This window comes from Aestuariibaculum suncheonense, assembly GCF_014596935.1.
GTDB classification, from domain to species: Bacteria; Bacteroidota; Bacteroidia; order Flavobacteriales; family Flavobacteriaceae; genus Aestuariibaculum; species Aestuariibaculum suncheonense.
In genome coordinates, this window is record NZ_JACVXC010000008.1 from 115344 (window position 1) to 173014 (window position 57671).

The 57671-nt window shown below is 35.9% G+C and carries 53 protein-coding genes and 1 tRNA gene (2 of these 54 cut by a window edge); 33 read left to right on the forward strand and 21 right to left on the reverse strand.

Going from position 1 to position 57671, the window contains the following annotated elements; all coding sequences use genetic code 11:
• Both ICJ84_RS16000 and ICJ84_RS16005 read left to right on the forward strand, forming a co-directional pair.
• Positions 1–1049, forward strand: the 3' portion of a protein-coding gene (locus ICJ84_RS16000) for a hypothetical protein (protein WP_188217429.1). Its footprint begins 277 nt before the window's first position; the window shows 1049 of its 1326 coding nt (coding positions 278–1326); the start codon falls outside the window, past its left edge; the stop codon is at positions 1047–1049.
• A 4-nt stretch (positions 1050–1053) separates the two neighbouring features.
• Positions 1054–2403, forward strand: a complete 1350-nt coding sequence (locus ICJ84_RS16005) for a DUF3472 domain-containing protein (protein ID WP_188217430.1) — start codon at positions 1054–1056, stop codon at positions 2401–2403.
• Positions 2404–2530: 127 nt separating this feature from the next.
• Here ICJ84_RS16005 and ICJ84_RS16010 read toward each other — a convergent pair whose 3' ends face one another.
• From ICJ84_RS16010 to ICJ84_RS16025, 4 genes are all read right to left on the reverse strand, one after another.
• Positions 2531–3259 (reverse strand): head GIN domain-containing protein, encoded by a 729-nt coding sequence (locus tag ICJ84_RS16010; protein WP_188217431.1) that lies wholly within the window; start codon positions 3257–3259, stop codon positions 2531–2533.
• A 100-nt stretch (positions 3260–3359) separates the two neighbouring features.
• Positions 3360–5174 (reverse strand): PspC domain-containing protein, encoded by a 1815-nt coding sequence (locus tag ICJ84_RS16015; protein WP_188217432.1) that lies wholly within the window; start codon positions 5172–5174, stop codon positions 3360–3362.
• Complete coding sequence (locus ICJ84_RS16020; protein WP_188217433.1) at positions 5167–5511, reverse strand: PadR family transcriptional regulator; 345 nt, start codon at positions 5509–5511, stop codon at positions 5167–5169. The genes ICJ84_RS16015 and ICJ84_RS16020 overlap by 8 nt, the downstream gene beginning before the upstream one ends.
• A 93-nt stretch (positions 5512–5604) precedes the next feature.
• The gene (locus ICJ84_RS16025; protein WP_188217434.1) at positions 5605–6051 is read right to left on the reverse strand and encodes a DUF4870 domain-containing protein; all 447 of its coding nucleotides are present in this window, start codon (positions 6049–6051) and stop codon (positions 5605–5607) included.
• 146 nt (positions 6052–6197) lie between these two features.
• On the opposite strand from ICJ84_RS16025, the gene ICJ84_RS16030 reads away from it, so the two are divergent.
• Together ICJ84_RS16030 and ICJ84_RS16035 are read left to right on the forward strand one after the other, a co-directional pair.
• Entirely contained in the window at positions 6198–6653 is a 456-nt protein-coding gene (locus ICJ84_RS16030) for a DUF4442 domain-containing protein (RefSeq protein WP_188217435.1), read from the forward strand.
• Positions 6654–6727: 74 nt separating this feature from the next.
• A complete protein-coding gene (locus tag ICJ84_RS16035; RefSeq protein ID WP_188217436.1) occupies positions 6728–7528 on the forward strand; it encodes a TIGR00266 family protein in 801 nt (266 codons plus the stop codon).
• 51 nt (positions 7529–7579) lie between these two features.
• Here the strand turns inward: ICJ84_RS16035 and ICJ84_RS16040 are convergent, their stop codons facing one another.
• Complete coding sequence (locus tag ICJ84_RS16040; RefSeq protein WP_188217437.1) at positions 7580–10567, reverse strand: T9SS type A sorting domain-containing protein; 2988 nt, start codon at positions 10565–10567, stop codon at positions 7580–7582.
• 447 nt (positions 10568–11014) lie between these two features.
• Between ICJ84_RS16040 and ICJ84_RS16045 the strand changes: the two genes are divergently transcribed.
• On the forward strand, positions 11015–11212 hold the full coding sequence (locus tag ICJ84_RS16045) for a hypothetical protein (RefSeq protein WP_188217438.1): 198 nt from the start codon (positions 11015–11017) through the stop codon (positions 11210–11212).
• A gap of 33 nt (positions 11213–11245) precedes the next feature.
• Here the strand turns inward: ICJ84_RS16045 and ICJ84_RS16050 are convergent, their stop codons facing one another.
• A complete protein-coding gene (locus ICJ84_RS16050) occupies positions 11246–12193 on the reverse strand; it encodes a hydrogen peroxide-inducible genes activator (RefSeq protein ID WP_188217439.1) in 948 nt (315 codons plus the stop codon).
• A 119-nt stretch (positions 12194–12312) separates the two neighbouring features.
• Between ICJ84_RS16050 and ICJ84_RS16055 the strand changes: the two genes are divergently transcribed.
• A complete protein-coding gene (locus tag ICJ84_RS16055) occupies positions 12313–12783 on the forward strand; it encodes a Dps family protein (RefSeq protein WP_188217440.1) in 471 nt (156 codons plus the stop codon).
• A 67-nt stretch (positions 12784–12850) separates the two neighbouring features.
• Here ICJ84_RS16055 and ICJ84_RS16060 read toward each other — a convergent pair whose 3' ends face one another.
• From ICJ84_RS16060 to ICJ84_RS16080, 5 genes are read right to left on the reverse strand one after another with little or no spacing between them, the layout of a single operon-like run.
• Positions 12851–14182 carry a DUF58 domain-containing protein gene (locus tag ICJ84_RS16060; RefSeq protein WP_188217441.1) on the reverse strand — a complete coding sequence of 444 codons (1332 nt, stop codon included), beginning with the start codon at positions 14180–14182 and terminating at the stop codon, positions 12851–12853.
• A gap of 20 nt (positions 14183–14202) precedes the next feature.
• Positions 14203–15273, reverse strand: a complete 1071-nt coding sequence (locus ICJ84_RS16065) for an AAA family ATPase (RefSeq protein ID WP_394367633.1) — start codon at positions 15271–15273, stop codon at positions 14203–14205.
• The gene (locus ICJ84_RS16070) at positions 15273–16478 is read right to left on the reverse strand and encodes a DUF4350 domain-containing protein (protein WP_188217443.1); all 1206 of its coding nucleotides are present in this window, start codon (positions 16476–16478) and stop codon (positions 15273–15275) included. The genes ICJ84_RS16065 and ICJ84_RS16070 overlap by 1 nt, the downstream gene beginning before the upstream one ends.
• Entirely contained in the window at positions 16478–17200 is a 723-nt protein-coding gene (locus ICJ84_RS16075; protein WP_188217444.1) for a hypothetical protein, read from the reverse strand. The genes ICJ84_RS16070 and ICJ84_RS16075 overlap by 1 nt, the downstream gene beginning before the upstream one ends.
• The gene (locus tag ICJ84_RS16080; RefSeq protein ID WP_188217445.1) at positions 17197–18180 is read right to left on the reverse strand and encodes a stage II sporulation protein M; all 984 of its coding nucleotides are present in this window, start codon (positions 18178–18180) and stop codon (positions 17197–17199) included. The genes ICJ84_RS16075 and ICJ84_RS16080 overlap by 4 nt, the downstream gene beginning before the upstream one ends.
• A 24-nt stretch (positions 18181–18204) precedes the next feature.
• Here ICJ84_RS16080 and ICJ84_RS16085 point away from each other — a divergent pair, with 24 nt between their 5' ends.
• The 3 genes from ICJ84_RS16085 to ICJ84_RS16095 are packed head-to-tail and all read left to right on the forward strand — an operon-like array spanning position 18205 to position 19965.
• Positions 18205–18924 carry an RDD family protein gene (locus ICJ84_RS16085; RefSeq protein WP_188217446.1) on the forward strand — a complete coding sequence of 240 codons (720 nt, stop codon included), beginning with the start codon at positions 18205–18207 and terminating at the stop codon, positions 18922–18924.
• Position 18925: 1 nt separating this feature from the next.
• Positions 18926–19360: a hypothetical protein gene (locus tag ICJ84_RS16090; protein WP_188217447.1), complete on the forward strand. Its 435-nt coding sequence runs from the start codon at positions 18926–18928 to the stop codon at positions 19358–19360.
• On the forward strand, positions 19360–19965 hold the full coding sequence (locus tag ICJ84_RS16095; protein WP_188217448.1) for a trimeric intracellular cation channel family protein: 606 nt from the start codon (positions 19360–19362) through the stop codon (positions 19963–19965). Before ICJ84_RS16090 ends, ICJ84_RS16095 begins: the two co-directional genes overlap by 1 nt.
• Positions 19966–20534: 569 nt before the next feature.
• On the opposite strand, the gene ICJ84_RS16100 is transcribed toward ICJ84_RS16095, so the two are convergent.
• The 4 genes from ICJ84_RS16100 to ICJ84_RS16115 form a co-directional block, all read right to left on the reverse strand.
• The gene (locus ICJ84_RS16100; RefSeq protein ID WP_188217449.1) at positions 20535–20834 is read right to left on the reverse strand and encodes a GIY-YIG nuclease family protein; all 300 of its coding nucleotides are present in this window, start codon (positions 20832–20834) and stop codon (positions 20535–20537) included.
• A gap of 390 nt (positions 20835–21224) precedes the next feature.
• Positions 21225–21854, reverse strand: a complete 630-nt coding sequence (locus tag ICJ84_RS16105) for a hypothetical protein (RefSeq protein ID WP_188217450.1) — start codon at positions 21852–21854, stop codon at positions 21225–21227.
• Positions 21855–21970: 116 nt separating this feature from the next.
• The gene (locus tag ICJ84_RS16110; protein ID WP_188217451.1) at positions 21971–22597 is read right to left on the reverse strand and encodes a hypothetical protein; all 627 of its coding nucleotides are present in this window, start codon (positions 22595–22597) and stop codon (positions 21971–21973) included.
• 1093 nt (positions 22598–23690) lie between these two features.
• Positions 23691–24389 carry a peptidylprolyl isomerase gene (locus tag ICJ84_RS16115; RefSeq protein WP_188217452.1) on the reverse strand — a complete coding sequence of 233 codons (699 nt, stop codon included), beginning with the start codon at positions 24387–24389 and terminating at the stop codon, positions 23691–23693.
• A gap of 5 nt (positions 24390–24394) precedes the next feature.
• Here ICJ84_RS16115 and ICJ84_RS16120 point away from each other — a divergent pair, with 5 nt between their 5' ends.
• From ICJ84_RS16120 to ICJ84_RS16170, 11 genes are all read left to right on the forward strand, one after another.
• Positions 24395–25042 (forward strand): NUDIX hydrolase, encoded by a 648-nt coding sequence (locus ICJ84_RS16120; RefSeq protein ID WP_188217453.1) that lies wholly within the window; start codon positions 24395–24397, stop codon positions 25040–25042.
• A 52-nt stretch (positions 25043–25094) separates the two neighbouring features.
• On the forward strand, positions 25095–25892 hold the full coding sequence (locus ICJ84_RS16125; protein WP_188217485.1) for a lysophospholipid acyltransferase family protein: 798 nt from the start codon (positions 25095–25097) through the stop codon (positions 25890–25892).
• 34 nt (positions 25893–25926) lie between these two features.
• Entirely contained in the window at positions 25927–28041 is a 2115-nt protein-coding gene (gene recQ / locus ICJ84_RS16130; RefSeq protein ID WP_188217454.1) for a DNA helicase RecQ, read from the forward strand.
• Between the two features lie 503 nt (positions 28042–28544).
• Positions 28545–28874, forward strand: coding sequence for a GIY-YIG nuclease family protein (locus ICJ84_RS16135; protein ID WP_394367631.1), 330 nt, complete (start codon positions 28545–28547; stop codon positions 28872–28874).
• A 215-nt stretch (positions 28875–29089) separates the two neighbouring features.
• A complete protein-coding gene (locus ICJ84_RS16140; RefSeq protein WP_188217455.1) occupies positions 29090–29656 on the forward strand; it encodes a pentapeptide repeat-containing protein in 567 nt (188 codons plus the stop codon).
• Positions 29657–29663: 7 nt separating this feature from the next.
• On the forward strand, positions 29664–30539 hold the full coding sequence (locus ICJ84_RS16145; RefSeq protein WP_188217456.1) for a helix-turn-helix transcriptional regulator: 876 nt from the start codon (positions 29664–29666) through the stop codon (positions 30537–30539).
• An 87-nt stretch (positions 30540–30626) separates the two neighbouring features.
• Positions 30627–31862, forward strand: coding sequence for a multidrug effflux MFS transporter (locus ICJ84_RS16150; protein WP_262891584.1), 1236 nt, complete (start codon positions 30627–30629; stop codon positions 31860–31862).
• 65 nt (positions 31863–31927) lie between these two features.
• Positions 31928–32536 carry a hypothetical protein gene (locus ICJ84_RS16155; RefSeq protein WP_188217458.1) on the forward strand — a complete coding sequence of 203 codons (609 nt, stop codon included), beginning with the start codon at positions 31928–31930 and terminating at the stop codon, positions 32534–32536.
• 73 nt (positions 32537–32609) lie between these two features.
• On the forward strand, positions 32610–33614 hold the full coding sequence (locus ICJ84_RS16160) for a glycoside hydrolase family 43 protein (protein ID WP_188217459.1): 1005 nt from the start codon (positions 32610–32612) through the stop codon (positions 33612–33614).
• Between the two features lie 81 nt (positions 33615–33695).
• Positions 33696–36020 (forward strand): type IA DNA topoisomerase, encoded by a 2325-nt coding sequence (locus ICJ84_RS16165; protein ID WP_188217460.1) that lies wholly within the window; start codon positions 33696–33698, stop codon positions 36018–36020.
• A 1-nt stretch (position 36021) separates the two neighbouring features.
• A complete protein-coding gene (locus ICJ84_RS16170) occupies positions 36022–36600 on the forward strand; it encodes a pseudouridine synthase (RefSeq protein WP_188217461.1) in 579 nt (192 codons plus the stop codon).
• On the opposite strand, the gene ICJ84_RS16175 is transcribed toward ICJ84_RS16170, so the two are convergent.
• Complete coding sequence (locus ICJ84_RS16175; protein WP_188217462.1) at positions 36597–37229, reverse strand: hypothetical protein; 633 nt, start codon at positions 37227–37229, stop codon at positions 36597–36599. The genes ICJ84_RS16170 and ICJ84_RS16175 overlap by 4 nt on opposite strands.
• A 3-nt stretch (positions 37230–37232) precedes the next feature.
• On the reverse strand, positions 37233–37727 hold the full coding sequence (locus ICJ84_RS16180; protein ID WP_188217463.1) for an RNA polymerase sigma factor: 495 nt from the start codon (positions 37725–37727) through the stop codon (positions 37233–37235).
• A gap of 214 nt (positions 37728–37941) precedes the next feature.
• Between ICJ84_RS16180 and ICJ84_RS16185 the strand changes: the two genes are divergently transcribed.
• Entirely contained in the window at positions 37942–38949 is a 1008-nt protein-coding gene (locus ICJ84_RS16185) for a DUF6340 family protein (RefSeq protein WP_188217464.1), read from the forward strand.
• 22 nt (positions 38950–38971) lie between these two features.
• Here the strand turns inward: ICJ84_RS16185 and lpxD are convergent, their stop codons facing one another.
• Positions 38972–39967, reverse strand: coding sequence for a UDP-3-O-(3-hydroxymyristoyl)glucosamine N-acyltransferase (gene lpxD / locus ICJ84_RS16190; protein ID WP_194408577.1), 996 nt, complete (start codon positions 39965–39967; stop codon positions 38972–38974).
• 235 nt (positions 39968–40202) lie between these two features.
• On the opposite strand from lpxD, the gene ICJ84_RS16195 reads away from it, so the two are divergent.
• Positions 40203–40949 (forward strand): energy transducer TonB, encoded by a 747-nt coding sequence (locus ICJ84_RS16195; RefSeq protein WP_188217465.1) that lies wholly within the window; start codon positions 40203–40205, stop codon positions 40947–40949.
• 122 nt (positions 40950–41071) lie between these two features.
• Here the strand turns inward: ICJ84_RS16195 and ICJ84_RS16200 are convergent, their stop codons facing one another.
• Positions 41072–42247, reverse strand: a complete 1176-nt coding sequence (locus ICJ84_RS16200) for an LETM1-related biofilm-associated protein (RefSeq protein ID WP_188217466.1) — start codon at positions 42245–42247, stop codon at positions 41072–41074.
• Between the two features lie 144 nt (positions 42248–42391).
• On the opposite strand from ICJ84_RS16200, the gene ICJ84_RS17075 reads away from it, so the two are divergent.
• The 4 genes from ICJ84_RS17075 to ICJ84_RS16220 all read left to right on the forward strand — a co-directional run bounded on the left by ICJ84_RS17075 (position 42392) and on the right by ICJ84_RS16220 (position 47285).
• Entirely contained in the window at positions 42392–43078 is a 687-nt protein-coding gene (locus ICJ84_RS17075) for a DUF4331 family protein (protein WP_188217467.1), read from the forward strand.
• Positions 43079–43107: 29 nt separating this feature from the next.
• Positions 43108–43662 carry a DUF4331 family protein gene (locus tag ICJ84_RS17080; RefSeq protein ID WP_188217468.1) on the forward strand — a complete coding sequence of 185 codons (555 nt, stop codon included), beginning with the start codon at positions 43108–43110 and terminating at the stop codon, positions 43660–43662.
• Positions 43663–43747: 85 nt separating this feature from the next.
• The gene (locus ICJ84_RS16215; protein ID WP_188217469.1) at positions 43748–45037 is read left to right on the forward strand and encodes a tetratricopeptide repeat protein; all 1290 of its coding nucleotides are present in this window, start codon (positions 43748–43750) and stop codon (positions 45035–45037) included.
• 13 nt (positions 45038–45050) lie between these two features.
• Complete coding sequence (locus ICJ84_RS16220; RefSeq protein ID WP_188217470.1) at positions 45051–47285, forward strand: TonB-dependent receptor; 2235 nt, start codon at positions 45051–45053, stop codon at positions 47283–47285.
• Between the two features lie 272 nt (positions 47286–47557).
• Here the strand turns inward: ICJ84_RS16220 and ICJ84_RS16225 are convergent, their stop codons facing one another.
• A complete protein-coding gene (locus tag ICJ84_RS16225) occupies positions 47558–48586 on the reverse strand; it encodes a LacI family DNA-binding transcriptional regulator (protein WP_188217471.1) in 1029 nt (342 codons plus the stop codon).
• A gap of 152 nt (positions 48587–48738) precedes the next feature.
• Here ICJ84_RS16225 and ICJ84_RS16230 point away from each other — a divergent pair, with 152 nt between their 5' ends.
• Together ICJ84_RS16230 and ICJ84_RS16235 are read left to right on the forward strand one after the other, a co-directional pair.
• Positions 48739–49785: a sugar kinase gene (locus ICJ84_RS16230; protein WP_188217472.1), complete on the forward strand. Its 1047-nt coding sequence runs from the start codon at positions 48739–48741 to the stop codon at positions 49783–49785.
• An 11-nt stretch (positions 49786–49796) separates the two neighbouring features.
• Positions 49797–50465 (forward strand): bifunctional 4-hydroxy-2-oxoglutarate aldolase/2-dehydro-3-deoxy-phosphogluconate aldolase, encoded by a 669-nt coding sequence (locus ICJ84_RS16235; RefSeq protein ID WP_188217473.1) that lies wholly within the window; start codon positions 49797–49799, stop codon positions 50463–50465.
• A 53-nt stretch (positions 50466–50518) separates the two neighbouring features.
• Here ICJ84_RS16235 and ICJ84_RS16240 read toward each other — a convergent pair whose 3' ends face one another.
• Positions 50519–50860 (reverse strand): hypothetical protein, encoded by a 342-nt coding sequence (locus ICJ84_RS16240; RefSeq protein ID WP_188217474.1) that lies wholly within the window; start codon positions 50858–50860, stop codon positions 50519–50521.
• Positions 50861–51148: 288 nt separating this feature from the next.
• Between ICJ84_RS16240 and trxB the strand changes: the two genes are divergently transcribed.
• From trxB to ICJ84_RS16265, 5 genes are all read left to right on the forward strand, one after another.
• On the forward strand, positions 51149–52123 hold the full coding sequence (gene trxB, locus ICJ84_RS16245; RefSeq protein ID WP_188217475.1) for a thioredoxin-disulfide reductase: 975 nt from the start codon (positions 51149–51151) through the stop codon (positions 52121–52123).
• Positions 52124–52236: 113 nt separating this feature from the next.
• Positions 52237–52311, forward strand: a tRNA-Pro gene (locus ICJ84_RS16250).
• A 530-nt stretch (positions 52312–52841) separates the two neighbouring features.
• The gene (locus ICJ84_RS16255) at positions 52842–53654 is read left to right on the forward strand and encodes a site-specific integrase (protein WP_317173671.1); all 813 of its coding nucleotides are present in this window, start codon (positions 52842–52844) and stop codon (positions 53652–53654) included.
• Between the two features lie 147 nt (positions 53655–53801).
• Positions 53802–54380 (forward strand): outer membrane beta-barrel protein, encoded by a 579-nt coding sequence (locus tag ICJ84_RS16260; protein WP_188217476.1) that lies wholly within the window; start codon positions 53802–53804, stop codon positions 54378–54380.
• Between the two features lie 80 nt (positions 54381–54460).
• Positions 54461–57671 carry the 5' portion of a T9SS type A sorting domain-containing protein gene (locus tag ICJ84_RS16265; RefSeq protein ID WP_188217477.1) on the forward strand. 269 nt of this gene lie beyond the right edge of the window, so 3211 of the gene's 3480 nt are visible here — the first part of the coding sequence; the start codon lies at positions 54461–54463; its stop codon lies off the right edge, out of view.

The window sequence follows — 57671 nt, forward strand, 5'->3', positions numbered from 1 at the left end:
ACTCGGGACTCATAATTTATGATAAAGAAGGGGTATGTATTGATGGCGTTTCTCAAAACTGTTTTAATAAAGGTATAGACCCTAAAATGTTTTTTGATACGCATAATAAGGTTTTCGGATTTGATTTATGGAATCCATGGGATGCAGAGAAAAAGAAACCGGTAAATATCGCCATTTCAAAATCAGATAATCCAACCAAAGGTTGGAACATATATCCGGTACCGGCCCCAAAAGGTGTAGATGGTGGTGGTATAGGTTTTAGCAAAAAATGGATTGGATATTCGTTTCCCGGAGGAGAGGAAAAAACCTTTGTCATGTCAATTAAAGACGCAAAAAAAGGAAAAGAAACTACAGTGTATCATTTTGAAGGCACTTTAGGTCATCCTGTTTTTGTACAGGATGATACAGAAGACTTGTTCTTTTTTACTTTAACTAGTGAAGAGTTTATTATCACAAAAGTTACAGAAGGTGAAGACGGAACCCCAGTAGCTAAATTAGTAAGTCAAACAAAGCATAATTTAGAGTATACGAATTACCCACCAAAATCACCACAAAAAGATACAGAACAGAAAACATCTTCAGGAGACCGTAATCCTAAAAATTTAGTCTTTCAAAATGGATGTATTTGGTTTTCTCATGCTGTAAATTATAAAGGAAGATCAGCAGTGCAATGGCATCAAGTTAAAACTGATGGAACGATTGTTCAAACAGGATTAATAGAGAATGAAGGCACTAACTATATACAAACTACCATAGCAGTAAATAAGAATAATGATGTTGTTATCGGATTTCAGGAAACCAATGAAAATATGTTTATCAGCCCTCGATTCGCTTATCGTCATGCAAATGATCCTCTAGGGGAAGTAACAGAAATTGTGAATTTAGGAGAAGGTAAAGGAGCTACAGACGGGACTTCTTGGGGAGACTATAGTGGTAGTGTTATAGATGGAGATAATTTAACTGATTTGTGGACCGTACAAAGTATTGCGAATAAATACGGTAAAGGAGAGACTGTAATTGTGAAGGTGCCTTTTCAAGAGAAAAAATAAAATTATGAATTTAAGTCAAACAAAATATTTAAGAACAACTCTATTTGGAGTGGTATTGGCATCTAGTCTTTTTGGCTGTCGTTCCAATAATAAAGGTGAGTTCGCTTCAGTTAGTGATGCAATTCAGGAGTCAGAAAATAAAATAGTCATACCAACAAAAGGTAATAGTTGGGTGGTAAATCAATTACATAAAAATGAAGAAGTTATTGGGGATGAAGGTATTCATAACTGGACCGATCTATCCAGTAAAATAAGAACCTATTTTAAAACCACTGTTTCAGGTAAGCTTCATGTGGCTATACGCGTTAGGTCTATTGATGGTCCATCTTTAATAAAAGTGACTTTAGGTGAGGTTAGTAAAGAGGTTAAGATAGGTAATAATGAATACGAAACTATTGAAATAGGGGATTTTAATATTAATGAAGGATATAACTTTATAGAACTTCAGGGGCTTAGCAAAACAGGAGAAAACATTGCAGGAGTAAAAGATATTATTATAAATGGAGAACCGACAAATAGCAAAGTTTATTTTATAAACGAAGATTTTTATTTTGGTCGTCGTGGCCCATCGGTTCATTTGAGATATAAAACACCAGAAAATAAGGATGTGCTTTGGTATTATAATGAAATAAATGTGCCCGTTGGAGAAGATGTTTTAGGATCGTATTACATGGCAAATGGTTTTAAACATGGGTATTTCGGAATTCAGGTAAATTCAGAAAACGAAAGAAGAGTATTGTTTTCTGTTTGGAGTCCGTTTAAAACTCAGGACCCTAAAGAAATTCCAGATGAATATAAAATTGTATTACTAGGAAAAGGACAAGGAGTAACAACCGGTGAGTTTGGAAACGAAGGTTCCGGGGGGCAAAGCTATAAGGTGTTTAATTGGAAGGCTGGTTTAACCTATAAGTTCTTATTAAAAGGGGAGCCAACTGATAATAACCAAACTATTTATACGGCTTACTTTTTTACTCCAGAAGATAATACTTGGAATTTAATTGCGAGTTTTAAAAGACCGGAAACATCAACATATTTAAAGAATTTCTATTCGTTTTTAGAGAATTTTAGAACAGATACCGGCTATATTACCAGAAAAGCTAATTATCAGAATCAGTGGGTGTACACTACCGAAGGGTACTGGGAGGAGCTTACTGAAGCGACATTTACAGCAGATGCCACGGCAAAAAAAGAATCCAGAATGGATTATGCCGGAGGTGTTGAAGGGAATGTGTATTTCATGAAAAATTGTGGGTTTTTCAATAACACCACCGAAATAGGTTCTGTATTTACGCGTGAAGCTAATGGTACTGCTCCGGATATTGATTTTTCAAAATTAGAAACTCCAAAATTATAATTTGTATTAAAAGTTACTATGCTCTGTGTAATGCATATTTTTTGGTTTAACTTTTTAGAAAGTTAATTTTAAAGCCTTTGGTGTGGTTGCCAAAGGCTTTTTTTGTATTCAAAAGCTTGGTTAGTAGTTATTGTTTTTTTATACTCCCCGAAGAACTACTATTTTTACTTATACTTTCAGGTTGTCCTAAGTATTTAATGTCGGCACCGCTACTGGCATCGGCAGTTAATTCTTTTAAGGAATTTACTGTAATATCGGCACCACTCGATGCTTTTACCTGGCTCGATTCAGCAATTAAATTAGCACCTTTAAAATCGCTTCCGCTGGTAGATTCCACAACAAGTTTTTTGGTCTTTCCAGAAACTTTTAAATCACTTCCACTGGTGGTTTTACAAATTAAACTATTGGTATTAACATCTAGCTTCATATCGCTGCCGCTGGTTGACTCTAAGTTTAAATAATCAGCGATAATGGTATTGGTAGAGAATACATCGCTACCACTGGTAGATTTAATACTCGAAATATCTTTAAAATTCACAATAACTTTTTTAGACTTGCATCGTCCAATGTTTTTTTCGCAATGAATTTTTAAAGTGCCGTCTATCACTTCAGTGATAATTAATGCCTGAAGATTTTCATCAGCTTCAACCGTAACACTTGTTTGGTTACTTTGGGTTAGATAAACGTCTAAACCTTCAGTAGCTTTAATTGCTGTGAAAGGTTCTGAAATGCTGCGTTCTTCTGTTATTACATTGCCATTGCCTTTTACTCCCGAGTTGAAGTTAACATCGAAATTGCAGGAAAACAGGCTCAAGCTAAGTATGGTAGTTACGATAATTTTGATTAGTGTTGTCATGACTGTTCGTTTTTTGATTGATGTAATGAGTTCAAATATCTGGTTTTATAGTTTTGATGAGTAACTTCAATGTTTGAACTGTTTTTTTGATGATGAATTGTTACTGGTTTTCGTTTTTCTCATCGGAAGTGATGTTGATACCGGTAGAGTCTATTTTAACTCGTACAGTTTCAACTTCACCGTTAATACCGTTCTCGTCAATTTTTAAAATTTGTTTGTCTCCGGTTTTAATCTCGATACCTTTATCGTTAATTTTTACCTGAGGCATATCCACATTGACTTCAAATGATTCTTCTTCTTTTTCAGTTTCACATGTTTTACAAATAACATTGTCGCTACCTATGGTTAAGTAATGATTAACCTGGTTAGAGGTCACGATATTATTAGAATGGGTTCTGTAATTTAAAAATGATTCCGTGTTTTTTTCGAAATAAACCACACTTTCAACTGGTAAATACAGTGTAATTAATACTTCCTGCTCACAGTATTTATTTGAAATAGCTGTAGAATAATAAGCGTCTAAAACCAAGTCTTTATTGTTAAATGCGTAGCTATATTCAATGTTTTTAGCACGATCTAATGCTTTTTCATAGTTTCGGCCATCGGCACTTTTCTCAATTTTTATTGAAGCCACACTATCTGTGGTTGATTTCACCTGAATTCTTAAATCTTTGCTGAAAATTGTTTTTTTACCTTCAGGGTTGCTGGCTACTTTAAAAGCATCATGTCTGTAAAACGGATTTTTGAAATAATCGTTTTCTGCAAAACTTACAATCAAGGTGTCTTTAGCTCTAGTTTCTAAAGGCATTTTTTCAATATAATGCTCATTATAGGCATGCTCACTAGCTTCTCTAATGGAAACAATAGCAATACCAATTAGCGAGAATAACCATAACCCTAGTAACGATAACTTAGCTACTTTTCCAATAGATTTCAGATTGGTAATAAGTATTCGTAATCCTAAATAAAAGAGAAAGAAAAACGGAATACCAACCGCTAAAAACGCGAGAAGTGAAGCGAACCACACAGGAGTTTCGCCTGCATTAACGATACCAACAAGGTCTGTTCCTGGTATAATATCTATGGCGCCTAACGAGAATAATCCAACGATTAAAGCGATTAAAGTGGATGCACCTATTAAGATTAAAATCAGCCCGATAAATTTGGCGATAATCTTAAAGAAGAACATAATTACATCGGCAAGCGTGTCAAAGAAAGTTCTGGAACTTGATTTTATTTTATTGCCTTGTTTTTTTATATCTACTTTCTTAGCGGCACCCGATACCGAATCCGATACGTTTTTGGCAACTCCTGAAACCGTTTCACTTACGGAGTCGAAACCATCCTTAATTTTTTTTTCGATGTTACTAATGTTTACCGGTTCGCCAGTCATCATTAGTTTTTCGGCAGTGGTTTTTGCTTCTGGAACTAAAATCCAGAGTAAAATGTATAGTAAAATACCGGTCCCAAATCCACCAACAACCAAAAGAATCCAGATTAATCGAATCCATATGGCATCGATACCAAAATAATGAGCTAAACCTGCCGAAACACCACCAATATAAGAGTTGTCTGTATCTCTAAAGAGTTTTTTGTTCGATTTTTCTTTTTGTGATGATGATGATTGTGGTTCGTCTTCAAAAATTTCGTCGTCTACCAAATAGTCTTCCGGTTGTCCCATAATCGAGATAACCTCGTCCACTTCTTTGTTACCAATAACCTGTCTTTCGTTAATAAGGCGTTCGCTAAATAATTCGGCAATGCGAGCTTCAATATCAGCGATAATTTCGGCGCGCCCTTGAGAATCAGTAAATGAACGTTTTATAGCCTCAAGATAGCGCTGTAATTTTAAGTATGCATCTTCATCAATATGGAAGAATATACCTGCTAAATTTATATTGACTGTTTTATTCATTTTTGTTCGTTTTTTGATTGGTTACTATGTTAACAGCGTTTTGTAATTCGCTCCAAGTGGTGTTTAATTCGTTTAAAAATAATTTACCTGTTTCGGTTAAACCGTAGTATTTTCTTGGTGGGCCCGAAGTGCTTTCTTCCCAACGGTAGTTAAGAAGTCCGGCGTTTTTTAGTCTTGTTAGTAGCGGATAAATAGTGCCTTCTACCACAAGCAGTTTTGCGTCTTTTAAGGTGTCCAGAATTTCTGCTACATAGGCATCGTCATCTTTTAAGACCGATAGTATGCAGAATTCTAAAACGCCTTTACGCATCTGTGCTTTTGTGTTCTCTATCTTCATGTTCTAAAGCATTTTAATGTTGTGAAACTGTTCATTTTTTGATTGATGATTGATTGATGAAAACTGAAAATATTCAGTATATAATTGATGAAATTATTTTAAAAAATTTATGGTTAACGGATAGTTGTAATATTCACCATCTCTGGCTTTCAAACTGGCTAGAATAATTAAAACCAGCTCTATTATAAATCCAATTACGGCAATGACTCCTAAAAATCCACCCACGTACAATAATGGTGAAGGTTTCCCTAGACTAATATGAAAACTTTCAAAACCATTAAAATCTATAAAATCGATACCACTAAATAATTTAAAAACAAAAAACGGAATGGTTAGCGTCCCCAATATGATGGCATACAATAAGATGCTGATTTGAAAATTAATGGCTTGTTTACCATGAGCGTCTATAAACTCCGATTTATCTTTATTCGTTATCCAAAGGATGATTGGTCCAAGGAAATTTCCAAACGGAATTATAAACCTACTGAAGGTTGATAGGTGAATAAAAGTAGCGATGTTTTTTTGATGGTTGTCTAGCATGATTTAAAACATATAATAGTTTCTTATGCAAATATATGTCTTAAAACAGGTATTATGTTTCGCATAGTACTTAAAATTAACAAAATTTTAACAAAATGTTTTGTGGTATAATTTCATACCTTAGTAAAAACTAAGACTAAATAATTATGAGTATAACTCCCAGAAAGCTAAATGTTTTCACCTTGTTTAAGCTGCCTTCGGCTTATTTTTGCGGTGTTCGCACGAAGTATATCGATAATGAAAAATGTGTGGTAAGTGTAAAGCATAGGTGGATAAACCAAAATCCGTTTCGATCGATGTTTTGGGCAGTACAAGGTATGGCTGCTGAACTTTCAACCGGAGCTCTAATGATTGATAAAACAGAAAATTCAGGGAAACGAATTTCTATGTTAGTCACTTCCAATACCGCTGTTTTTACTAAAAAGGCGACTGGAAGAATCACTTTTACTTGCTATGATGGTACTTTAATTGATGATTGTTTACAAAAAGCTATTGAAACCGGAGAGGGGCAAACCGTAAAATTAAGATCAGTAGGTTTGAATAATGAAGGCATTGAGGTTTCGTCGTTTATTTTTGAATGGAGTGTAAAGGTTAAAACATAATTTTTAATAAAATGTTGTAACAATTACGGTTATTAATAAACCAATAAGAAAATCAACAAAAAACAAAATATAAAATGACAGCACACGAAATTGATTATCATATATACGGTGAAGAAATGCAGTATGTAGAAATAGAACTAGATCCGCAGGAAGGCGTTGTAGCCGAAGCCGGAAGTTTTATGATGATGGACGACGGTATTAAAATGGAAACTATTTTTGGAGATGGTTCTCAAAACGATTCAGGTTTTCTTGGAAAAATACTAGGTGCCGGTAAACGTATATTAACCGGAGAGAGTTTGTTTATGACAGCGTTTTATAATGTATTATCAGGAAAACGTAAGGTCTCGTTTGCGTCTCCTTATCCTGGGAAAATTATTCCGATTGATTTAACCGAATATCGCGGCAAGTTTATTTGTCAGAAGGATGCGTTTTTATGTGCTGCTAAAGGAGTGAGCGTAGGGATAGAATTTTCAAAACGTTTAGGTCGCGGATTTTTTGGAGGAGAGGGGTTTATCATGCAAAAACTGGAAGGTGATGGCATGGCTTTTGTTCATGCTGGAGGGACTATGGCTAGAAAGGTGTTGCAACCGGGAGAAGTTTTACGAGTAGATACTGGATGTATTATTGGTTTCACTCAGGATGTCGATTACGATATAGAATTTATTGGTGGAATAAAAAACACCGTTTTTGGAGGTGAAGGCTTATTTTATGCCAAACTTCAAGGCCCTGGAGTTGTATATGTTCAGTCGTTGCCATTTAGCCGATTAGCCAGTCGCGTTTGGGCATCGGCTCCGCAAGCTGGAGGTAAGGGTAGAGGAGAAGGAAGTATTCTAGGTGGTTTAGGTAATTTGCTGGATGGGGATAACAGATTTTAATAAAAATAAAAAAGGCTTGAATAATTTCAAGCCTTTTTTATGAAGTTACATTTAGTATTTAATAAACTTAATTGTTTTTAGGTTTTGTGTTTTCGACAGAGCATTTAAAAAATAAACGCCGTCATTTATTTCAGAAAGGGAAATAATATTCGAACTATCCCTACGCGCTGTGGTTATTAATTGGCCTACGGCATTGTAAATATTCAAAGCGGAAGCATCAGCGGGAAGATTGTGAAGTTTTAACGATTCGGTGTTCTTATCGTAAGTGGCATATATTTTTTTCTCTGAAAACTGATAAGTTGATAATGTTGTATCTTCTTTAAAGGCGATAGAAAATCGATCTGCCGGTGTGCCTGAATTCAGAATTAAATCCACATCATTTTCGCGAAGATTGTAATAAGTGTTTTCAACATGGTCAACTAAAAAGATATTTAAATCATCCGGAATATGTTCCATTTTATAAATCGAAAATGTATAAGCCCCGTTAGTTTTAATTTTAATACTTAAAGGGAGCACATCATCTTTATTTAATTCTGGTAAGGCTTGAATTGATAAGGTTTTATCTTCAGTTTGCCACAGCAGGTTGTCTTGAGAAATACTGGTTTCAGTATCAAAGCCTTTATCGTAACCGTAGGTTGCTCTAATATCATAACCAAGACCAATAAATTTTGTGTATCCTTGAGGTAAACCGAATGAAAACCAAATTTTGGGTCTTTCATCTGTTATTACAGCAGCTTTAGATTTTGAAGAGGTTTTGTAAAATACAGTTTCATTAAGTGTTTCTTTTGCAAAAGCACGTTGACCATTATTGAAATTTAAGACTCCGGAATTATTAACATTAACAAAAAAAGCTTGTCCTACATCTATGTAATTTGTCGGTAGAGGTTTAGAAGTTGTGCCTTTACTACTAATTAACCCTGATAAAGCTGTGGCGGGTATTGCCATCATCAGATTGTATTTAGCGTAGCCTGCTTGATATTGAGCTAAAATATGACTACTATTAGTTTCAAATTGATCCCAAAAGGATAGTGTTCCATCTATTACAGATAAGTTTTCAAGAATAAATTGGTCGGCATCTAAAGCAGATGGATACGGATTTCCTAAAAGGATACCATTGCCAGAAGAAACATTAAAATTATATTCGCCGTCGTTTGGTATACCTTTAAAAACATATTCTTGTTCATTAGTTACGGATCCTGAACCTTTCATGGTGTAACCCAATCCTGGAGAAATGTTGGTGTTAGGATATACTTTTTTCCATGAATAATAATTCCCTGAAGTTCCATTAAAAGTATATAGCCAATATTTACTCAGACTGATAGGTGAGGTTGTCGGGTCGGCATCATATCCTCCTTTAAAGGTTATTACACCGCTATTATCTTCTAAATAGGCTATTTTCCAAAAACCATTCCGGTTTACCGGAGCACTCCAATAGTTATAATTATATAGATTCGAGGTGCCTTGTTGTTTAATGCTTAAGTAGCCTGTTCCAGAATTTGAGCTGATGTTTCTATGGTTCTGAATAAGTTGGGCTTCACCTAAAAGGTTAAATGTTCCGTTAATAGTTACATTATCTTCGGTTTCTATTAAAATACCACTTATAACATTTAAGATCGCTTCGGATTCAATTTCAATGGCTCTAACATGAGCGTTAAAATACAAATCGGCAGAATTTGCACCGGATTTAACCGTGAATTTATAACAGGAATCTCTAGTGTCAGGAGCATTAGAAGGACCTGAACCATTGTGGAAAACCGTTCCATCCCAAACGATTTGATCCACGTAGCGAAGCGTGAAGTAATCATCGTTTTTAAAATCAACTTTAGTTGCTGTAGCAGTATGTCCAGAAATGGTTAAATCGTAAATCTTTTCAGGAGAAGAAAAATCACCATTATTATCAATAACAAGCTGTAATGCACTACAGTTTTGAAGCCCGGATAAATCTATAGATGAGATGTCAAACGAGATCGTTACACTACCAATATTTTTAGATCGGTTAACACGCCATTTGGAGTTTAACTGTTCGGTGTAGTTAATCGTATTGGTTATAAAGTTATAGGAAGGGCTTTCAAAGTCTTCACCCCAAAATAAAAAGTCTCCTTTCGATATTTTTGAAGGATTATGCATGCGAACAATACCGGTACCTTGAGAATCTGTATGATTATCAAAATTTCCAAATTGTCCAATTCCAGCGACATGATAGTCAAAGTTTCCATTGGCAGGATCATCTTGAGTATAAAGATCATAACTGTCCAGAGCTAAGTTGTATTTAGCAGCCAGATAGTTATCTATAATAATACGCTGTGAATCGTTTATTTTAGATTTAAATATGATAATTTCAGCCATATTACCTGAAAAACCATTGGTGTTGGTTGTATTTCCGCCAAGGTTAAAACGTTGCGAGGCTTGAGATGTATAGTTTGTGGTGTTGTTTTCGTCACCTATTAAAGTTGCATTTCTATACAATTGTTTTCCAGAGGAGGGATGTGCATTGTAAGCCCATATAGAATAATTGGTAAATCTGTAGAGACCAGCAATTTCTATTCTGGCATCTGTACTGCAACAGGCGCCCAGATCGTAAATGACATTGCCGTTCCAAGGTATTTGTGCTGAAAATCTGCTGCTGTTTTCTAGAGGGTCGGTGGTGTAAACGGATGATTGTTGGGTTATGTTATCGGCTTTAGCAACAACAAACGTCGAGGCTTCATTGATAATAAAATTAGAACTACTAAGCGTTAATCCCGTTCGTAATCTGTTATTACCATTAAAATGAACTTCATTTAAACCGTTTAATGTTCCGGAAAGTAAAGTCGGTCTTTGCGTTCCTGATTCTAATAAATCGAAGTCGCTTATACCGGCTGCATTTGTCCAGCTGTCGATTGATGAACTAGTCGTCGAAATGCCACTATCAGGGCGATACCACATAATTAAATTTGAGTTACCGTCGTTGGAGCCAACACCACCGGGACCAGTTTGTGCATGTGTGAAATTAAAAAAAGTAATGCCGCATAGCAGCGTGAATCGTTTAATAACATCCATAGATTTGAGAGAGTTTTGAGAGTTTTTTGTTGAATAAATAGCAATGTTATCCTGTAGTTAACATGTAACTACACGGTTAGACACACTTCATTTTAAAGTGGTCACAAGTCTTGTATTTTAATAAAACTATTTACCCTGTGGATGTCTGTTTTTTGATAATAGCAATTGTTGTTTTCATATTTTATTGAGAGATTGAGAGAATAATACTGTAAAGCTAATATTATTTTTAATAAAATAAAATATTAACAATAAACTTTGAAAAATGAAGTATACTGTGGGGTTTGGTTTTCTTACATTGTTAATAAACTAATAAACCGTTAAATTTTACACTTAATCGAATGATGTATTCTTTTTTTTATTATTTTTAAGTGTTTTAAATAAAGTTTAATTTGATGCCTATAATAGACAACTACTCATATAAAATAAACTTAAAATCCCTAATAAATCATGGCAAGAGCAATGCTAGAGTATACTAAAACTATACTGAATAAAGTTAGTTTTGATGCTAATTTGTTTTGCAAAGAAGTACAAAAGGCTGTCGAGCGATTACTCCCTTACGAGTTGGAAGAGCTCAAGATTTTTATTCAGTCTTTAATACAGCAAAACCCAGAATTAAATCAGTGTTTGGTATATTTAAAACCATAAAGAAAAGGCGACCATAATTGGTCGCCTCTTTTTTTATTTTTTACCGGAAGCTAACGGACTTATAATTTGTACGTCCTGAAAGGCTATAGCACCGCGAACCACACCAAGAATAACATCTTGTAAGGCCTCTATTATCTGCATTTTTAGTTCACTTTTATGATATATAAGGCTCACTTCACGAGCAGGATTTGGTTCTTGAAAGAAATGTAAGTTCTCTTTTTCCTTGTCCGTAATATCTAAAGTATGTAGATAAGGGAGTAGTGTCATGCCTAAACCCTCATCCGATAGTTTGATTAAGGTTTCAATACTGCCACTTTCCAGTTGAAATTGATCGTCTTGCTGCGTTTTAAAGGCTTTACATAGATTTAATACACCTTCCCTAAAGCAATGCCCGTCTTCTAGCAAAAGCATATCCGTAACGTCTAGCTCTGCAATATCAATTTTTTTATTGGTATGAAGTTTATGGTTTTTTGGAATATAAGCCACGAATGGTTCAAAATATAACACACGTTCTTTAATGGCATCATCTTCCAGAGGTGTTGCGGCAATAGCGGCATCTAAATGACCGTCTTTAATACGAGTAATAATTTCTTCAGTAGTTAACTCTTCAATTTTAAGTTTTACTTTCGGATGTTTTTTTATGAAGTTCTTTAAGAACATAGGCAATAGGGTAGGCATTACTGTAGGAATGATACCTAATTTAAATTCCCCACCAATGAATCCTTTTTGTTGGTCGACAATGTCCTGTATTCTGTAAGATTCGTTAACAATGTTACGGGCCTGGGTAACTATTTTTCGGCCTACATCGGTTAACTCAATAGGCTTTTTACTGCGGTCAAAAATCTGGATAGATAATTCGTCTTCCAGCTTCTGAATTTGCATACTTAAAGTAGGTTGTGTCACAAAGCATTTTTCGGCTGCCTTGGTAAAGTTCTGGTTTTCGGCAACTGCCAAAACATAGTATAATTGTGTTATGGTCATTGGTATCAATTTAGGCTATAAAGATATAAAAACTATCAATAAAATTTATAGAATGCTCCTGTATTTATAGATTAAATTTGTAGTAAATAAAATGAGAAACATAATTAAATTGTAAAAATATGACATTAAATAGTATTGGTTTAGATACCGTAAAAGCAAAAGAATTAGCAAGCGATTTAAACCACTTATTAGCTAATTTTCAAATTTATTATCAGAATTTAAGAGGCATTCACTGGAATATTAAAGGAAAGCGTTTTTTCGATTTACACGTTAAGTTTGAGGAATTATATACCGATGCGAATACCAAGGTTGATGAAATAGCTGAACGTATTTTAACTCTGGGTGAAACGCCTTTTCATACCTTCGAAGAGTATTCAGCGCATGCACAAGTACCAGTTGGTAAAAACATTTCACAAGATGAAAAGGCAGTGACATTAATTGTAGATTCGTTATCTGAATTATTGAAAATAGAGCGTAATATTTTGGATAAGGCCGGAGATGCCAATGATGAAGGAACGAACTCGATGATGAGTGACTTTATTACCGAACAGGAAAAAACAGTTTGGATGATGAAAGCATGGTTAAGCTAAACCATCCGATTTTAGATTGATTATTATATTGTACAGCCTTCAAGAGATTGAGGGCTTTTTTTATAGTTTACAACAAGCCTCGCGATTTTATTTCCAGATATTTATTAATGGTGTCGATGGTTAAGTTTTCTGGCGTGGTTAAAATGGAATAGATACCGTATTTTTTAAGTTCGTTTACAATCAGGCGTTTTTCAAAATCGAACTTTTCAGCTATCACTTTATCGTAAACCTGTTGTACGGTTTCAGCTTTGTTTTTAATAATGGTATCCAGTTCGGTGTTTTTAAAGAAAATAACCACCAGCACATGGCTCTTGGCAATGGCTTTTAGGTATGGTAATTGTCGGTTTAAGCCATCCATAGTTTCAAAGTTGGTGTACATTAACAATAAACTACGGTTGGTAATATGGCGTTTGATGTTCGCATACAATCTGCTGAAATCACTTTCAAAGAAATCGGTATTTACATTATAAAGCGCTTCAAGAATCAGTTGCATTTGTGAACTACGACGTTCGGCAACCACAATATTATCTATGCGTTTCGAGAAGGACAGCATACCGGCTTTATCATGTTTTTTCAACACCACATTGCTAATTACCAGACTTGCATTAATAGCGTAATCTAAGAGACTTAATCGATTAAAAGGCATTTTCATAATACGCCCTTTATCAATAATGGAATAAACCGGTTGCGATTTTTCATCCTGAAACTGATTTACCATGAGCTGGTTACGCTTAGCGGTGGCTTTCCAGTTAATCGTGCGTAAATCATCACCTAAAACGTATTCTTTAATTTGCTCGAATTCCATGGTGTGCCCCAGTCGGCGGACTTTTTTTAAGCCGTATTCCAAGGAGTTTTGATTGATGTTTAATAACTCAAACTTTTTAAGTTGCTTGAAGCTCGGGTAGGTGGGTACCATTGCATCACTGCTAAAGGTAAAACGCTTAGCCACCAGATTCAACACTGATGTCGCATAAACATTTAAGCTCCCAAAATGATATTCGCCACGTTCGGTTGGTCGTAATTGGTAACTGATGTTCTTTGAACGTCGTGGTGCAATACGATGTTTAATTTTAAAATCACGCTTTTGAAACTGCTCCGGGATTTCATCAATAATTTCCAGATGAACCGAAATCGGGTAGTTGTTTTTAATCTGAAGATTCACGGTGTTGTTGTCACCATTCGAGAACTTATCCGGAAGGATCCGCTCCGCTTCAATTTTATGCGTTCCAATGAAAATAGTAAGGAAGTCAATAACAAAGAACAGTACTAATACTAAAATGGATAGCTGGGCTATATTGAACAATACCGGAATGAAATAACTTAAACCAAATAGCACGACTATGCCAATGCCGGCATAGAAAAAACGAGGTTGTATGTAAAAGGGTTTAAAGAATTTCAATGTATTCTGGATTTATATATTTATCTTGGTATTTCTACCGTTTCAATAATTTGTTTGATGATTTGTTTGCTGGTCACACCTTCCATTTCACGCTCCGGCGTTACAATAACACGGTGATGTAATACAGGCACCGACGCACGCTTAATGTCTTCCGGTGTTACAAAATCGCGACCAGACATCGCCGCAAAGGCTTTACTCGCTTTAAGTATGGCAATGGAAGCTCTTGGTGAAGCCCCTAAATATAAAAACGGATTATTACGCGTGGCAACAATCAGTTCGGCAATGTATTTTAATAAGTGCTGTTCTACAATCACCTGACTCACCAAGTTCTGATATCTTACAATCTGTTCAGTAGTTAAGAACGACGTAATCGTAGCTGTTTTTTCCTTTTCCTTTAAGTCATGCTCACGTACCAGAATTTCAATTTCCTCTTCCAGATTCGGGTAATCCACATCTATTTTAAACAGGAAGCGGTCTAACTGGGCTTCCGGTAAGCGGTAGGTGCCTTCTTGTTCTACCGGGTTTTGTGTTGCTAATACCATAAACGGCGCATCAAGTAGATATTTATGGCCGTCAATGGTAATTTGTTGTTCTTCCATGACCTCAAACAGCGCCGCCTGTGTTTTGGCAGGCGCACGGTTAATCTCGTCAATTAAAATCATATTCGAGAAAATAGGGCCTTTCTTAAACTCAAACTCCGAAACTTTTAAGTTAAATACCGACGTTCCTAATATATCACTTGGCATTAAATCGGGCGTAAACTGTATACGGCTAAACCCTACGCTCAACGATTTGGCTAATAGCTTTGCCGTTACTGTTTTGGCAACCCCCGGAACCCCTTCAATTAAGGCGTGTCCTTTGGCTAGTAGTGAGGCGATTAGCATATCGACCATATCTTTTTGCCCAACAATCACTTTACCAACTTCGGCTTTAATGTTCTGTACGCTGTTTTGCAGTTCAGACAGGTCTAAACGGTTTTGAAACTCTAAGCCGTTAGTTTCTCCATTACTGGATATTTCTGTTGGGATATTTGCGTCTTGTTTTGGTAAAAAGGCACTGTGGTCCTGGGGTTGTGTATGTTCTTCCATAATTAGTTGTTGTAAAAGGCTTCGATATGCCTGTTTAACTGGATTAGGTTTTCTTCAAAAAATTCGCTTTTCGTTCGCAGCCAATTAATGTATTTAATCAGCGCTTTAATATCTTCCTTTTTCTTGCCTGATTTTGATGCTAGCTTCGTAACAAATTCATCATCAAGGCTATCGGTGTTGATATTGTAATCGCCTCTTACTTTTTCTAAAAAGTAGGTTATTTTTTTGTCAATCAGGTTTTTATGATCCTGTGTTTCAAAATATAAATTAGAAACCGTTTTCACAAAAGCTACCGTCGTATTTTGTAATGGCTTGATGATTTTAATCACGCGCTGGCGGCGCTTTGCATTAAAAATCATAAAGAGTAGCGTAAAGATTAGTGCTGTATACCACGCCCACCTAAATGCCATTTGCTCTAAAAACCAGCTGAGGTTAGACTTTTGCTCCACCTCGCCGTAATAGTTTTTCTGAATTTTGGTGTAGGAGTCGAAGTAAATATCAGCCTCGGGTAAATAGGAGAGGACACCCTCAACATACTGGTAGCGGTCTTCCTTTAGCAGGTTGTAATTGGTGAATATCTTGGGTTCGGTATGCAGAAAAACGGTACCGTTTCCGAAAGGGACTTCAATAAAATTCACATGTTTATAGTCAATTTTCGAGTAGCCTAAAATGGTGTAGTTTATAGAATCGAAACGGGAGAAATAGTTATCACCTTCGTTTCTGTCTATTTTTGTCGATTTTAATGTTCTGTTTTCAAAAGATAAATACGAGATGCTGTCTTTCTCGTTAGCAATATAATCAATACTGATTTGCAGTGTATCGTGTATTTTTTGCGAATACACATAGTCAGAGATAAACAAGGTATTTCCATCGCTCACGAAACGCATCAGCTCATCAATAGAGTCGTCCTGAAGGTAATCAGAATTCCCGATAATTATAAACGTACCTTTAGCAACGTGTTTCCCATTTCCATCTTCACTATTTACACTAAGGTAGCTCGCTGGCTGATGATATACCGTGCGTATCTTTTGATCTTTAAATAGGTTTGGTAATTCTTTGTACAGAATGCTTACACCGTAGGGTTTGTTGCTCTTTTCGTTAAACGACTCTTCCCAGTCGACCACTTTAGCAGTACGTACCGAAAACACTACCGATGCTGTAATAATCAGTATGACAATGATGAGTATGAAGGGCAGGACTTTCTTCATTATTTCACCAGGTTTAACAGGGTTGTAAAATTGCCTTTGGCTTTGTTGTACTGCACATCGTTTACCGGAAACTTACCATACCAGATGTAGTTGTATAGATACGACGTATAAGCAAACTTATCGCTGAACGGTGTATTGCTGATTTCATTCAGGTACTCGCTATTGGTCTTGTCGTCTTCAAACTTGATGTATTTTTTTAGACTCAGGTTTTTTAATACTAACAGATAGAAATACCGAATCGCCAGTCGGTAGTCGCCAAGATCTTCGGCCTGTTTAATTAACAGATTAATATCGGTATGTTCAATGTTTTCAGAGGTAATCTCCTGATGATGTGTAATGTTTCGATTTTGTTTCGACTGAAACCAGCCATTTCCCCCTTCCTTAAACAGCACGTAAACCAAACCAATCACTGCCAAAGCAATTGCGATGTAGAATATAAAGCGTAGCGGCTTCAGATTCATATTCAGGAGTTTGTCGTTATTCTGTTCTTTAACCTTAACCTTTTGTTCCTTATAATCGACATATTCTCCTGAACCTTCCGGTGTATGCCCTATCATATCAATGCCTTCATAGTTAAAGGTATCACTGTAGTAACGGTCTTTGAAGTTTTCATCAAACTGACGTTCTTGTTGCGGCTCCTGTAGGGGTAAACATTTAGCGGTTTGAGAGCTGTAAAGCATCAAAGAGAGTAGAAGGTAAATATGTAAAGCTGTTAATTTCAAGGATGGTGCAATAAGGGGCTTTGGGTGATTTGCTTTTGAATTTTAAACGGATATATCAGGTAATAGTAGGTGATGATACTAAGGGTAGTAAGGATAATGCCTACCGACAGCCAATACGGCATGATGTTGCTGTAGCGCGTAATAAAGCCTTCCAGAAAGCCTGCCGAAAACGTGAATGGAAACGTACTGATGAGGATCTTCACACCGGTTTTAGCGCCTTGTTTAAACGATACCGTACGGCTATAGGTATTGGGGAACAGAATACTTGCCCCAAGAATGAGTCCGGCGGCGGCTTCAATAACAATGGCGAAAATTTCCATAGCGCCGTGTATCCAGATGCCGCGAACACTCTCCCAAAAGACGTCTTTTTCATAAAAGAAATACTGAAACGAACCCAGCATAATGCAGTTTTTAAATAAAATATATACCGTTCCAATACCACCAAATACCCCCAGAATAAACGAGATGATGCCCACCTTCAGGTTGTTTATGGTAATCCCGATAAAACTACCCCAGTTACTACCGCTTTTATACACGGCAACCGGGTCACCGGCTTCAATATTTTCGATAGACATGTTAACGTAATCGTCGCCCAGAATAGAACGCACAAACTCGCCGTCGTTAGCGGCCGATATGGCTCCAATAAATGTAAAGGCAAAAAAGATAATGAAGGCCACATAAATAAACCTGCGGTACTGGTAACAAATTAAGGGCACTTCGGTTTTCCAGAAACTCACCAGGCGATTACTGTCTTCGCGTTTGGTTTTATAAATTTTCTGAAAAGCTTTTGCAGCCAGCTGGTTTAAATAAACAATTACCTTACTTTTGGGGTAGTAGGTTTGTGCGTAAGCCAGATCGTTAATTACATGAATGTATTGAGAAGCCAGTTCGTCTGCATCTTTAAAGTCATTATTAAAGATGGCTTTTTCGAAAGCTAACCATTTTTCTTTATTTTGCTTGATGAATGAAACTTCTCTCATATAGAAGATAAATTAAAATATAAAATGTCAGAGTTACAAATTAACACGACCCAAAATGTGAAAATAAATTTCAATGCCGCCGGAGCCGGAGAGCGCCTGCTGGCTTTTTTTATTGACTGGGCGATTAAAATAGGGTACATGCTTATTTTAAGTCAGGCCTTTGGGGTGTTCGAAGGTATGGATCAATGGTCGCAGATAGCCATTAATACCGTGTTAAGCTTTCCGGTGATGTTTTATACGTTGGTTTTAGAGTCTACCTTACAGGGGCAAACCCTTGGTAAGAAAGCCTTGAAGATTAAAGTGGTGAAGATTGATGGCTATCAGGCTTCGCTGTCCGATTATGTGGTACGCTGGTTTTTTAGAATTGTTGATGTTTTTATTTTTGGTCTGGGCTTTTTTGTGATGATTCTCAATAAAAAAACACAACGTCTGGGCGATATGGCGGCAGGGACGGCAGTGATTAGCCTTAAGGAAAACATAAATATTAACCACACCATTCTTGAAGAGCTGAAAGACGATTATGTACCAACTTACCCGAACGTGATTAAACTCAGCGATAACGATGCCCGCATTATTAAAGAAACCTTTACACAGGCCAAAGCAGCACGCGATTACCAGACCTTAATTCGCCTGCGTAAAAAACTGGTTGAAGTCGTTGGCATTAAAGAGGTGAAGCAAAAAACCGATATGGAGTTTATTGATGTGATTTTAAAAGATTATAATTTTTATACCCAAAACATGTAAGGTGAAGTATTTTAGTGTTATCATAATATTAGGGTTTACAATATTAATAGGGTGTAGACAAAAGAAAATAAATATTTATCATCCAATTGAAAAAGTGACTTTTGAAAACAAGGCATCTTATTATTATGAAGGAATTAATAAGTTGGTTATTGACAATCCAGAGGATATAAATTTTATAGTCAATTATTTAAAAAGTCTCAGATTTAATGATAGATATAATAATATAACTACCAATATAAACTACGGATATGTTACAGTTTTTTGTTTAGGAAAGGGAAAAGAGGAAAGGGAGTCTTTATTTACTTTAATTTTTTCGGAGTCTTATGGACAAGTTATTAGGTATAATGGTAAAAAATATCCTGATAAAGATCAAATACTAAGCAACTTTGTAAAAACAAAATTAGGTATGCGAGAAACTAAAAAACATTATAGATAATGCTGTACATAATTGACATTTTAGGAACTATTGCCTTTGCCATTTCCGGAGCCTTAGTAGCGTTCGATAAACGTATGGATGTGTTTGGTATTTTTATCATTGCCTTTGTCACTTCGGTGGGAGGTGGTACCCTTCGCGATTTACTCATTGGGCATACACCAGTAGGCTGGATGAACGACCTTACGTATACCTACGTCATTATCGCCTCGACTATTTTTGCTATTAGCTTTAGAAGTAAATTAAACTATTTACGCACCTCGTTATTATTGTTCGATGCCATTGGTATCGGGCTGTACACCTTAATTGGTTTAGAAAAAGGCGTGGAGTTGCACTTGCACCCCATACTTTGTATTGCCTTAGGCACGATGACCGCCTGCTTTGGTGGGGTGATTCGTGATATTTTGTGTAATGAAATCCCTGTCGTGTTTAGGCGTGAAACCATTTATGCGACCTGTTGTATTATGGGGGGTATGGCTTATTTTGCTTTAGGGGCTCTACCAATAGATCAAAACATTGTGTTTTTAGCCTCCGGAGCGATTATTATTGCGACGCGATTACTCGCCGTGCGTTTTAAAATTGCTTTGCCTAATATTTATAGGGATTGATGTTGTTGAAAAGAACCGTCATTGCGAACGGCGCGATAGCAGAGTGAAGCAATCTTTTCAAGGGTAACTTAATTGGGCAGATTACTTCGGTCGTACCTTCCTCGTAATGACGTAAAGTTTTTTATTATACATGTCATTGCGAGGAACGAAGCAATCTTTCTAAAGGAAACGTCATTGTGAATGTAACAAAGTGAAGTGAAGTAATCTTTTCAAGGGTAACTTAATTGGGCAGATTACTTCAGTCGTACCTTCCTCGTAATGACGTAAGGTTTTTTATTATACATGTCATTGCGAGGAACGAAGCAATCTTTCTAAAGGAAACGTCATTGTGAATGTAACAAAGTGAAGTGAAGCAATCTTTTCAAGGGTAACTTAATTGGGCAGATTACTTCGGTCGTGCCTTCCTTGTAATGACGTAAAGTTTTTTATTATACATGTCATTGCGAGGAACGAAGCAATCTTTCTAAAGGAAACGTAATTGTGAATGTAACAAAGTGAAGTGAAGTAATTTCTTGAGAGGTAACACCAATTTAACGTATTACTTCAGTCGTATATCTTTTGTTATGATGTTAATTGAAATAAAACAGCCAACCATCAGATAAATCGTTCCATTCAGGATTTATAGAGTTTATCAAATCCTCTTTTCGTTTTCTATTACCTGCTTTTAGTTGTTTTTCTCTGGAGATGGCAAGATTAATGTCTGTGAATTCTTCAAAGTAAACAAGCTTATCACAATTGTATTTTGCACTAAATCCTTTATGAAATTTAGTTTTGTGTTGATAAACTCTTTTTAATAAATCACTCGTTACACCAATATAAATTACCGTATTGTTTTTGTTGGCCATAAAATAAACGTAAGATCTATTCATGTTTCAATATAGTTATTCTTTTTAATACAATCGTCGTTTCGAGGCACGAAGCAATCTATCTTACGGAATCGTCATTGCGAATGTAACAAAGTGAAGTGAAGCAATCTTTTGAAAAGTATCACAAATTAAACAGATTACTTCAGTCGTGCCTCCTTCGTAATGACGAGTGTTTTTAGCCTCCGGAGCGATTATTATTGACACGCGTTTACTGGCTGTGCGTTTTAAAATTGCTTTGCCGAATATTTATAGGGATTGATTTTCAAAAAGAAACGCACTGGTTTAGGAGTTTGAATTTAAGTTGTGAATCAACGATTTGGTGGTGTTTGTAAATGGCATTGAATTTTCGTTAACTATCGAAAGTCCTATTTGCTTTATATCGTGTCTTCATTTTTATTCATCATTAGGTTTTAGGTCATTATTAATTTCGTGAATTGGCATTACTCCATATGTCCTCAAGTCTGAAGCAGTTTGAAAATCTCCCGTTATCTCCGCTATTTCACCAACAGCTAAGGCAGTTCCCGTTATTACAACATCCGCTGTTAATGTGCCATATTTAGACCAATAGCCTTCAGGTCTGTATTTAATTTGAGTTATGTTATTCTTTATCAATTCATTTTTTATCTCAAATATCTGATTCCAGTTGCTAATATGGAGCCTGCCTATTAATCGACTTTTTAAAATTCTTTTCTGTCTGATTTCAATTTCTGTTTTGTCTTTTTCAAATTTCTTTTCACGAATTGAGAATAGGCATTTGTTATATGGAATTGAATCTATTTTATCAGTAGCTAGTAGACAATTAATTCCTTTAGGTGTTATTTCAATTTCTTTGATATACTTCTTTTGTCTGTTGGCACATCGTATATTAGACCATGTATCAATTAGAAAGATAGGAGTTGCTAAAATGAGTATAGCCCAATGTACGCCAAAGTAATAAAGACTGATTAGCAAGGTTAATTCGATTAACACGAATAGCTGATAATAAAGTTTTTTGTTTTTATGGTTATCTCTCTTAAATGTCATTTTAAGTAATTGTAGAGAATTGTTTATTTAAGAATAATACGGTTTTGTGTCTGAGGGTTTTCAATAAGAAAATCCGACGCAATAAAATTATACATTTTTGTTGGGTACGAACTTTTTTATTTAACTAAAGGATCGGTATTGTTTTTAGTCCAAATCCAACCCTCTATAAAATGAATAAGAACTTTTGTTATTTCAATCATTCCGTTAGTTGCGTTTATTCTAGATTCATCTGTAACATAATTATCTTTTCTACTTATTCTAAATTCAATAGTATTTTTTTCATTGTCCTTGATTTTGGATGACGTAAAAATGTGTTTTTTGCTAAGATGTATAAATCCTGATGTTTCTTTATAAACACTTTGAACCCAAGGAAACTCTTCACTTAATTTATTTCTTAAATACCAATCTTTTAAATTATTTCCATTTCGGTCTTTTATTTCATCAACTTTTTTTCCATTCATAATATCAGATGCAAATTGATGAGGGTCATTTACTAGCCAAGCACCTGAAATTCTCAGAACGTTATCTAAATGACATCTAACTAAATGACAAGCTGCGATATAGTTTTCATTTCTGATTAGATTTGTAAAGGCAAAAATCAAATGTAAAGACCTGTCCATGACTGCATTTGCTAGAACATCTAATGAGTAAGTGTATCCAGGATGCATTCGTTTTCCTAGGTCGTAAATTTTATCTTCGAACTCTTCTAGTTCCTTTAATTTACTTTCAACGGATTCCGTCATTGGTTTAAAGGGTTGTTGAAATTTTAAATAACTGTGGGGTATTATGCCTAATAATTGGATAAACGCAATTATATTTATTTCGATAAATATAAAAGCTATTCCTACAAATAAAAAATGAAGTTACTCACATTTGTAAATAGTTTTTAACAATTCTACGTAGTGTTGTTATTCTCGTTTCAAACCACTTTAATAGCACCCTTGTTCAGCTAAAGGGGTATTTAAAACATATAACCCTGAACGAGAGCTGAACAATCCTCGAACAAAACTGCAACAAAACCCCTGTTTTTTTGGCTTCAGTCCCAAATCGTCTCAAACTGTGTCAAATTGTCTCATTCTGTCTCATATTGTGTCAAATGGTTTCATGTTTGTTCTTTGTCTGTTCATTTTGCCTTGATGCAAAACGAACCAAAAAATCAAGTCAAAAACTAGGAAATTGCTAACGCACCATTCGTTCCCAGCATTACATGCTTGAAGCTGTGCTTCGCAGTTCCATGCCTTCATTCATTATTTCTGATTTTTGACGGGGTTAACGTTTTATGCGATGTTTTTAGCTTTAAAGAAGAATTAAAGCGTTGTCTTTTTTGTTTCGACCTATGATTAGTTTCGTAGTAATATCAGCTTTAAGGCGCAGCTAGGGGCAGAGGAGCATGGCCAAGCGTAGCGTTTGCCATGCGCATGCAAAGCCTTAAAATCAGATATTCAAGAAATGAATCAGAAGTCTAGCGGCCTGTCCTGAGCGGAGTCGAAGGGTTTGTTACTTTTTTTGGCAATGCAAATCGACGAAGGAGATTCATGAACTCCTAAATTTATAATATAAAATAGTGAACTAAAAAAGTAAAGGTATTAGGGGGATAATTTCATTTTGAATAAAAATAAACTATGTCACTCTGAACTAGTTTAGCTACGCTGAATATTCGATTTCAGGGACTAAACAAGATGTAGTAGAGATGCTGAAATGAATTCAGCATGACAGTTGTGAGAGTTCAGGAGTTTATTATTGACTACGTCGAATCTTCGATTTCCTGCGGAGGCAGGAATCTATCAAGGAGTGCGTATTATGGATGCCTGCCTGCGCAGGCATGACAAGAGAAGTTTACTCTATAACTTCAACATTACGAATGTAAATGTTCTTCAATGGCCAGTCGGCATCATCGGTGTCTACAGCAGCAATTTTATCAATCACATCCATACCTTTGGTTACACGACCAAAAATAGAAAAATCACCATCTAAAAAGTGCGAGCCACCGTGCTGCTGTACAATAAAAAACTCGTACGGCGAAGCCAGTTTATGCGGATTGTCAATCTCACTACTTGGCATCGAAATCACCCCGCGATCGTGTTTAAAACCACGTTTGGTATCGGCAGGCAATAAGTAACGTCCAATGTTCGCACGTTTACGTCCTACCTCAATGTCGTCGCTACTTCCGGCCTGTACCATAAAATTGTTAATTACACGGTAAAACTGGGTGCCGTTAAAGTATTTCTGTTTGGTTAAAAAGATAAAGTTGGCGCGGTGGTATTTGGTTTCTTCAAACAGTAAAATCTCGATATCCCCAAAGTCGGTGCTAATACGTACTTTATTCTCTTTGTTTTCTTCACCGTACTTTAAAAAGAACTCCATAGCATTTTTATCGGTAAGCTTCGGGTAGGTGCGTTTTTTAGGTTCTACCAGTTTGGGTTTGCTATCTACAGTTTCAGTCTTGGTATCTTCGGTCTTATTTTTTTGTTTAGATTGTTTATCTTCACAATTCAGAAATAAACAAGAAAGACATAAAAACAAGATAAAGCGCATAGTATATGAATTTTGATGAATTTTTAAAAGTTGCTTCAAAAATAAAAAATATACCACTACCAGCCGAATCTTCGCAGTTTAAAATGGTGCCAACCTTTCGTCGTGAAGAGTTGCGCCAGGAACGCGATGCAGTAAAACAGGCAAGGCAGGCAGGTGTGATGGCCTTGTTTTATCCGGATGTTACCCACATTACTCACATTATTTTAATCTTACGGAAAACCTATAAAGGCGTGCACTCGGCACAGGTGGGGTTTCCCGGAGGTAAGCTGGAAGACGACGATGCCTCGATTGAAGCCGCTGCCGTACGTGAAACGTTTGAAGAGGTAGGCGTTCCGGAAGACTATATTAAAGTGCTGCGCCGGTTAACCGAAGTGTATATACCGCCCAGTAATTTTTATGTGCATCCGTTTATAGGTTTGTGCCATTGTACGCCACAGTTTATAAAGCAGGATGAAGAAGTTGAGGCGCTGATAGAAGTGGCTTTAAGCGATTTTTTAGATGATACCAATGTGATTACCAAAACGGTACGTACTTCGTATAGCCCCGAAGTTGAGGTGCCGGCCTTTAAATTAAACGATCATGTGGTGTGGGGTGCTACCGCCATGATGCTCAGCGAAATAAAAGACTTATTAAAATCGGCCATGCTAGTCTAATAGATTTATTACATTTGTAGCTGCTAACTAAATATATTTGAGGCACGATTGTATGGGGTTGTTTAAGAAAAATCCGTTTGGGCATATACTTATTGTAAAGAAGTGGTTAATCCGTATTTTAGGTGCTATGACGCACCAGCGCTTTCGCGGATTCAACGAATTACAAATTGAAGGTTCTGAAATTATAAAGAACCTGCCGGACAAGAACGTGCTGTTCATTTCGAATCACCAGACGTATTTTGCCGATGTGGTGGCTATGTTTCACGTGTTTAACGCGAGTTTAAGTGGCCGTGTTGATTCTATTAAAAATGTAGGCTACCTGTGGCATCCTAAACTAAATATCTATTATGTAGCAGCCAAAGAAACCATGAAAGCCGGCTTACTGCCAAAAATATTAGCTTACGTGGGGTCGATTAGTATCGAGCGTACCTGGCGAGCTGAAGGTAAAGATGTTAACCGTCAGGTAAAAATGAGCGATATCTCGAATATAGGGAAAGCGCTGGATGATGGTTGGGTGATTACCTTTCCGCAGGGCACAACCACACCGTTTAAACCGATTCGTAAAGGAACGGCTCATATTATAAAACGCTACAAACCAGTGGTGGTGCCTATCGTAATTGATGGCTTCCGCCGTTCGTTCGATAAAAAAGGCTTACGCATCAAGAAGAAAAACATTCTTCAAAGTATGGAGATTAAAGCGCCGTTAGAGATTGATTACGATAATGATACAACCGAAGATATCGTAAAAAAGATAGAATACGCGATCGAGCAACATCCTTCATTTTTAAAAGTGATTCCTCAAAAAGAGCTGGAAGCTCAGGAAGCCTTAAACAAACTTAGAGAATGGTAAACTAAGCTATTCCTGCGTTTTCTAGAAATAGCACATGGAAATTACAAACCTTCAGGACGCCGTATATTCTAATCTGAAAACCTATTTTGGTTACGATAGTTTTAGGGCGCAGCAGAAAGATATTGTCGAAACCGTACTAAACAACAACGATTGTTTAGTGATTATGCCTACCGGAGGAGGGAAATCAATATGTTTTCAGTTACCGGCCTTATTGTTTCCGGGGGTTACTCTGGTCATTTCACCGTTAATTGCCCTGATGAAAGATCAGGTAGATGGTTTAAATGCGAATGGTATTAAAGCCTCGTTTTTTAACAGCAGTCAGGGAGCCGAAGAGCAGGAAGCCATTATAGAGCAGGTGGTGAACAAACAGTTAAAGCTGTTGTATGTCGCCCCGGAAAGTTTACCCGCATTACAGAATATTTTAAAGGAAACTTACATTAGTTGTGTGGCCATTGATGAGGCACACTGTATCTCGTCGTGGGGTCATGATTTTCGTCCCAGCTATCAGCAACTAGGGTTTTTAAAGGCCACTTTACCTAAAACGCCTTTTATAGCCTTAACCGCAACGGCCGATAAAGCCACACGTGACGATATTTTAAAGCAGCTCCAGATAGAGCATGCCCGACAGTTTATCTCGTCGTTCGACAGGGAAAATATTTCCTTAGAGGTACGTCCGGCAGATAATCGGGTATCGCAGATTGTAAAGTTTATTAGGAAACGCCCGAACCAATCGGGGATTGTGTACTGTTTAAGTCGGAAGGCGACCGAGCAGCTGGCGAGTAAACTGGCCAATAACGGTATTAAAGCTAAAGCCTACCATGCCGGATTAAATTTTGATGAGCGCAGTAAGGTTCAGGAAGAATTTATATTCGATAAAACGCAGATAGTGTGTGCTACCGTGGCCTTCGGGATGGGTATTGATAAATCGAACGTGCGCTGGGTTGTGCATTATAATATGCCTAAAAATATTGAAGGGTATTATCAGGAAATTGGTCGTGCCGGACGTGACGGTTTAAAATCGCATGCGGTGTTGTTTCGCAGTTATGCCGATGTGATTCAGTTGCGAAACTTTGCATCAGGAACGTCTAATGAAGAGGTGCAGGTAGCCAAAATAGAGCGCATGAAGCAGTTTGCTGAAGCGACCAGTTGCCGAAGAAAAATTCTGCTGAGTTATTTCGGGGAATTACTGGCAGAGAATTGTGGTAACTGCGATGTGTGTAAAAATCCTCCACAGTTTTTCGATGGGACGATTATTGCGCAAAAGGCACTGTCGGCAATCTACAGACTGAAAGAAACTGAAGCCATAGGTATGGTGATTGATGTGTTACGTGGGTCGCACAATGCAGCGGTACTGGAGAAGGGTTATACTCAGTTAAAAACTTTTGGTATTGGTAAAGATATTGCCTGGAAAGACTGGCAGCATTTCATCATTCAGCTCATCAATCAGGGATTCTGTGAGATTGCCTTTCATAAGAATAACGCTTTACATCTAACGGAATTCTCGAAGAAAGTCTTGTTTGAAGGCGCAAAAGTGTCTTTAACAAAACCGGTTACCGTGGCTGAAGTGAAACCAGTAGAACGGGAACGTAAAGTCGCCAAACCGAAAGGCGGTTCTGGTCTGTTTGAGCGTTTACGTCAGTTGCGTTATAAGATTGCTCTGGAAGAAAACATTCCGGCGTATCTGGTATTCAGTGATGCGACATTAAAAGAGATTGAACGTGAGCGCCCAATGAGTGAAGACGACTTTTTACGCATTAGTGGGGTGGGGCAACGCAAGCTGGAAGTGTACGGTGATGAATTTATTGCCGAGATTCTGGATTTTATGGGATCGAAACCTAAGAAACCCAAAAAGACCGATACGCACATGGTGACTTATGAACTGTATAAGCAAGGGTTGTCTATTGAAGAAATATCCGTAAAGCGAAAGCTGAAATCGCCAACTATCTATTCGCATATCGCTAAATTATACAAAGACGGGAAGGCTATAAATATCTACGATTTTGTCACTAAAAGTGAGGTTGCTGCCGTTAAAAAAGCTTATAAAGACTTAGGAGCACCAGATGCATTAAAATCGTATTTCGATTACTTTAACGAGCAGATGGATTATTTTAAAATCCGATTGGCCTTGAGCGTGATTGAGAAGGGGTAGAAAGTTAAGAGTCTATTTCAATAAACTTTCGTTTATAAGGTATGTTGTTAGGGTTTTGTGGATTCCTGCCTGCGCAGGAATGACAACAGTGTTTTGTTTGAAACTATAATTTACTTTTGTTTGGAGTTACGTATCGTGCATGCATAGGGGGATAAAATGCTATCTTTTTGGAGTTTTTTTGAGGTTCCTGCCTGCGCAGAATGACAATGGTGTTTTGTTTGAAACTATAATTTACTTTTGTTTGGAGTTACGTATCGTGCATGCATAGGGAGGATAAAATGCTATCTTTTTGGAGTTTTTTTGAGGTTCCTGCCTGCACAGGAATGACAAAATTAGTGGATAGTTTAAGGCTAATTAATTAGATTTTATTTTGAAGTTTTCTGTCATACCTGCGGATGCAGGTATCCACTTCTGATTTAGACTACTTCAATGAACCTTTTTTGTGGTTTTTAACTATTGTGTTATCTTCGAAGTATAGGTTTATGTCATACCTGAGAAGGTAGGTGCCCACTTCTATTTTTGCTGATTTAATGTATAAGACCATTCATCAATATTATCTTTATATTATAACCAATAAAAATAACGGTACCTTGTATATTGGAGTAACAAATAATCTTGAACGAAGGATGTTTGAGCATAAAAGAGGAGTTATTGAAGGTTTTTTAAAGCGATACGGTTTGAGTCGGTTAGTTTATTTTGAAACCTTTCAATACATTAACGATGCTATCAAGCGTGAAAAGAACATGAAAAAATGGAAGCGTTCCTGGAAAATAACATTAATTGAAACGGATAATCCTGATTGGAATGATTTAGCTAAAGATTGGTTGTTTTAATCAAGGGGTCATGTGGATTCCTGCCTGCGCAGGAATGACAAAAGGCATTTTGGTTAATTGTTTATATTTGGGCAAGTCGTTTTGAAGTTAGTTGTTATGTCTTTGAGTCTAATAGAAAAGTCTATTATTAGAGTCGTTAGTCTGATTTTATGGTTTACAGTTAACTGTCATACCTGCGCAGGCAGGTATTAATATTATCAATAAAAAAATGAACTATGCACCTCGTTGAAGACCAGGTTTTCGAAAAACAGGATTTTACAGTAAACCGATTGCCTAAAGGCGATTACGATTACTGTACGTTTATCAACTGTAATTTTTCAGAGAGCCTTTTGTCTGAAATTAAGTTTCAGGAATGTGAGTTTATCGATTGTAATTTAAGTTCAGCAAATATCACCTATACCAGTTTTCAGGACGTTCAATTTAAACGTTGTAAAATGCTCGGGTTGCATTTTGAGAACTGTAATACCTTTGGACTGGCACTCACAATAGACGATTGCATGCTAGACCACAGCTCGTTTTATCAAGTGGGATTAAAAACCAGTCGAATCACCAATACTAAATGTGTACATGTCGATTTCACCGAAGCGGATTTAAGTGGGGTAAATCTGGAAGACTGCGATTTTACAAATGCCACTTTTCAAAATACAGTGTTGGAACGCACCGATTTTAGAAAAGCGAAATATTACCGAATACACCCGGAACACAATAAATTGAAAGGTGCTAAATTTGCCTTAGAAGGTATTTCAGGACTTTTAGAAACATATCAAATAACTATAGAATAATTCGTCTATGAAGGTATTCGATACCATAGAAGATTTGCTTTCTGAGCTTCATATTACTAAAAAAAGTGTGTCGCCTGATTTCTTTATTCTAAAGTTTGATGATTTGGATTATGCTCGTCGCGTCGAGACTTTCCCGCATTACAAGCGTTTTTTTGAGATAACCTTTTACGAGGAAAATAAAAATGAGGTACAGGTAGGTCATACCACTATGAAGGATTTAAGTGACTCCATTATGTTTACTTCGCCTATGCAATCCCTGTCGGTGATTCGTAAGGAAAAGCCTGTGGGGATGATTGTTTTCTTTAAAGCTAAATTTTTTACACCCAAAAGACATCAGTACGATATTCAGCATGAATTTCCGTTTTTTAAATTAAATACTAAACCGTCGTTTAAAATCAGTAAAGACGAAAAAGGGTATATAAAGCAGCTATTGGAAACCATGCATGATGAGTTTGAAAAGCAGGAACCACAGTGTGTAGAGATTATTCAGTCGTATTTAAATATTCTGCTAAACTACATAAAACGTATTTTAAAAGGAGAGTCGGGTAATGTGAAATTGAAACGTTATGAAGAGTTAACCAATGCTTTTGAAGAGCTGGTGCTTGAAGAAACCGGTAAGTACAAAACCATAGCCGAATACGCCAGTTTGTTGAATATCACACCCATTTATTTATCAGAATGTACCAAGCGTGCCAACGGACGTTCTGCCAAACAGATTTTAACCAATTACCAGATGCTTCGTGCTAAATCTTTACTGGTACAAACGACTCAAACTATTGAGGAGATTACAAGAGTTATGGGGTTTGAGGAGGCTACTAACTTTATAAAATTCTTTAAAAACAACGAAGGGGTAACGCCTTCTGTTTTTAGAAAACTACCTTAAAAAGTATCATTTTTCACCTGACTTTGAATTGCTCTTAACCCTACAGGTCGGTCTACCTTTGCAGTATCCAATGGGAGAAGATTGCATATGAAAAAGTTTAGAGTTAATAAGAGTAATAGCAAAATTATCATTTTGCTCTTGGCGGCATTGATAGCATTGTCGCCATTTGCAATTGATTCTTATCTGTCGGCGATGCCATCGATGGCAACCTTTTTTGGGGTAGATATTAATGTGGTAGAGTTAACCATTACCTTGTATTTTTTAGGGTTCTCGGTTGGTAATTTTTTTGGAGGCCCTTTATCCGATGCGTTTGGTAGAAAGCCTATTGCTTTAACGGGTGTTGTGTTTTACGGGCTATCGGCACTCGCAATTCCATTTTGCACCTCAATAGAGCCGGTATTGGGTTTGCGCGTACTTCAGGCCTTTGGTGGTGGTTTTGCATCGGTTACGGTAAACCTGTTTATTCGCGACTGGTATAAAAGTGAAAAGGTAGCTAAGTTTATTACGGTAACTACCATGATTATGATGCTGGCTCCGTTGTTTGCTCCTGTTTTTGGTTCGGCGTTAATTCATTTTAAAGGTTGGCAAGGAGTGTTTTTCTTCTTGTTTATCTGGGCAGTTATTTTGTTTACATTGTTTTATGTGCTTATTCCGGAATCGAGAGCAGAACATTTAAAAACGAAAACTATTGATGTAAAACAGATTGTAAATAAATATAAAGTATTTCTTTCTGATAGAAAATCGGTGGTTATGTTGATGGCGATTAGTTTTCCGGTGTCCGGACTGTATATTTTTATCACCAGTTCGTCGTTTATCTATCTTGAATATTTTAATGTGAGTCAGGCACAGTTCCCGTTAATATTCGGGGCGAATATTCTTTTAAATATCCTGTTGTCGTTATTAAATACCTATTTACTGAAATTTTACAAACCTAAGCGTTTACTGCAAATTGGCTTGTATATGCAGTTATTAGCCGGGTTTTTATTGTTCTTAACGCTGCAGTTTGGTTATGTGTCATTTTGGAGTGTGTTCGCGTTAATTGTATTTTATATTGGAAGTTTAGGATTGATTTTTGGTAACGGAACGGCCATGATTTTAAACATCAATCCGGAAGTAAGTGGTTCGGCAAATGCTACTTTGGGTATTTTCAGGTTTTTATTAGGCTTTGCATCAGGGACCTTGTTAGCGATATTTCATTCAGAAGATTTAGTACCAATTGGTTTGGCCATGTTTAGTTGTAGTTTAATAGGTAATCTGTTCTTCATCATGTCTAGAAAAGCTAATAAACGAAAAGCTCTTTGGGTTGTAGATACTTGTAAATAATTGTTTGTGAGTTTTTGTGGATGAATTTGATTAATTTTAGGTCAGATATCTAAAATTGGTTATTCATGAAAAAAGTATTTTTATTATTTGCAGTTGTAAGTGTTTGGTGTGCCTGTAAAGAGAAGGTTCAAGATCAAAATACAGAACCTACAGAACAAAAAGTAGAACAGGTCAAGGTTGAAGATAACACTCCAGAAGAAATTTATGCTCCACAAAGTGTAAATGATGCTTTAGCGGAACAAATAAAGATTTTTATAACGAAGCAGTATTTGTCTGAAGACGATTTGAGAATCATTCCCGAGGAACAACGAAAGTTTCAACTTTACCAGATCGATTTGAATAATGATGGAAATAATGAGGTCTTTGTGAATTTTATGACATCCTATTTTTGTGGTACAGGAGGTTGTACCATACTTCTTTTAAATCAGGATTTAAAACCCATTACTAAGTTTACAGTTACCCAAACACCGCTATGGGTAGAACAGGCTATGAAAAATGGCTGGAAGGTTGTTTTAACGCGATCTCAAGGGGAATTAAAAGAGCTTGTTTTTGCCAACGGTACTTATCCTTCTAACCCATCTGTGGCAGATAGAGCGCCCTATGATGCTGCTAGTGGACATGCAGAAATACTGTTTGATTCTAATTTTAGTTCGCCAAAAACTTACAGTTTTTAACCGGGAATTAGAAAGTTTCAATAAAAAGTGTAAATTAGCCACTTATTACTTTTTTGATTAAAACTAAACTGAAATGAAACTTTTATCACCATTATTCTTACTAGCTTTTCTAGTTGTATTACCATTGCAATCTTTCGCGCAGAACGAACAGTTTAATAATCCTATAGCAGAAAAGCGTGCCGACCCTTGGGTGTTTAAAACCGATGAAGGAACCTATTATTTAATTGCTACAGTGCCGGAGTACGATAAAATTGTAATAAGAAAGTCTAATACCATCAATGGTTTAAAAGATGCAGAAGAAAAAGTAGTCTGGACCAAGCATAAAACCGGTGTTATGGGGCATCATATCTGGGCACCGGAATTACATAAAATAGACGGGGTTTGGTACATTTATTTTGCTGCAGGTGAAGCAGAAAATATCTGGAACATCAGAATGTGGGCGCTTTCTAATACTTCAAATGACCCCATGAAAGGAACGTGGAAAGAAGAGGGACAGGTAAAAGCAAAACAGGAATCGTTTTCTTTAGATGCAACAACTTTTGAGCATAAGGGTAAGCGTTATATGATCTGGGCACAAAATGTGCGCGGAGGTAATCATGGTACAGGATTAGTATTATCTGAAATGGAAAACCCAACCACTTTGGTAGGTCCTGAAGTGGTGATTACCGAACCGGAATTCAGCTGGGAACGCATGAAATATAATGTGAATGAAGGACCTGCAGTAATAAAACACGGCGGTAGAATATTTGTGACCTACTCGGCGAGTGCTACCAACCACAATTACTGTATAGGCTTGTTATGGATTGATGAAGATAAAGATCTTCTGGACCTTAAAAATTGGAATAAATCACCAGGCCCTGTATTTTACACCAACGAAGATGTGAAGCGTTACGGACCGGGACATAATTCATTTACCACTTCAGAAGATGGTAAAGATTTAATCATGATTTACCACGCTCGCGATTATAAAGAAATCCAAGGGCATGAATTATCTGATCAAAATCGAGCTACCAGAGCCAGAGTAGTAAAATGGACGCCAAGTGGTTTTCCTGACTTTATGCAGTACATTGGGGATTAATTTCGTTAATAACTCCTGATAAGTCTTCTTTAAAAACTACATCAAAATTGCTAATTTGCGGGCTCTTAATTTGTATAATAAATGAAAGTCTGTATAGCTGAGAAACCTAGTGTGGCAAGAGAAATAGCCACTGTTTTAGGAGCGAATACCAAGCGTGATGGGTATTTCGAAGGCAATGGTTATGCAGTAACCTATACCTTCGGACATTTATGTACTTTAAAAGAGCCTAACGATTATAAACCGTACTGGAAAAGCTGGGATTTGAATAATCTGCCCATGCTGCCTGAAAAGTTTGAAACGAAAGTGGTCGCTAATTCAGGAATACAGAAACAGTTTAAAATTGTAAAAAGTCTGTTTGAAAAAGCCGATGTGGTGATAAACTGCGGGGATGCCGGGCAGGAAGGAGAACTTATTCAGCGTTGGGTAATGAATGAAGCCAATTATAAGGGCGAAGTAAAACGCCTTTGGATTTCATCGTTAACGACTGAAGCCATCAAGGAAGGATTTGAAAATTTAAAGCCTTCTGAAAAATACGATAATTTATATTATGCCGGGTTTTCCAGAGCGATAGGCGACTGGTTATTAGGAATGAACGCCACGCGTTTGTACACCTTAAAACACGGTGGTTACAAGCAAGTTTTGTCGATAGGGCGTGTGCAAACTCCAACTTTAGCGATGGTGGTGAACCGTTTTAAAGAAATTGAAAACTTTAAACCGCAGCCGTATTGGGAATTGCAAACGATGTATCGTGATACGTTGTTTAGTTGTGAAGAAGGGCGCTTTTTAAAGAAGGAAGATGGAGAAGTTTTAGCCAATCGCGTGAAGGAAAGCGATTTCGAAATTGTTTCCATAGAAAAGAAAGACGGTAATGAATACGCTCCAAAACTGTTTGATTTAACAGGTTTGCAGGTGTATTGCAATAATAAATTTGGTTTTTCGGCTGAAGACACCTTAAAGATTGTTCAGAGTTTATACGAACAAAAAGTGGTGACCTATCCAAGGGTTGATACGACGTTTTTACCAAACGATGTGTATCCTAAAGTAGAAGGTATTCTTAGAAATCTAACTGAATACACCACTTTAACACAACCTTTATTAGGTAAGAAAATCAGGAAATCCAGTAAAGTATTTAACGATAAGAAAGTTACCGATCACCATGCGATCATTCCAACCGGGATGCAGTCGCAATTACCATACAATCAAAAGCAGGTTTACGATATTATTGTTAAGCGATTTATTGCGGTGTTTTACGATGATTGTTTGGTAGCTAATACTTCGGTAATTGGTGAAGCCGATAAAGTATCGTTTAAAACCACAGGAAAAGAAATACTTAAGAAAGGCTGGCGTGTGGTGTTTGAAAGTCCGGATAAAAAGGAAAAGGAATCCGGGATTTTACCAAGCTTTGAAAAGGGCGAAAAAGGTCCTCACGAGCCTTCATTTTTGGAAAAGGAAACCAAGCCGCCAAATCAATATACAGAGGCTTCATTATTACGAGCTATGGAAACTGCCGGAAAACAGGTAGATGATGATGATTTACGCGAGTTGATGAAGGAAAATGGTATTGGTCGCCCTTCGACGCGCGCGAATATTATTGAAACCTTGTTCAAACGTAAATACATTAAACGTAATAAAAAACAAGTACTACCAACGGTTACAGGTATTCAGTTGATAGATACGATTCAGAACGACTTATTGAAGTCTGCCGAGTTAACCGGAAGCTGGGAGAAACAATTAAAGGATATTGAAAAAGGCGAGTACAGTGCTGCAGCGTTTATAAAGAATATGAAGCGTATGGTGGATGCATTAGTTTACGAGGTACGCAGTGAAGCGACTCGGGCCAATATCTCACATGCGGTTACAGTTAAAAAGCGTGAAGCCAAGGTGGAGCAGAAAAGGAAAGCGGGTATTATGGCTGAAGTCTGTCCGAAATGTAAAGAAGGCACGATAATAAAAGGGAAATCGGCTTACGGCTGTAGTGCGTATAAATCAGGTTGTAATTTTGTGATGCCTTTTGAGTTTAGCGGAAAGAAGATTTCTGAAAAGCAGTTTGTACGATTACTTCAAAAAGGTTCGACCGTCAATTTGAAAGGTTTTAAGACTGATGCTGGTACAGTTGAAGGTTTAGTTCGTTTAGATGATGAGTTTAAATTAAAATTAGAACCTAAGAAAGGAAATACCAAAACAACCGAATCTAAAGTAGTTACGTCAAACGATACCAATGCGGATGAATTAAAATGCCCGAAATGCAAACAGGGTACAATTATAAAAGGGAAGACGGCTTATGGTTGTAGCGCTTATAAATCAGGCTGTGATTTCGTTATGACTTTTGAAGATGTAAAAGATAAAATCAACGGTCAGACGCCAACCAAAGCATTAGTGTATCGTATTTTAAGTGCTAATGTGTAATATGGAGCACAAGCATTTCATGATCTACAAACCCTACGGGTTTTTAAGTCAGTTTAGCAGTAACGATAACAAACAGCAAAAGAAGAACTTTTTAGGAAGTTTGCACGACTTTCCTGAGGGTATTATGGCGATTGGTCGACTGGATGAAAAATCGGAAGGCTTGTTGTTGTTGACTACTGATGGTAAAACCAGTGACTTTATAAACAGTAAAAAAGTAGAAAAGGAATACTACGCACTGGTAAACGGAGCTATAACTGATGAAGCTATTCAGCAAATGGCCACTGGGGTTGAAATTGGCTTTAACGGAAAAAAGTACCAAACCAAACCCTGTAAAGTTTTTAAACTGGATGACGAGCCGGATTTACCAACACGATCGAAAAAAATACGTGATGATCGTCATGGGCCAACCACATGGATATCGGTCACTCTTAATGAAGGAAAGTTTAGGCAGGTTAGAAAAATGACCTCGGCTGTGGGGTTTCCAACATTGCGTCTGGTACGTGTGCGTGTGGGACACATACACTTAAGTAATATGCAGGTTGGTGAGGTTATACCAATTGACCTTTTAAAAGAATTTTAAACTTCTAATTTCTTTAATTCCTGATAATTTTTATTTAATCGCTTAAGTAGTAAGCCATAAATAAGGCGGTAGAATAACCATAAAATCAAAATAAATACCACCGTAAATACCACAATAATCATAGAGGTTATAACCACTTCTTTGGTTGTGAAATGTGCAAATTTATCGGTGAGTTCAGGGTCGTGTGTAAAGGCATAATAGAATCCAATAAGTAGTGAAACACCTGCGACAACCAAATTATAAAGTACATAGTATTTAATGATCTTACGGGTTTTTATGATGCTTTTCATCAGGTTTTTAATGCTGTCGGTTACCGAAATGGCTTTGTAGGCCTTGTATAACAGATAAATAAACAGCAGAATGATACCGTAACTAAAGGTTGTGATTGCCCCAAAAACATACTCGTTGGTGTATACCGAATCGAGTTTGGCTTTATAGCTGTCGGAAGCAAAATAGGGGATAAAATTTATGATAATCCAAAAGGCTAGCTCGGCAATACTAATGTAAAACAAGGTCTTGACAATAGAAGACGATTTTTTAAGCAGCATCGGGTAGATATCTTTTGCAGATAGTTTATTGTGATCAGACGGTTTGTTCCAGTCCTTTTTTAGTAAATCTAATTCATCCATAGTTTACGGATTTAATATGGTTTTTAGTTTGGTTTTAATTCGGTTCATTTTCACACGTGCATTCACCTCGCTAATTCCTAAAGTTTCACTTATTTCTCGGTAGTCCTTGTCTTCTAAATACAAAAACACCAGAGCTTTTTCAATGTCGTTAAGTTGATGTATGGCTTTGTATAGAATTTTTAATTGTTCTTCTTCGGTATCGTCATAAGCATCCGATTTTATTTTAAACGCTACGTCTTCAAAGTCTTGTGTATTGATGGTGCGTTTCGATTTCCGGTACAGTGTAATGGCCGTATTCAGGCTTACACGATACATCCAGGTACTAAACTTGGCATCACCTCGAAATTTAGGGTAGGCTTTCCAGAGTTGTATGGTTATTTCCTGAAATAAATCGTTATGCGCATCGTAATTATTGGTGTAGAGTCGGCAGACTTTATGTACAATATTCTGATGCTTTTCTAGCAATTCAACAAAACTATGTTCTAGTTCTTTTTTCAAATTGATGGTTTAGTTATACTGTAAGTATCTGAAATAATTGAAATGTTACAGGTTTATAAAAATAAAATTTTCATTTGGTATGACAGGAATTATAAGTACTTGAATTTACTGTGGTTTAACAGAAATAAATGCTAATATAGCAAACTGAAAATACCTTTGTTAAAGCGAAATGGCATGTTTCTTGTTTTAACAGAGAAACTTAAACCCAATACTTATGAAAAATATCTACGTTTTATATTTAGGATTTATAACACTGAGCCTGGTGTCCTGCGGAACTTCGGGCTATGTATATTTAAATTATCCTCAGGCACCTGCAGTGATACTTCCGGATAATGTATCGAATGTGGTTTTAGTGAATCGTTCATTAACCAAAGTAGAAGATAAGCAAGCTGAAACCATGGAAGCCATAACCACAGGAGAGGTCATGGGGTCCGATAGAATCGCTTCAGATGAAGCTATGAAAGGTGTATTTGATGGTATTCATAATAAAAGTCATATTCAAATCATCATGCCTGATACCTTACGATTGTATGGTACAGGTACACGAACCACGCCTGATTTATTACCGTGGGACAAAGTATCTAACATATGTGAAAGCAGTAATGCCGATGTGTTACTGGTTTTAGAAAACTTCGATTCTAATTCCGACTTAATTCGTACAGCAGTGGTCGATCAGGTGAATGCTGTAATTACCACTGGAAAGCCTAGTGCCAGAATTCCCACTGGGGCTCGAGTGAATGTACGTAGCTACTGGAGGTTGTACGACCCGTATACCAAATCGATTATCGACCAATTTCAACAAACCCATTATATGAATTTCGATTTAGTAAATGGGATGCCACCCATGAATGCTTTGAGTGAAACGGCCTATGCGGCTGGCTTTGATTATATCAACCGGTTTTTGCCAAGTTATTACCGCGTGAAACGCGATATGTATAAAAAAGGTAAAGGAAGAGATAAAGATCTATTTGCTGCAGGATGGCGTTCTGCTGAGGTAGCCAAATGGAATGATGCCATGGTGGTTTGGAAACGTATTGTGGAGGAAAATCCAAGAAGTAAATCGGCAGGAAGAGCTGCTTTAAATATTGCGGTATCCTATGAAGTTTTGGGAGACACCGATTCAGCCTTACAATGGGCACAGCGAGCTTACCGTGATTATGGAGATAAAGAAAGCCGGGACTATGCTAAAATATTATTGAGAAGACAAAAAATGGAGTTGTAATCAACTCCATTTTTTTTATAATTTATTTTTTCGTCAGACGTTTTAAGGCGACCCATTGTTTAAGGGTATCTCGGGCGTCCTGTGCCGGATAGCCTAAAACGGTTTTGCCAGCTTCAACATCATTCATCACACCAGAACCGGCACCTACGGTAGCTCCGGAATGTATGGTTGTGTGGTCTTTAATAGAAGCGCTTCCTCCAATAATAACACCATCACCAAGAGTAACCGATCCCGCTAATCCACTATGTCCTGCCATAATACAAGAACGCCCCATAACGCTATTATGCGCGATTTGCACCAGATTATCTATTTTACACCCATCACCAATAATTGTAGAACTAAACTTGGCACGGTCGACACACGAATTGGCACCTATTTCAACATAATGACCGATAATTACATTACCTATTTGCGGTATTTTGGTTAGTCCGCGACCATCGTCACTGGGTCTGTAACCAAAACCATCGGCTCCGATACTTACATTGGTATGAAAAATGCAGTGGCTACCAATAATACAACGTTCGCGAATTACGGTTCCAGACCAGATTACGGTATGATTTCCAATGATGGTTTCGTCAAAAACACAAACGTTAGGGTATAAGGTAACATGGTCTTCCAAGATAACATCTTTACCAACATAACAATTGGCTCCAATTTTACAGCCATTACCAATTTTAGCGCTCTCATGGACTACCGCCGTTGGGTGGATGTCGTGTTCCATAACCGGTGGCGCTGGATTGAACATCTCAAGTAATTTAGCCATGGCTAAATCGGCGTTTTTCACTTTAATTAAAGCTCGGTTGTCCCCTGCTTCAATAGTTAAATTGTCGTTTACAATGGCCGCGCAGGCTTTTGAATCGGACCAGAATTTAAGGTATTTGACACTACCAATAAAGGTGATTTGATTGCTTTTAGCATGTTGCAGTTGTTCAGGACTATCTATTTTATGAGTGGTATGTCCTACAAGTTCACCTTTTAAAAGGTCGTTGATTTCTTCAATCGTATAAGAGATTTTCAAACGCGAGCGTGTTTATTAGTTTATAAATATTTGTAAATCTAACGGAAATATAGTGTAAATCGTTTATTTCTTCATAAAACTATTTTTTTAATTGAAAAATCGGAAGAGAAAATTCCATGGAGAAACATCGGTTTTTAGTCCTATTTGCTCTAAGGGTTTCCTACTTGAAAACATGATAAATATCATAGTAGAAATTGGAGTTATGTAATAATTTTAATACTATAAACAAACAACTATGTTACCTAAAAAAAATTCCGATGTAGAAATTGGCAGAAACAGCAGTTTATATTTTGCTATCGGTCTAAATATCATGCTATTTTTGTCTTGGCAAGCCCTTGAATATAAAACTTATGAAACAGAAGATGTTGATATAGGTTATGTGAGTATGCAATCCCGATTAGAGGAAGAAATTCCTATTGTGAAAATGTCTCAGACATTACCACCGCCGCCGCCACCTCCTGCTATTATTCAGGAAAACGTTGAAATTGTGGAGGATGAGGAAATTATTGAAGAAACCATTTTTGAAAGTACTGAAGTTACTCAAAGTGATGCTATTGTGGAATATGGCGATACAGACTTGGGTGTTTCTGATGTGCAGGTTGCTGAGGTTGCTGAAGATGTAGAAGTCCCTTTTTCAGTGATAGAAAATGTTCCTGTATTTCCGGGTTGTGAAGGGAAATCTAAAGCAGCAACCGTAAAATGTTTTAATGATAAAATGCTAGAACATGTTCGGAATAATTTTCATTATCCTGAAGCAGCTCTTGATTTAGCTATTGGAGGACGTGTAACCGTGGTCTTTATTATAGATACCAAAGGATATGTAACAGGGATACGTTCTCGAGGACCTGATAAAATTTTAGAAAAAGAGGCAGAACGCATTGTGAGTTTACTACCTAAAATGAAACCAGGTACACAACGTGGCAGACCCGTAAAAGTAAATTATGCCGTGCCTATTGTTTTTAAATATAGTGCTACACAATAATTATAAGGGTAATGTAGTGTAATTACCGTATCATTTAAACGGTAACAAAAGAGTCAATGAATATTGCAGCATCAGTATTCATTGACTTTTTTTGTTTTATGGTTTGGTTGGAATCTTAGATTTTAATCCTCCTCAATGCGGTTTTCATCAAAAGCCGAAGGGAGTAGTTTCGGAATAAATTTCACTACTAAAGGCAGTAGTATAGCGCCTCCGGGAAGTAAAAAAATAGCCAGACTAGGTATCGATTTAAAAATGTCTAAAAGTTGATCCTGAACTTTTTTCTGTTCTTCAGCAGTTAAATCTCTAACAGTCGACTGGGTTAAAAGGACCATAAGTTCTTTACTGTCTTTTAATTCTTTATACAGGCGCTTACTGTTTCTGGTAATTAGTTTTTTTACCATTTTGCTAGAGTTGCTGTAAAAGCTCTGAACAATATTTTTTGAACCCAAAATGGCAATATCTTCTTTGTGTTTAGTGTAAAAGGTGTTAACTGTTTCTAAAGATTGCTTAATGAGTTGGGTTTCAATATTAAAATCCTGACCTAGCTGAATTAAGAACCGTTTTTCATTGCTGTCAATGGTTTTATCAGTCCAGGCTGCCATGCAGGCCAAATCAAGAATATACTGCTTTTCTAAAGGCGTATTTATATTTGATATGGCATCTTCGTAACTAATATGGGTATGATTCTGAAAACGTAACGACGATTCAATAAGTCGAATTAAACTTTCGTCGTACTTATTTTTTTCTTCCTTGGAATTTAAAACATCCAGCGAGACACTTTCAATAGTGGCTTCTATATTTTTAATGTAAGCTGTAGTAATGGTTTTGGTGTTTAAATAGTAGCTATAGGTTAACACATCAATATACAACAAGGCATTAATAATAAAGTAATTGAAGTTTTTAGTAATGATGTTGGAATCTATTTGAATGCGCTTATGAATTAACTTCTCCAGTTGTTCGTTCGACTTTTTTCCACCTAATAGCTCCTCGAAAAACGATGCTTTTTTTTCACTTATTTCTGTATAAAAATCAATAACACTTTCAACAAAGGGAATTTCGGTAGTTGCATTATTGTGGGTGTGAAGTAGTGCCAGACAAAGATTAATTTTACAAAGTTCTTCTTCGGTTAAATCTTCTTTGGTAAAGAGTTTTAAAACTACATCTAAATTACTGCCATATATAAACCCACAATCTCTTAAAGCCTCATAGAAGGTCGCATCATCAAGGTTAAGAAACAATGGGTTAGCCTTAACTTCTTTTAGTAATTTTTTTATCCAACCGTTAGCAGAGGGATTCATGGCTTGTGATTTTTAATCGTGTAAATGTAATGTTTTCACTGTATACATTGCAAATAATTTCTTTAACAAAATTTTAACAAAACCGTGTTTTTCTTTTTTGCGTAGGTATGCATGAGAACCAAATTAATAACTAATTAAAAACGTATGAAAAAGTTCAAAACAGTTTTAGGAATTGGAGTTGTAGCAGCTGCTAGTTACTTCATAATTGCTGCCGACCATATTGATGCACCAGCAGTGCAGGGCGGTACAAGCGATATTACAGATTTTTATGTCTTTCAAGGGGAAGATACCAATAACATGGTGTTTGTAGCCAATTTGCAAGGCTTGTTAAGTCCGTCAAACACAGCATCGGCGAGTTTCGACGAAAGTGTCATGATTGAATTTAATATTGATAGCGATAATGATTATATCGAAGATTATGTAATTCAAGCCATTCCTGAGGATGGTAAAATGTATGTTATCGGACCAAAAATGCCGACGCAAACAGGGTTAAACAGTATGGTTGGTACAAACGATGTTTATAATGCCACGGTAGCCAATATTACACCTTATGGAGCTGATGCCATGATGGGGATGAAAAACGGTGTTAAAGTATTTGCCGGACCGAGAGATGATCCGTTCTTCATGGATTTTGCAAGATTTGTTCAAATTGTAACGCCGGGTGATGATGACGGTGATGGTATGGAGGAAGGCGCATTTTTACCTGATGGTATGGCTTCCGATACGTTTGCAGGAACTAACGTGATGTCGATTGTGGTTGAAGTACCAAAATCATCCATCGGTGGAAGCGGAACCATTAACACATGGGTAGAATCAAAAAGAAAGCAATAAAAGACTTAAAAAACGAAATACAGACCATTATGAAAAATATAAAATTAATCCTAGCACTTTTAGTAATGCCTTTAGTTGCATTCAATTGTAGTGACGACGACGATATGAAAAATGAAAACGGACTTCCCAACTTAGCAGGAACTTACATGCAGGAAGATCAAATGGGAAGACCGGCAGTGAATACTGTTTTTGTGTCACCTTCAAGTAAAGACATGTTTAATGTTACTGTACCATCGATGCAAAATGCTTCATTTCAAAGCATGTTTCAAACCAATTTACAAGGCTTGAGTCCAGCTTTTGCAAACGCAGGAGATACCAATGCTTTAGGTTTAGATGCAGCAACATTCTCAGGAGTATTAGCAACCGATGTTTTGAACGTTTCTTTAGATGGAACTACAACATTTTACGACGGGACCAATGTGTTAACCGGAAGAAACTTAAGCGATGATGTTATTACAGTCGAACTCTTATTAATTTTTGGAGGAGAAGACTTCTCTGAAAATCCAGGATTATCAGACGATAATGTCGATGCTAACGATAAACCTTTTTTAGCCTCATTTCCTTATCTGGCTTCACCGTGGTAGAAGCTTAAACTTAATTCAGAAGCAAAGAGTTCGCTCTTTGTTTCTGGGTTTCTCTAACAAAGGTTAAACCTAAAAAACAAAGACCATGAAATACCAATATATTACCATATTTTGTTTGCTTGCTTTACTAACAAGCTGCACAATATCTTCGAAAAAAGTAACAGATACCAACGAGTATAACGTATACTTGGAAATTACTAATGATGCAGTTAAAGAGGAGGTTTTAGAAGATTTAACCTTTTGGAAGGAGAAATTTAACCAAACCCCAAATCAATTCCCTTATCTATCAAAAATAGCTTCAGCATATAGCCAATTATTCAGCATAACCGGCGAAATAGAACATCTTAAAAAAGCCCAGGATGTCTACCAAAATCTAAATAAGAAAACAAAGTATTCAAATTCTTCTTATCTCAGAGGACTTGCAGCAAATTACATCTCGCAGCATAAGTTTAAGGAAGCTTTGGTTTTACTTACAAAGGCCGAAAAAAATGGAGATAATTTGGAAGGCACCCAAAAGATGCTGTTCGATGTGCATTTAGAATTGGGTAATTACCAGCAAGCTAAAAATTACTTAGACAAATTTAGTAACGATGCCGATTTTGATTATTTAATTCGAGTAGCCAAATGGTCCGACCATCGTGGTGATCTAGATTCAGCCATTAAATATTTGGAACAGGCTAAAGAAAAAGCAGAAGCGTCGAATATCGCAAGTTCTAAACAGTGGATTTATACTAATCTGGCCGATTTTTACGGACATAGTGGAAATATTGAAGCTTCTTACAATCATTTTTTAAAAGCTTTGGAATTGAGTCCGAATGATGCTTATGCCAAAAGAGGTATTGCCTGGATTGTGTACTCTCATGAAAAAAATCCGGACGAAGCCCTTCGAATTTTAAATACCGTTTCTCAAACTTATCATGCACCAGATTATTATCTGTTAAAAGCTGAGATAGCCAAGTTTAAAGGCGATTTAGATTTACATCAAAAGGCATTAGAATCTTACAAGTTTGCAGTTAATAATCCGCTATATGGCGATATGTATAACACCTATAATGTCCTGTTATATGCAGAAAATTCAGAGAAATTAGAGGAGGCCCTGAAACTAGCTGAAATCGAAGTCAATAACAGGCCAACTCCCCAATCTTACAGTTTATTGGCTTGGACTTATTTTAAACAAGGGTTTAAGAGAAAGGCGTTGAAAATTATGAAGGATCATGTCGCAAACCAAACCTACGAGCCACAAACTTTATTGCATTTAGCAGAAGTTTATAAAGCTAATAATAAGTTAAAAGAGGCAAAAATTTTGAAGAAAGAATTGTTGGAAAGTATTTTTGAATTGGGTCCGTTGACCGAACAAGAAATCAAAAATATTTAACCTAAAATCAACCATGAAATTATTAAAATTTATCATGCTGTTTTCAGCGATAGTGTTTGTTAATCCTATGTTTTCACAGCAAATAAAGGGTGTTGTAACCAATCAGGCAATGCAGCCACTAGAAGCTGCTTATATATATAATTTACACTCTAAAAGTCATGCCCATTCTTCTGAAAATGGTGTGTTTATAATCGACGATTGTGTTATAGGAGATTCTTTGAAAATAGGATTGTTAGGCTACAAGAACGCATATATGGTTGTTAAAGACTTTAGTTTTAATTTAAAACAGACCATTGTTTTAGAAGAAAAATCATTTCAGTTAAGTGAATTAGTCATTAATGAAACTGTAAATCCGGTAAGTACCATTTCCCGATTAGATTTAAAAACAAATCCGGTAAACTCGTCTCAGGAAATTTTGAGAAAAGTTCCGGGTTTAATCATCGGGCAGCATGCTGGTGGCGGAAAAGCAGAACAAATATTTTTACGTGGTTTCGATATCGATCATGGAACTGATGTTTCACTTTCTGTTGATGGTATGCCGGTAAATATGGTGTCGCATGCGCACGGTCAGGGGTATAGTGATTTGCATTTTATCATTCCGGAAACGGTAAATAAAATTGATTTTGGAAAAGGATCGTATTATGCCGAGCGTGGTGATTTCGCAACCGCTGGATACGTCAATTTTTCAACCAAAGATTACTTAAAAGAAAGTTCAATAGGATTAACCGTAGGCGATTTTAACACCTTACGAACACTTGGAATGTTCAATTTATTAGAACATGATGCCGATAAAAACGCTTATATCGCAACTGAATATATAGCTACCGATGGGCCTTACGAATCCCCACAAAATTTCAACAGATTAAATCTATTTGGAAAATTTACCAGCTATTCACCAAATAATGATAAGGTGTCGGTGACGTTATCGCATTTTACAAGCCGTTGGGATGCTTCAGGACAAATTCCACAGCGTGCTGTTGATGATGGTAGTATTACGCGATTCGGTGCTATTGATGATACTGAAGGCGGAAATACACAACGAACAAATTTTAATGTAGAATTTAATAAGCATGTTTCCGATCATTCCATGTTGAAGAGTAATGCCTTTTACTCACATTACGGATTTGAGTTGTATTCGAATTTTACCTTTTTCTTAGAAGATCCGATTAATGGCGATCAAATAAAACAGCAGGAAGACCGACATATTTTTGGGTTTAATACAGCTTTAAGTCACGAATTCCTTTTAGATGATGTGGAATTAACCATGACATCAGGAGTTAGTTTGCGCCACGATATTGTAAATGATATAGAGTTATCACATACTCTGAACAGAAAAACCACTTTAGAGCAAATACAATTGGGAGACCTAAATCAAACGAATATGAGTGCGTTTACCAATGCTCAGTTCGATTTTGGAAAGCTTAAAATAGCACCTGCATTGCGTCTGGATTATTTTAAGTTTATGTATAATGATGAGCTACAAGATACTTATAGCACAAAGGCCGAAAACAAAACTATCGTAAGTCCTAAACTAAATTTCTATTACGATGCTTTAACTAATTTACAAGTGTATTTAAAATCGGGATTAGGATTTCACTCGAACGACACGCGCGTGGTGATAAGCCAGATGGGGAAAGATATTTTGCCACGTTCTTATGGCGTCGATTTAGGAAGTGTTTGGAAACCATTTCCTAAGTTAATTTTGAATTCTGCATTATGGTATTTGTTTTTGGAGCAGGAGTTTGTTTATGTGGGCGATGCCGGAATTGTAGAACCTAGCGGAAAAACAGAACGCTATGGTGCCGACTTAGGATTGCGTTATCAGTTAACCGATTGGTTGTATTTTGATACCGATGCCACAATAACTCACGCCAGAAGTACTGAAGACACTGATGGTGAAAATTATATTCCGTTAGCACCAGATTTTACATGGGCAGGAGGAATAGCCGTAGATAATTTAGATGGTTTTTCAGGAGGGATGAGATATAGATATGTAGATGACAGACCTGCGAATGAAGATAATAGCATTGTAGCAAAAGGTTATTTTGTAACCGATATGAATGTGAATTACAGTTTTAACAAAGTCACCTTAGGGGTGATTATTGAAAATGTATTCGATACCGAATGGAATGAAACACAGTTCGCTACAGAATCGAGATTGTTTAATGAAACGGCACCGGTGGAGGAAATTCATTTTACACCGGGGACGCCATTTTTTATAAAAGGAACAATTTCTTATAAATTTTAAAATATAGGGTAGGGTAAAATTAGGTAAGGATGTCTTACATATGAATTCAAAGGAAGGATGTGAATGATAATAAGAAAGAGAAACCTTCCAGAGTTGATTAATAGCAGGCTAACAAAAGAGACAAAGAGTTAATAATATGAAAAAGAAAAATTGATTTTCAAGGAACCGGTAGGATTGGTTGTCCTATTTGGTTTTTTGGGTTTTTTGTTAGGGAAAGCGGCTCGTGGTTGGGCCGCTTTTATTTTTTTTATATATTAATAAGAATTTTTATGCTATCTTTTTTTATTTGAAGATTCTCTAACAATCAGTTCAGCTTCCAGAATAAATTTATTTAAGGTTTGCTTTTTGTTAGGTGATTTTACGCGCTCTAAAAAGGTTAAGGCCGCTTGTTTTCCTATTTCATCGCTATGCTGATTTACGGTCGTTATAGAAGGGGTTACCAAAGCGGTAAAAGGTTCGTTTCCAAATCCTACAAGAGCGATGTCTGCAGGGACTTTAATGTTTTCTTCTTCAAGTACTTGTAAGGCGCCCAAAGCAGCGTAGTCGGCAGCGACATAAACTGCGTCTGGTGGTTTTTTTAAGGCAAGAAGTTGTTTCATTTTTTCTCTCCCATCTTCAATTGTCAGACTACTTTCAACTAGTAAATCCTCTTCAAGAGGAAGATTATGTTTTTTAATAGCATCAATATAACCACGAATTCTATTGTTGAAAATTCGGGTGTGTCGGTAACCACCAATATGGGCAATACGCTTGCAACCTTGTTTCACCAAATGTTCAACAATCATATGGCTACTATCGTAGTCATTAATACCTATATAATCAACGTTTAAATTATTTTCTCCACGATCGAAAAGAATTAGAGGAATACCTTTCGATTTGATTTTTTCAAAGTATTCTAGATTAATCGTTTCATTCGCCATCGAAGCGATAATACCATCTACTTGAGTGAATAGTAAAGTATCTATATTACTGCATTCTTTTTTAAAAGATTCGTTCGATTGGGTAATGATAATGTTATAGCCTTTCTTGTTTAAAACTTCTTCGATATTCTGAATAACAGACGAAAAAAAGTTGCTATTGGTTCTAGGTACAATCAATCCCACCAGATTACTTTTCCCGCGGCGTAAGGCACTGGCAAGGTGATTGGGCTGGTAGTTTAATTCTTTCGCGACTTCTCTAACGGCTTCTTTGGTTTTATCACTAATTCGTGAATCGTCGTGTAAGGCTTTAGAAACTGCTGCCGGCGAAATGTTTAAAACATTAGCAATGTCTTTTATGGTAGTTTTTTTTTTGTTGGTCAATTTTTTATATATTTGCTTAATCGTTTAAGCAAAATTACTGTAATACTTTGTATAATCAAAATAAGTATTATTACAATAGTAATTTTTTTTTATAAGCACTGCTTAAACGTTTAACTAAATTTAGAACAATTAATTAATAACTATTAAGTAAAATGAGTAAAGTAGTAACTTTTGGTGAGATCATGCTACGTTTAGCACCTCAAGGATTTAAAAGATTTTCGCAAGCAGATAACTTTGATGTTGTGTATGGTGGAGGTGAATCTAATGTTGCCGTTTCATTAGCTAATTATGGTGTTTCAGTTGATTTTGTAACACGTTTACCAAAAAATGATATTGGAGAATGTGCGATGATGGAGATGCGTAAGCGTGGTGTTAATGTTGATAAAATTATCTGGGGTGGTGACCGTTTAGGAATTTATTTCTTAGAAACTGGAGCTGTTTCAAGAGGTAGTAAGGTTGTTTACGATAGAGCGCACTCTGCTATGGCTGAGATTGAAGCTGGAATGATTGACTGGGATACTGTTTTTGAAGGTGTAGAGTGGTTTCACTGGACAGGTATTACACCTGCGATTTCTCAAGGTGCTGCCGATGCTTGTTTAGAAGCGGTTAAAGTTGCTAGCGCAAAAGGTATTACTATTTCAACAGACTTAAACTACCGTGCTAAATTATGGAAATACTGTGATGCGGCACATAGAGAAGCTGTAATGACTGAGTTAACATCTTACTGTGATATTGTATTAGGCAATGAAGAAGATGCTGAAATGCATTTTGGTATCAAGCCAGATGGTTTAACAGTACAAACTCAAGGTCACGATGTAAAAGCTGAAGCGTTCTTATCAGTTTGTAAACAAATGATGGAGAAATTCCCAAGAGCTAAAAAGGTAATTACGACGTTACGTGGTTCTATTTCTGCTTCTCATAATACATGGGCTGGTGTTTTATACGATGGAAACAAAATGTTTGAAACTCGTCAGTACCAAATTACCGATATCGTTGATAGAGTAGGGGGTGGAGATTCATTCATGGGAGGTTTAATCTACGGATTATTAAAATACCCTGAAGATGATCAAAACGCTTTAGATTTCGCTGTTGCTGCATCTTGTTTAAAACACACAATTAAAGGGGATGCGAACTTAGTTACTGTTTCAGAAGTTGAAAAATTAATGGGTGGTGACGCTTCAGGTAGAGTAGCTCGATAAAATATTTAAAAATGGCACAATATACAAGATTAGAAGTAGCTCAGGCTATGAAAGAAACAGGAATGATTCCTTTATTCTTCAATAGTGATATCGAGTTAAGTAAAAAAGTATTAAAAGCGTGTTACGATGGTGGCGCTAGATTATTAGAGTTTACTGCACGCGGAGATTTTGCTCACGAAGTCTTTGGTGAATTAACAAAATACGCCATTAAGGAACTTCCAGGAATGATTATGGGAGTTGGTTCGGTAACCGATGCAGCTGCGGCTTCATTATATATGGCTTTAGGTGCAAACTTTATCGTGACTCCAGTTTTAAGAGAAGATATCGCTATTGCTTGTAACCGTAAAAAGGTATTATGGTCACCTGGTTGTGGAAGTCTAACTGAAATCGCAAGAGCCGAAGAATTAGGTTGTGAAATTGTTAAGTTATTCCCTGGGGATTTATACGGACCTAAATTCGTAAAAGGTATTAAAGGGCCTCAACCATGGACAAGCATTATGCCAACAGGTGGCGTAGCTCCCACTGAAGAGAATCTTAAAGGGTGGTTCGATGCAGGAGTAACTTGTGTTGGTATGGGATCTCAATTAATTTCAAAAGAGATTCTTGTAAATAAAGATTACGCAAAGTTAGAGCAGGATGTTAAAGCTGCTTTAGAGATAATTAAATCTGTTAGAAAATAATTGTAAAATTTTCTAAAAGAAAAAGGTTGAACTCATGTTCAACCTTTTTTGTTTTATTTTATTCTATGATAGATTTCTCCATAAATCGGATTTCCTAAGCTGTCTTTTTCTGTTTGCATATAGGAGTCTTTGTTAATAAAGACAATATCCAATCTGTGTATACTATCTTTTTCCAAAATAGTAAGTAAGGCTTCAGAACCATATTCGGTATGTTCAACTAAGGTGTCATTTTTAAAGACATAATCTCCGCTTCCAAACCATTCGGATGAATCGTATGAAGTAAATCTATTCCACATAAATTTCTTCTCGGAAAACATTTTCATTTGAATGAAGTTTTCAGAAGTTTTAATAGTGTCCACAGAGCCATCTCCACTATAATTCAAATAACTAATCATTTTCCATGTGCCTTTTAGGTCAAGTTTATTAGAGGACTCTGCTTTTTGGAGTTCCTCCTTGGGGTTTTGATTGCAGGATAGTAAAATTGTAGTACAGAGAAGTAAGAGTATTGATTTCATAATTGTCTTATTTGGTTATTAGTCAGATTACTACAATTTACGAAAAAAATGTGATGAAAGCGAATGAAGATAATAACTAATTATGGCTTGATAATATCTTTTGATAACTTTCGTATTAGTTTTCTATTAAAAATTCTAATTTTGTTTTAATTAAAATTAGTAGCAATTATGTCAGATACAATAGAAAGAGTAAAGTGCTTAATAATCGGTTCGGGACCTGCAGGATATACTGCAGCGATCTATGCAGCACGAGCTAATATGAGTCCAGTATTATACCAGGGAACACAACCAGGTGGACAGTTAACAACCACGAATGAAGTTGAGAATTTTCCAGGTTATCCTCAAGGGATTACAGGACCTGAAATGATGATGGAATTACAGGCTCAGGCGCAACGTTTTGAAGCTGATATTCGTGACGGATGGATTACTAAAGTTGATTTCTCCGGCGATGTTCATAAAGTATGGGTGAATGATGAAAAGGAAATTCACTGTGATACGGTAATCATATCAACCGGAGCTTCAGCAAAATATTTAGGTTTGGAATCTGAACAAAAATATTTAAAGTTAGGAGGCGGTGTGTCGGCATGTGCGGTATGTGATGGCTTTTTCTATAGAAATCAGGAAGTGGTGATTGTAGGAGCAGGAGATTCAGCTTGTGAAGAAGCGCATTACTTGTCAAAATTGTGTAAAAAGGTAACCATGTTAGTAAGACGTGATGAGTTTAGAGCGTCTAAAATCATGGCCGAGCGTGTGGCTAACACACCAAACATCGATATTCTTTTTAATACAGAAACCGATGAAGTTATAGGTGACGGACAAGTGGTAACAGCAGTGCGTGTGGTAAATAATAAAACCAACGAAAAGCAAGAGATTCCAGCCACCGGATTTTTCGTAGCTATCGGGCATAAACCAAATACCGATATCTTTAAAGATTATATTAAGTTAGACGAAACAGGTTACATTATTAATACGCCGGGAACAACAAAAACGAATGTACCGGGTGTATTTGTAAGTGGTGATGCGGCCGACCATGTATACCGTCAGGCGATTACAGCAGCTGGAACAGGTTGTATGGCAGCTTTAGATGCAGAGCGTTATTTAGCAGCTAAAGAGGCTACTGTTGAGGCTTCTGCTATAGCATAATATAAAAATGACAATGTAAAAGCTGAAGTTATGACTTCGGCTTTTTTGTGTTTTTACTTTAAAGTGTTTTGAAATTTATTAAAAAGTATTTTCTTTGGCAGAAAATTTCAAATCGGGATGTGGCGCAGTCCGGTTAGCGTACACGGCTGGGGGCCGTGTGGTCGCAGGTTCGAATCCTGTCATCCCGACTTTTTAGATAATTATAGCACTTTTTTAGAGGTGCTTTTTTTATGCTATAGCCCCTAAATACAATAGGAGTATATACTTTCCTCAATTTCCTATAAATTCTAAGTTTTAATCCTTTTATACATAAAAAGGCATATAATAAGGTTGCAACTTTTAAAGTAGGGGTTGCAAGTTTAAAACTCAATATTATTAATTTTAAATCAACAGATATGTCAGTTAATATACTTAAGATATTATTTGTTATTTCTGCATCAAGGATAAACAAAAAAGGATTAGCTCCATTGACTTGCAGAATAACATATTTAAATAAGAGAAAAGCTATTTCTACAGGATTTTTATTAACCCAGAATACTGGAATAGTAAAAAACAGAAAGCTTTTCCAGATACCAAGGAAAACGAATTTATCAATTCACAATTAAGCCTTATTAGTCAAAAGATTAATAAGGCTTTTTTATTACTTCAAGTTCAAGAAGAACAATTTGATGTAAATGACATTTACTCAATCTACAAAGGAGAAAAGATTAAGAAGGATATGGCATTTCTAGAAGTTATGGAGTTGCATAATAACAGAATGGAAAAACTTGTAGGCATAGAGTATGCATCAAGATATTATCAAAAGTGGAGAGGTATGCACACTTTAATAAAAGGCTTCATAAAAAAGACCTATAAGCGTAATGATATTTTGTTAAGCAAGCTAACTTTAAAGTTTTTAGATGACTTGGATTTCTTCTGTAAATCAGAGTTGAAACATAAGCAAGTTACCATTAACAAGTGTATCCAGAGGGTAAGGCAAATTATCAGATTAGCCATTTCAGAAGGGTATTTGGCTAAAGACCCATTTATTCTATATAAGGCTAAGAGGTATAAGAAAGAGATAGTTTATTTAAATAGTGAGGAACTAATGAAGGTAGAGGAACATAACTTTGCTCAAACCAGATTAGAGCAAGTTAGGGATATGTTTATTTTTTGTTGTTATACAGGTTTAGCTTATGCGGAAATGAGTAGTTTAAAACAAGAACATCTTATAAAAGGATTTGATGGTAATACGTGGATTAGCATGTACAGGAAAAAGACAGGCAAGGACTTTTCAGTGCCATTATTGGAAAAGCCAAAACAAATTATAGACAAGTATAAAAGTAATACTCGTGAAACTTTACTGCCTAAAATTTCAAACCAAAAGTTTAACTCCTATATCAAGGAAATATGTGAAATAGTAGGTATTGAAAAGATTATATCACATCATATTGCTAGAAAAACTTTTGCTACTACAGTGCTTCTATACAATGATGTGCCTATTGAAATAGTATCAGAGTTATTAGGACACTCAAAAATTACGATTACGTAAGAACATTATGCGAAGGTTGTAAAGAGTAAAGTAAGTGAACAAATAGAAAGGTTAAGTAAAAAATTAGAGGAGGATGGTTAGGATATCACTTTACACTTTTTATTTTTGCAAACTTTACCTACGTAATTAACCTATTTATTTTTTATTGTGAAGCTAAAAATATGCTTTGTCTTTTTTCTCTTATCTATAGTTATTAAATCAGTTGCACAAGATTCAAAATTTTCTGTAGGAATAAATTCTCCAATTCCATTTGATCATAATTTTATTAATAAGTATTATAATGGTGTTGTAGATTTAGGTATTGATTATAAGTTGTTTTCAACTAAAACATTAGGTTTAGGGTTAGCCTTTAATGCAGGTCTTTTAAAGAGTGATGAATCAGTTATAGACTTAAAGATTAAATCATATGTTATTCAACCTAAATTATTTATAGAGTTTAATATAGTAAAATTTCATCCTTTTTTAAGAGGGGGATACTCATCAATGATTTTTAGAACTAAAGAAAGAAGTGAAGAAATAGGAGGGTACTATGGAGTAGCTTTGAGTTTAAATAATACTCAAAGTGGATTAAACATTAATCCGGGGTTGAAATATAATATCAATGATGACTTTTTTGTCCAGGCTCAGTATGACCACATTTATTTAGGTTCTGAAGAACCAATTAGGAGAACTAGATATAATAATGCAGTCCATATTATTAAAATAGGTTTGGGAGTATGCTTGTAATTCCTTTGTGGTGGGAACAAATTAAATTTATTGTTGTAAATAAATTCTGTTATATTTATAGGGATTTTATTCTGTTTTAAATGAAGAACATTTTTTTTCTCTTTTATTTAGTTGTTTATACTGTATCTGCGCAAGATTATATTCTTCCCAATCTAAAAGAGTCATTTGCATTAAAAAAACATACAAATAGAGATGTTTCTTATTTTCTTCATTCAAATAGTCAGGGTGAAATTTTTAGCATTGGTACAACGGAAAGAGATAGCTCTTTTACAGATATAATTACTTCTAAATTAGATATTAATCAAAATTTAATTTGGCAGAAAAAATTTTCTTTGGCAACTAATTTATCTTATGATTTACCTCTTAAAAGCTATTTGGATAGTTCTGGTAGTTTAATAATTATAGGGAGAAGTAGCTATAATCAATCTAACAGTAATGGGAAATTGTTTGTTGTTAAATACGATTCAGACGGAAATGAAATTTGGAGTAAAACAATAGGTAATATTGATGGTTCAGATTATTATGATTACGCGTATTTTAATTCTTTTTTTGAAAATGAAAATTTGAAGATTGTATATATTCCAGTCGTCAGAGTTGATGAATCAACAAATAGTTCTACTAATGTAATATTCATTAATGTAAATAGTGATGGTTTAATAACAGAGGAGCATAACATTAATAGGTTAAACAATGGTATTCATTGCCAGTTTAATAATGGAGTATATTATCTTTTAATTAGAGAAGATCAAGGTTCTGGTTATCCCAATTATTATTTGAGAAAAATTGGTGTAGGGTATGATGAAGAATATTTATTAAATAGTCAGCTAAATTTTATTCCCGAAAATTTTACTGAAGTAGTTGGTTTTTTAGAGCTAGATGTTGATGCTGAAGAAAATCTTTATGTTACAAAACCCAAATTACAAGGTGATACAAATGAATTTTCATATACAAAAGTTAACAAATTAGGGCAAGTTGAATATTCTAAAAATGTTCTCGGTAATATTGCATACATAGGAAGTTATATAAATCAGGATAATAAATTTTGTTTTGTATATGAAGATACTGATGTAAATAAAATAGTCCTTAGAAAAATAGATGATTTAGGTAGTTATTTTGAAACAAAAACTATTGACTCTAATGGAATTCAAGGAAGTCTTTTAAATTCAGATAATTCAATTTTTATCACTGATGAAAACAATAATATTTCTTTGTTAAGTGATCAGTTAGTACATATTAGTGATTTTACTCCAACTTTATTTTATCAGATAACGGATTTGAATAAAATTAGTGATGACGAAATAGTAATTGCAGGAACTACTTATGATAAGATGTATTCAAATTCAGATTTTTATGCACAAAGAAATATTGTGGTTGAAAAGTTGAGTCAAACTCAAACCTATAATGCTTTTATGTATTCTGGAGAAGGAACATCGAAAGCCTTTGGACAAAAATTATTAATAGATAATAATGATAATTATATTGTCTTGTCAGAAGAAAAATTAGGTCCAGATAATTGGCAAATAGGGGGTTCTAGGGCTCCTTTAAAAAAGCTGGTTTACAAATATGACAAAAATTTAAATTTAATTTGGAAAATTGAATTACCAAATTTCCTTATTGAAGAAAAATCTAGCGTTATTGATTCTGAAAATAATTTATACATTAACTCTTCTGTCAAAAACTTAAATAATTCTCCCAACCAATTTGAATTAATAAAAATATCTCCTGAAGGTAATGTTCTTTTTAAAGTTCCAAGTTTTAGAGGACGAGAAGTGTTATTAGATGAAAATAACAATGTGCAGATAGCCTCATTACCTTTAAGGAATGATGCAACATATGATGATGATACAGAGATTTATACTTTTGATTCTTCTACAGGAGAGTTGTTGAAGACTAGTGTCTTAGAGGGACTTGAATTGTTAAATAGTTTTAAATCTTCAGAAGGCTATTCTTATTTGTATATGTATACAGGAAGCAATACGTATGGAGATACTTCTCCGAGGATTGATATTTATAAAAACTCTGAACTGTATTATAGTGTTAATTTAGCTATTTATGGTACCTATGGAGCCATTGGTGCTTATGATATAGGCGAAAAGGGTGAATTATATTTTGGGTCTTCTTGGGGACAAATAAATGGAAAATTTCACAAAATTACTTTAGATAAGCAATACAAGTATATTAATGTTGACGACCGATATAACACTCTCAAGGTTTTGAACAATGGTAAAATTTTCGCAATGATTGATTTGGGGTCAAATAATGAAGGACAACCAAGTATATTCAATGAAGATTTATCCTTGTTTTCAAGAAGTAATGAGATATATTATAATTACTCTAAGGTTGTTGAAATGTCAGAGGTAATTTTATTAAATTCTTACTATGATAACTTAGTGAAAGTAATTAATAAAAATTGTGATTTAGTCGATCAATTTAAAATGGAAAGTTCATTAGGTTATGCTCGTTTAGATTCAGAAAATAATCTAATACTAACAGGTCAACAGGGTAATCAGGTTTATCTTAATCATGAATACAGTTGGGCGAGAGGAATTTTGCATAAATATAGTTATTTAGGACCAAAAGATGATGATGAGGATGGTATTGCAAATACAATTGACTTATGTGAGAACACTTCTATAGGAGAAACTGTAGATAATTTTGGTTGTTCTGAAAGTCAAAAGGATGATGATGAAGATGGAGTGATGAATAATTTAGATTTATGTCCAGAAACACCTTTTGGAGAAGTTGTTAATTCGTCTGGTTGTTCAAGTAGTCAAATAGACGATGATAATGATGGGGTTTTTAATGATAAAGATAAATGCCCTAATAGTTATTACATTGATATGGTTGGGAATTATGGATGTTTTAAGTTACCAGTCGATAACTTTAAAATTGAAGGTATTGGAGAGACTTGTATTGGTAAGAATAATGCTATTGTTAATATATCTGCGAATACTAATATTGATTATGTTTTAAGTTTTAATGGAAAAAATTACCCTTTTACATCGAATTTAACAATAGAAAATATTGAGCCAGGAACATATGATTTATGTATATCTGTTCCAATGGAATCATATGAGCAATGTTACTCTATAACTCTAGATCCTGGAGTCAGTATTTCTGGTAAAACAATGATTGATCAAAATGGTAAATTATCGGTTAAAGTAGATAAAGGTACTGCTCCATATAAGGTTATAAAGAATAAAGAAGCTATTTTAGAAACCTTTTCCAATTCATTTTATGTTGATGTTCTTAATGGTGATTTAATCGAAATACAGACAAGTAAAATATGTG

What these genes read in the sequence shown, in the direction of transcription:
- ICJ84_RS16195 (WP_188217465.1), top strand. Translation starts at nt 40,203, where the DNA reads ATGTTACCTAAAAAAAATTCCGATGTAGAAATTGGCAGAAACAGCAGT.
- ICJ84_RS16050 (WP_188217439.1), bottom strand. Translation starts at nt 12,193, where the DNA reads ATGACCATAACACAATTATACTATGTTTTGGCAGTTGCCGAAAACCAG.
- trxB (WP_188217475.1), top strand. Translation starts at nt 51,149, where the DNA reads ATGTCAGATACAATAGAAAGAGTAAAGTGCTTAATAATCGGTTCGGGA.
- ICJ84_RS16175 (WP_188217462.1), bottom strand. Translation starts at nt 37,229, where the DNA reads ATGGATGAATTAGATTTACTAAAAAAGGACTGGAACAAACCGTCTGAT.
- ICJ84_RS16220 (WP_188217470.1), top strand. Translation starts at nt 45,051, where the DNA reads ATGAAATTATTAAAATTTATCATGCTGTTTTCAGCGATAGTGTTTGTT.
- ICJ84_RS16080 (WP_188217445.1), bottom strand. Translation starts at nt 18,180, where the DNA reads ATGAGAGAAGTTTCATTCATCAAGCAAAATAAAGAAAAATGGTTAGCT.
- ICJ84_RS17075 (WP_188217467.1), top strand. Translation starts at nt 42,392, where the DNA reads ATGAAAAAGTTCAAAACAGTTTTAGGAATTGGAGTTGTAGCAGCTGCT.
- ICJ84_RS16005 (WP_188217430.1), top strand. Translation starts at nt 1,054, where the DNA reads ATGAATTTAAGTCAAACAAAATATTTAAGAACAACTCTATTTGGAGTG.
- ICJ84_RS16115 (WP_188217452.1), bottom strand. Translation starts at nt 24,389, where the DNA reads ATGCGCTTTATCTTGTTTTTATGTCTTTCTTGTTTATTTCTGAATTGT.
- ICJ84_RS16120 (WP_188217453.1), top strand. Translation starts at nt 24,395, where the DNA reads ATGAATTTTGATGAATTTTTAAAAGTTGCTTCAAAAATAAAAAATATA.
- ICJ84_RS16160 (WP_188217459.1), top strand. Translation starts at nt 32,610, where the DNA reads ATGAAACTTTTATCACCATTATTCTTACTAGCTTTTCTAGTTGTATTA.
- ICJ84_RS16105 (WP_188217450.1), bottom strand. Translation starts at nt 21,854, where the DNA reads ATGACATTTAAGAGAGATAACCATAAAAACAAAAAACTTTATTATCAG.
- ICJ84_RS16140 (WP_188217455.1), top strand. Translation starts at nt 29,090, where the DNA reads ATGCACCTCGTTGAAGACCAGGTTTTCGAAAAACAGGATTTTACAGTA.
- ICJ84_RS16235 (WP_188217473.1), top strand. Translation starts at nt 49,797, where the DNA reads ATGGCACAATATACAAGATTAGAAGTAGCTCAGGCTATGAAAGAAACA.
- ICJ84_RS16100 (WP_188217449.1), bottom strand. Translation starts at nt 20,834, where the DNA reads ATGAATAGATCTTACGTTTATTTTATGGCCAACAAAAACAATACGGTA.
- ICJ84_RS16085 (WP_188217446.1), top strand. Translation starts at nt 18,205, where the DNA reads ATGTCAGAGTTACAAATTAACACGACCCAAAATGTGAAAATAAATTTC.
- ICJ84_RS16045 (WP_188217438.1), top strand. Translation starts at nt 11,015, where the DNA reads ATGGCAAGAGCAATGCTAGAGTATACTAAAACTATACTGAATAAAGTT.
- ICJ84_RS16145 (WP_188217456.1), top strand. Translation starts at nt 29,664, where the DNA reads ATGAAGGTATTCGATACCATAGAAGATTTGCTTTCTGAGCTTCATATT.
- ICJ84_RS16165 (WP_188217460.1), top strand. Translation starts at nt 33,696, where the DNA reads ATGAAAGTCTGTATAGCTGAGAAACCTAGTGTGGCAAGAGAAATAGCC.
- ICJ84_RS16110 (WP_188217451.1), bottom strand. Translation starts at nt 22,597, where the DNA reads ATGACGGAATCCGTTGAAAGTAAATTAAAGGAACTAGAAGAGTTCGAA.
- ICJ84_RS16230 (WP_188217472.1), top strand. Translation starts at nt 48,739, where the DNA reads ATGAGTAAAGTAGTAACTTTTGGTGAGATCATGCTACGTTTAGCACCT.
- ICJ84_RS16035 (WP_188217436.1), top strand. Translation starts at nt 6,728, where the DNA reads ATGACAGCACACGAAATTGATTATCATATATACGGTGAAGAAATGCAG.
- ICJ84_RS16200 (WP_188217466.1), bottom strand. Translation starts at nt 42,247, where the DNA reads ATGAATCCCTCTGCTAACGGTTGGATAAAAAAATTACTAAAAGAAGTT.
- ICJ84_RS16240 (WP_188217474.1), bottom strand. Translation starts at nt 50,860, where the DNA reads ATGATTAGTTATTTGAATTATAGTGGAGATGGCTCTGTGGACACTATT.
- ICJ84_RS16215 (WP_188217469.1), top strand. Translation starts at nt 43,748, where the DNA reads ATGAAATACCAATATATTACCATATTTTGTTTGCTTGCTTTACTAACA.
- ICJ84_RS16020 (WP_188217433.1), bottom strand. Translation starts at nt 5,511, where the DNA reads ATGAAGATAGAGAACACAAAAGCACAGATGCGTAAAGGCGTTTTAGAA.
- recQ (WP_188217454.1), top strand. Translation starts at nt 25,927, where the DNA reads ATGGAAATTACAAACCTTCAGGACGCCGTATATTCTAATCTGAAAACC.
- ICJ84_RS16055 (WP_188217440.1), top strand. Translation starts at nt 12,313, where the DNA reads ATGACATTAAATAGTATTGGTTTAGATACCGTAAAAGCAAAAGAATTA.
- ICJ84_RS16040 (WP_188217437.1), bottom strand. Translation starts at nt 10,567, where the DNA reads ATGGATGTTATTAAACGATTCACGCTGCTATGCGGCATTACTTTTTTT.
- ICJ84_RS16155 (WP_188217458.1), top strand. Translation starts at nt 31,928, where the DNA reads ATGAAAAAAGTATTTTTATTATTTGCAGTTGTAAGTGTTTGGTGTGCC.
- ICJ84_RS16255 (WP_317173671.1), top strand. Translation starts at nt 52,842, where the DNA reads ATGGCATTTCTAGAAGTTATGGAGTTGCATAATAACAGAATGGAAAAA.
- ICJ84_RS16015 (WP_188217432.1), bottom strand. Translation starts at nt 5,174, where the DNA reads ATGAATAAAACAGTCAATATAAATTTAGCAGGTATATTCTTCCATATT.
- ICJ84_RS16070 (WP_188217443.1), bottom strand. Translation starts at nt 16,478, where the DNA reads ATGAAGAAAGTCCTGCCCTTCATACTCATCATTGTCATACTGATTATT.
- ICJ84_RS16170 (WP_188217461.1), top strand. Translation starts at nt 36,022, where the DNA reads ATGGAGCACAAGCATTTCATGATCTACAAACCCTACGGGTTTTTAAGT.
- ICJ84_RS16095 (WP_188217448.1), top strand. Translation starts at nt 19,360, where the DNA reads ATGCTGTACATAATTGACATTTTAGGAACTATTGCCTTTGCCATTTCC.
- ICJ84_RS17080 (WP_188217468.1), top strand. Translation starts at nt 43,108, where the DNA reads ATGAAAAATATAAAATTAATCCTAGCACTTTTAGTAATGCCTTTAGTT.
- ICJ84_RS16150 (WP_262891584.1), top strand. Translation starts at nt 30,627, where the DNA reads ATGAAAAAGTTTAGAGTTAATAAGAGTAATAGCAAAATTATCATTTTG.
- ICJ84_RS16025 (WP_188217434.1), bottom strand. Translation starts at nt 6,051, where the DNA reads ATGCTAGACAACCATCAAAAAAACATCGCTACTTTTATTCACCTATCA.
- ICJ84_RS16010 (WP_188217431.1), bottom strand. Translation starts at nt 3,259, where the DNA reads ATGACAACACTAATCAAAATTATCGTAACTACCATACTTAGCTTGAGC.
- ICJ84_RS16125 (WP_188217485.1), top strand. Translation starts at nt 25,095, where the DNA reads ATGGGGTTGTTTAAGAAAAATCCGTTTGGGCATATACTTATTGTAAAG.
- ICJ84_RS16185 (WP_188217464.1), top strand. Translation starts at nt 37,942, where the DNA reads ATGAAAAATATCTACGTTTTATATTTAGGATTTATAACACTGAGCCTG.
- ICJ84_RS16030 (WP_188217435.1), top strand. Translation starts at nt 6,198, where the DNA reads ATGAGTATAACTCCCAGAAAGCTAAATGTTTTCACCTTGTTTAAGCTG.